This is a genomic window from Hungatella sp. SB206 (assembly GCF_051132295.1).
GTDB classification, from domain to species: Bacteria; Bacillota; Clostridia; order Lachnospirales; family Lachnospiraceae; genus Hungatella; species Hungatella effluvii.
This window is the reverse complement of the sequence record NZ_CP096603.1, coordinates 5,872,501-5,930,171: the sequence shown is the minus strand read 5'-3', so window position 1 is coordinate 5,930,171 and position 57,671 is coordinate 5,872,501. Positions and strand designations below refer to the sequence as shown.

At 49.3% G+C, this 57,671-nt stretch carries 47 protein-coding genes and 1 pseudogene (2 of these 48 only partly in view); 40 read left to right on the top strand and 8 right to left on the bottom strand.

Annotated elements, in window-relative coordinates; translation table 11 throughout:
• The 7 genes from M1L66_RS26285 to M1L66_RS26255 form a co-directional block, all read left to right on the top strand.
• Positions 1 to 73, top strand: the 3' end of a protein-coding gene (locus tag M1L66_RS26285; RefSeq protein ID WP_187024580.1) for an ABC transporter substrate-binding protein. The gene continues 1,307 nt to the left of window position 1, outside the view; the window shows 73 of its 1,380 coding nt (coding positions 1,308–1,380); its start codon lies beyond the left edge, outside the window; its stop codon occupies positions 71 to 73.
• A gap of 229 nt (positions 74 to 302) precedes the next feature.
• Positions 303 to 1,001 (top strand): carbohydrate ABC transporter permease, encoded by a 699-nt coding sequence (locus tag M1L66_RS26280; protein WP_434688818.1) that lies wholly within the window; start codon positions 303 to 305, stop codon positions 999 to 1,001.
• A gap of 13 nt (positions 1,002 to 1,014) precedes the next feature.
• Entirely contained in the window at positions 1,015 to 1,845 is an 831-nt protein-coding gene (locus tag M1L66_RS26275; RefSeq protein ID WP_110326140.1) for a carbohydrate ABC transporter permease, read from the top strand.
• A gap of 45 nt (positions 1,846 to 1,890) precedes the next feature.
• On the top strand, positions 1,891 to 3,699 hold the full coding sequence (locus M1L66_RS26270) for a sensor histidine kinase (protein ID WP_434688817.1): 1,809 nt from the start codon (positions 1,891 to 1,893) through the stop codon (positions 3,697 to 3,699).
• Entirely contained in the window at positions 3,671 to 5,161 is a 1,491-nt protein-coding gene (locus M1L66_RS26265; protein ID WP_187024583.1) for a response regulator transcription factor, read from the top strand. Before M1L66_RS26270 ends, M1L66_RS26265 begins: the two co-directional genes overlap by 29 nt.
• A 15-nt stretch (positions 5,162 to 5,176) precedes the next feature.
• Positions 5,177 to 8,356, top strand: coding sequence for a hypothetical protein (locus M1L66_RS26260; protein ID WP_434688816.1), 3,180 nt, complete (start codon positions 5,177 to 5,179; stop codon positions 8,354 to 8,356).
• A complete protein-coding gene (locus M1L66_RS26255) occupies positions 8,350 to 9,039 on the top strand; it encodes an MBL fold metallo-hydrolase (RefSeq protein ID WP_434688815.1) in 690 nt (229 codons plus the stop codon). The genes M1L66_RS26260 and M1L66_RS26255 overlap by 7 nt, the downstream gene beginning before the upstream one ends.
• A 70-nt stretch (positions 9,040 to 9,109) precedes the next feature.
• Here the strand turns inward: M1L66_RS26255 and M1L66_RS26250 are convergent, their stop codons facing one another.
• From M1L66_RS26250 to M1L66_RS26240, 3 genes are read right to left on the bottom strand one after another with little or no spacing between them, the layout of a single operon-like run.
• Positions 9,110 to 11,194 (bottom strand): CocE/NonD family hydrolase, encoded by a 2,085-nt coding sequence (locus tag M1L66_RS26250; protein ID WP_434688814.1) that lies wholly within the window; start codon positions 11,192 to 11,194, stop codon positions 9,110 to 9,112.
• A gap of 14 nt (positions 11,195 to 11,208) precedes the next feature.
• A complete protein-coding gene (locus M1L66_RS26245; protein ID WP_434688813.1) occupies positions 11,209 to 12,375 on the bottom strand; it encodes a DUF819 domain-containing protein in 1,167 nt (388 codons plus the stop codon).
• Between the two features lie 38 nt (positions 12,376 to 12,413).
• Entirely contained in the window at positions 12,414 to 13,484 is a 1,071-nt protein-coding gene (locus tag M1L66_RS26240; RefSeq protein ID WP_434688812.1) for a mandelate racemase/muconate lactonizing enzyme family protein, read from the bottom strand.
• A gap of 191 nt (positions 13,485 to 13,675) precedes the next feature.
• On the opposite strand from M1L66_RS26240, the gene M1L66_RS26235 reads away from it, so the two are divergent.
• Together M1L66_RS26235 and M1L66_RS26230 are read left to right on the top strand one after the other, a co-directional pair.
• Positions 13,676 to 14,248, top strand: coding sequence for a helix-turn-helix domain-containing protein (locus tag M1L66_RS26235; RefSeq protein WP_187024589.1), 573 nt, complete (start codon positions 13,676 to 13,678; stop codon positions 14,246 to 14,248).
• Positions 14,249 to 14,474: 226 nt separating this feature from the next.
• Positions 14,475 to 15,214 (top strand): annotated as a pseudogene (locus tag M1L66_RS26230) (DUF3825 domain-containing protein).
• 258 nt (positions 15,215 to 15,472) lie between these two features.
• On the opposite strand, the gene M1L66_RS26225 reads toward M1L66_RS26230, so the two are convergent.
• Positions 15,473 to 16,666, bottom strand: a complete 1,194-nt coding sequence (locus M1L66_RS26225) for a response regulator transcription factor (protein ID WP_434688811.1) — start codon at positions 16,664 to 16,666, stop codon at positions 15,473 to 15,475.
• Between the two features lie 31 nt (positions 16,667 to 16,697).
• On the bottom strand, positions 16,698 to 18,536 hold the full coding sequence (locus M1L66_RS26220; RefSeq protein ID WP_434688810.1) for a sensor histidine kinase: 1,839 nt from the start codon (positions 18,534 to 18,536) through the stop codon (positions 16,698 to 16,700).
• A 205-nt stretch (positions 18,537 to 18,741) separates the two neighbouring features.
• On the opposite strand from M1L66_RS26220, the gene M1L66_RS26215 reads away from it, so the two are divergent.
• The 17 genes from M1L66_RS26215 to M1L66_RS26135 all read left to right on the top strand — a co-directional run bounded on the left by M1L66_RS26215 (position 18,742) and on the right by M1L66_RS26135 (position 38,253).
• A complete protein-coding gene (locus M1L66_RS26215) occupies positions 18,742 to 19,626 on the top strand; it encodes a carbohydrate ABC transporter permease (protein ID WP_320962997.1) in 885 nt (294 codons plus the stop codon).
• A 2-nt stretch (positions 19,627 to 19,628) separates the two neighbouring features.
• The gene (locus M1L66_RS26210) at positions 19,629 to 20,462 is read left to right on the top strand and encodes a carbohydrate ABC transporter permease (RefSeq protein WP_002602231.1); all 834 of its coding nucleotides are present in this window, start codon (positions 19,629 to 19,631) and stop codon (positions 20,460 to 20,462) included.
• A 35-nt stretch (positions 20,463 to 20,497) separates the two neighbouring features.
• Complete coding sequence (locus tag M1L66_RS26205; RefSeq protein ID WP_434688809.1) at positions 20,498 to 21,889, top strand: ABC transporter substrate-binding protein; 1,392 nt, start codon at positions 20,498 to 20,500, stop codon at positions 21,887 to 21,889.
• 65 nt (positions 21,890 to 21,954) lie between these two features.
• Complete coding sequence (locus M1L66_RS26200; RefSeq protein ID WP_434688808.1) at positions 21,955 to 25,167, top strand: glycosyl hydrolase; 3,213 nt, start codon at positions 21,955 to 21,957, stop codon at positions 25,165 to 25,167.
• A gap of 12 nt (positions 25,168 to 25,179) precedes the next feature.
• A complete protein-coding gene (locus M1L66_RS26195) occupies positions 25,180 to 26,523 on the top strand; it encodes a sulfatase-like hydrolase/transferase (RefSeq protein ID WP_434688807.1) in 1,344 nt (447 codons plus the stop codon).
• 166 nt (positions 26,524 to 26,689) lie between these two features.
• Entirely contained in the window at positions 26,690 to 27,328 is a 639-nt protein-coding gene (locus tag M1L66_RS26190) for a type II toxin-antitoxin system PemK/MazF family toxin (protein ID WP_187024615.1), read from the top strand.
• A gap of 637 nt (positions 27,329 to 27,965) precedes the next feature.
• Complete coding sequence (locus M1L66_RS26185) at positions 27,966 to 28,181, top strand: helix-turn-helix domain-containing protein (protein ID WP_187024596.1); 216 nt, start codon at positions 27,966 to 27,968, stop codon at positions 28,179 to 28,181.
• A 281-nt stretch (positions 28,182 to 28,462) separates the two neighbouring features.
• Positions 28,463 to 29,440 (top strand): SIS domain-containing protein, encoded by a 978-nt coding sequence (locus M1L66_RS26180; RefSeq protein ID WP_187024597.1) that lies wholly within the window; start codon positions 28,463 to 28,465, stop codon positions 29,438 to 29,440.
• A gap of 92 nt (positions 29,441 to 29,532) precedes the next feature.
• On the top strand, positions 29,533 to 30,903 hold the full coding sequence (locus M1L66_RS26175; protein ID WP_187024598.1) for an ABC transporter substrate-binding protein: 1,371 nt from the start codon (positions 29,533 to 29,535) through the stop codon (positions 30,901 to 30,903).
• Between the two features lie 29 nt (positions 30,904 to 30,932).
• Positions 30,933 to 31,823, top strand: coding sequence for a carbohydrate ABC transporter permease (locus tag M1L66_RS26170; RefSeq protein ID WP_434688806.1), 891 nt, complete (start codon positions 30,933 to 30,935; stop codon positions 31,821 to 31,823).
• Positions 31,823 to 32,671, top strand: coding sequence for a carbohydrate ABC transporter permease (locus M1L66_RS26165; protein WP_434688805.1), 849 nt, complete (start codon positions 31,823 to 31,825; stop codon positions 32,669 to 32,671). The genes M1L66_RS26170 and M1L66_RS26165 overlap by 1 nt, the downstream gene beginning before the upstream one ends.
• Positions 32,672 to 32,676: 5 nt before the next feature.
• The gene (locus M1L66_RS26160; RefSeq protein ID WP_025531049.1) at positions 32,677 to 33,492 is read left to right on the top strand and encodes a PfkB family carbohydrate kinase; all 816 of its coding nucleotides are present in this window, start codon (positions 32,677 to 32,679) and stop codon (positions 33,490 to 33,492) included.
• A gap of 135 nt (positions 33,493 to 33,627) precedes the next feature.
• Positions 33,628 to 34,392, top strand: coding sequence for a GntR family transcriptional regulator (locus M1L66_RS26155; RefSeq protein WP_025531050.1), 765 nt, complete (start codon positions 33,628 to 33,630; stop codon positions 34,390 to 34,392).
• Between the two features lie 12 nt (positions 34,393 to 34,404).
• Positions 34,405 to 35,067, top strand: coding sequence for a helix-turn-helix transcriptional regulator (locus M1L66_RS26150; protein ID WP_002602241.1), 663 nt, complete (start codon positions 34,405 to 34,407; stop codon positions 35,065 to 35,067).
• Between the two features lie 144 nt (positions 35,068 to 35,211).
• Positions 35,212 to 35,589: a RidA family protein gene (locus M1L66_RS26145; RefSeq protein ID WP_187024601.1), complete on the top strand. Its 378-nt coding sequence runs from the start codon at positions 35,212 to 35,214 to the stop codon at positions 35,587 to 35,589.
• 12 nt (positions 35,590 to 35,601) lie between these two features.
• Positions 35,602 to 36,825, top strand: a complete 1,224-nt coding sequence (locus M1L66_RS26140; RefSeq protein ID WP_434688804.1) for a pyridoxal phosphate-dependent aminotransferase — start codon at positions 35,602 to 35,604, stop codon at positions 36,823 to 36,825.
• Positions 36,826 to 36,840: 15 nt separating this feature from the next.
• Complete coding sequence (locus M1L66_RS26135; protein WP_055660306.1) at positions 36,841 to 38,253, top strand: Na+/H+ antiporter NhaC family protein; 1,413 nt, start codon at positions 36,841 to 36,843, stop codon at positions 38,251 to 38,253.
• 84 nt (positions 38,254 to 38,337) lie between these two features.
• Here M1L66_RS26135 and M1L66_RS26130 read toward each other — a convergent pair whose 3' ends face one another.
• The 3 genes from M1L66_RS26130 to M1L66_RS26120 form a co-directional block, all read right to left on the bottom strand.
• Positions 38,338 to 38,871: a cysteine hydrolase family protein gene (locus M1L66_RS26130; protein ID WP_434688803.1), complete on the bottom strand. Its 534-nt coding sequence runs from the start codon at positions 38,869 to 38,871 to the stop codon at positions 38,338 to 38,340.
• 59 nt (positions 38,872 to 38,930) lie between these two features.
• Positions 38,931 to 39,320: a winged helix-turn-helix transcriptional regulator gene (locus tag M1L66_RS26125; protein WP_118033267.1), complete on the bottom strand. Its 390-nt coding sequence runs from the start codon at positions 39,318 to 39,320 to the stop codon at positions 38,931 to 38,933.
• A gap of 118 nt (positions 39,321 to 39,438) precedes the next feature.
• The gene (locus tag M1L66_RS26120; protein WP_434688802.1) at positions 39,439 to 41,376 is read right to left on the bottom strand and encodes an EAL domain-containing protein; all 1,938 of its coding nucleotides are present in this window, start codon (positions 41,374 to 41,376) and stop codon (positions 39,439 to 39,441) included.
• A 311-nt stretch (positions 41,377 to 41,687) separates the two neighbouring features.
• Here M1L66_RS26120 and M1L66_RS26115 point away from each other — a divergent pair, with 311 nt between their 5' ends.
• The 14 genes from M1L66_RS26115 to M1L66_RS26050 all read left to right on the top strand — a co-directional run.
• Entirely contained in the window at positions 41,688 to 44,366 is a 2,679-nt protein-coding gene (locus tag M1L66_RS26115; protein WP_187024604.1) for a PRD domain-containing protein, read from the top strand.
• 43 nt (positions 44,367 to 44,409) lie between these two features.
• A complete protein-coding gene (locus M1L66_RS26110; RefSeq protein ID WP_187024605.1) occupies positions 44,410 to 44,826 on the top strand; it encodes a PTS sugar transporter subunit IIA in 417 nt (138 codons plus the stop codon).
• A 14-nt stretch (positions 44,827 to 44,840) separates the two neighbouring features.
• Positions 44,841 to 45,311, top strand: a complete 471-nt coding sequence (locus tag M1L66_RS26105) for a PTS sugar transporter subunit IIB (RefSeq protein WP_434688801.1) — start codon at positions 44,841 to 44,843, stop codon at positions 45,309 to 45,311.
• Positions 45,312 to 45,333: 22 nt separating this feature from the next.
• A complete protein-coding gene (locus tag M1L66_RS26100) occupies positions 45,334 to 46,104 on the top strand; it encodes a PTS mannose/fructose/sorbose/N-acetylgalactosamine transporter subunit IIC (RefSeq protein ID WP_055660326.1) in 771 nt (256 codons plus the stop codon).
• Positions 46,091 to 46,927 carry a PTS system mannose/fructose/sorbose family transporter subunit IID gene (locus M1L66_RS26095; RefSeq protein WP_187024607.1) on the top strand — a complete coding sequence of 279 codons (837 nt, stop codon included), beginning with the start codon at positions 46,091 to 46,093 and terminating at the stop codon, positions 46,925 to 46,927. The genes M1L66_RS26100 and M1L66_RS26095 overlap by 14 nt, the downstream gene beginning before the upstream one ends.
• Positions 46,928 to 46,948: 21 nt before the next feature.
• Positions 46,949 to 47,776: a BtpA/SgcQ family protein gene (locus M1L66_RS26090; protein WP_243270523.1), complete on the top strand. Its 828-nt coding sequence runs from the start codon at positions 46,949 to 46,951 to the stop codon at positions 47,774 to 47,776.
• Complete coding sequence (locus tag M1L66_RS26085) at positions 47,777 to 48,520, top strand: tryptophan synthase subunit alpha (protein WP_434688800.1); 744 nt, start codon at positions 47,777 to 47,779, stop codon at positions 48,518 to 48,520.
• A gap of 49 nt (positions 48,521 to 48,569) precedes the next feature.
• Positions 48,570 to 49,730 carry an iron-containing alcohol dehydrogenase gene (locus M1L66_RS26080; RefSeq protein WP_434688799.1) on the top strand — a complete coding sequence of 387 codons (1,161 nt, stop codon included), beginning with the start codon at positions 48,570 to 48,572 and terminating at the stop codon, positions 49,728 to 49,730.
• A 45-nt stretch (positions 49,731 to 49,775) separates the two neighbouring features.
• Positions 49,776 to 50,057 (top strand): HPr family phosphocarrier protein, encoded by a 282-nt coding sequence (locus tag M1L66_RS26075; RefSeq protein ID WP_110326188.1) that lies wholly within the window; start codon positions 49,776 to 49,778, stop codon positions 50,055 to 50,057.
• Between the two features lie 471 nt (positions 50,058 to 50,528).
• Positions 50,529 to 52,061 (top strand): ribosomal protection-like ABC-F family protein, encoded by a 1,533-nt coding sequence (abc-f, locus tag M1L66_RS26070; RefSeq protein WP_434688798.1) that lies wholly within the window; start codon positions 50,529 to 50,531, stop codon positions 52,059 to 52,061.
• Between the two features lie 100 nt (positions 52,062 to 52,161).
• A complete protein-coding gene (locus tag M1L66_RS26065) occupies positions 52,162 to 53,493 on the top strand; it encodes a glycoside hydrolase family 30 protein (RefSeq protein WP_434688797.1) in 1,332 nt (443 codons plus the stop codon).
• Entirely contained in the window at positions 53,490 to 55,097 is a 1,608-nt protein-coding gene (locus M1L66_RS26060) for a PucR family transcriptional regulator (protein WP_187024612.1), read from the top strand. Before M1L66_RS26065 ends, M1L66_RS26060 begins: the two co-directional genes overlap by 4 nt.
• Before the next feature lie 232 nt (positions 55,098 to 55,329).
• Entirely contained in the window at positions 55,330 to 56,427 is a 1,098-nt protein-coding gene (locus M1L66_RS26055; protein ID WP_434688796.1) for a DUF917 domain-containing protein, read from the top strand.
• Positions 56,420 to 57,671 carry the 5' portion of a hydantoinase/oxoprolinase N-terminal domain-containing protein gene (locus tag M1L66_RS26050; protein WP_434688795.1) on the top strand. Its footprint extends 299 nt past the window's final position, so 1,252 of the gene's 1,551 nt are visible here — the first part of the coding sequence; its start codon is at positions 56,420 to 56,422; its stop codon lies beyond the right edge, outside the window. Before M1L66_RS26055 ends, M1L66_RS26050 begins: the two co-directional genes overlap by 8 nt.

Sequence of the window (57,671 nt, the reverse complement as noted above, 5' to 3'; positions counted from 1 at the left end):
AAAAGAGGCCGCTTCCGATTATGACGAGGACTGTAAGCTCCAGGCGCTTCAGCTTGGACTCGATTGGAAATAGTTGATTCAAAATAAGTGATTGAAAATAAAAGAGGATGTGGAAACATCCTCTTTTGTGAAAGCAGGTGAGAGTTTTGAAACAGAAAAAACGATATTCCGGATGGTTTTTAGCGCCTACGTTGGTGGTTTTTATCGGACTTTTTATATTACCACTTATTATCTCTCTTTATTTTAGCCTGACAGTCTGGAGCTTTACGAATGTCACTTTTGTAGGACTGGAAAATTTTAAAATGTTCTTTAAAGATAAAGCGCTCAGCCGTAGCATCATCAACACGTTTCTCTACGCGTTTTCCACTTGTGCCATAAAAGTCGTGCTGGGCTTTTTTCTGGCCGTATATCTAACCGGGAATATCCGCTTAAAAAGAACCCTGAGGTCAATGGTGTTTTTTCCTCATCTGGTCAGTTCTGTTGCTGTAGGAATTACATTTGCGGCATTGATGCATCCATCCAGGGGATTGTTTAATAAAGTTATTATATTTTTAGGAGGACAAGGGATTAACTGGCTTGGAAACCCGGATATTGCATTATTTTCTGTTATAGGTACAGATGTATGGAAAGGACTGGGAGTCGCAACGGTCATCTTTATTTCTGGAATCCAGGCCATAGACAGGATTTATTATGAGGCGGCGGAGGTGGATGGAGCGAGAGGGATTCAGCTTCTGCGTTATATCACAATGCCATTATGCCGGCCGGCAATGAATTCTGTTATTATCCTGGCGCTGGTGACAGGTATGAAAACATTTGACTTAATTAAAGCCATGACAGAGGGAGGGCCGGGGACTGCAACCGAAGTAATCGCACTTTCTGTATATAAACAGTTCGCCGCGGGATATTACGGCCTCTCTACAGCAGGAAACGTTATTATGCTGGTAGTAATTGGACTCATTGCTTATCCTCTGCAGAAGTTTCTGATCAGCCGTGAAGAATAGGAGGGCAGTTAAAATGAAGAAGAAAAATATACGGTGTTTTGCAGCGACTGCAGTCGGTGTTGTATCGGGGTTTATTATATTTGTTATTCCTTTTTTATTTATGCTCGTTAATTCTTTAAAAGACAGAAAATCGGCTAACCAGTTGAGGCTTTCACTACCGGAAAGCGTACATTTTGAAAACTTTCTTGACGTCATAAAGGAGCAGAACTATATGCTGCTGCGGGCGTATAAGAATAGCTTTATTCTGGCGTTCTTTTCCATTCTGCTGCTGGTTGTATTTTCATCTATGGCCGGATATGTGCTGCAGAGGCGCAGCGACAGAAAAATTACAGCCGCAAACGCTGTAATTCTGGTTGGCCTTATGGTGCCGCCAGCCATTATGCCTACGATCTGGGTACTGCAAAGTGTAGGCCTTTACAAAACTATGGTGGGGATGATTCTTATCGAGGTGGCGCTTCATACTCCGTTTACTGTCATGCTGTATCGGGGATTTATGGCATCAATTCCCATTGAACTGGAGGATGCCGGATATATCGATGGATGCTCCCAATGGAAGATGTTCTGGACGGTTGTATTTCCACTGCTAAAACCAGTGAGTGCCACAGTTACGATTCTCAATATGGTTTCCGTTTTTAATGATTTTATGAATCCGCTGTATTTTCTTCCAGGAACAAAGAATGTAACGCTTCAGCTGACACTATACAGTTTTATGGGGCAATTTTCCAGTTCTTACAATTTATTATTTGCGGATGTGATACTGATTGTCTTGCCTATGCTCATAATTTTCTTTATACTGAATGATAGAATTGTTGATGGTATGACGGCGGGGGCGGTCAAAGGCTAGGTTGAGGCATAAGGTCAGCTACGCCCGGAAAAGGTGGGGAATGGTATGAGGTTTCAGCGAAAAATTCTGTTGAATTATGTACTTCTTCTTTTTATATCTGTGGTGATTATAATTGTGCTGTATTATAATTCCTCCCGAAAACGGTACGCGGAACAGGAGTATTCTTACTTACAGACCCTGTCAGGACAGATGATGCAGCAATTGGAGATGGAATACCGATCCATGCAGGAGATGACAGAGTCTCTTCTTTCTGACCCTGTGATTCTGGATAATTTAAAAATTCTGGCTACCATTTATGAGGACAGCGATTATCGGGTAGAAGCGAAAAAGAAGATTATGATCAGACTGAACACCTACCATATTGTGAAAAATTTTTACAGGGTTTTAATTTATAATAATCGTGGCGACATATTTGCAAGCTATGATTTTGATGAACGAAAGATCAAAAATATGATTCCAGAGGAACAGGAGGTATGGATAACAGGCGCTACGGGTAAGAAAGGAAGGACAGGACTGGTTCTGCCTCATGAGGATCCCTGGGGAATGAAGACCTCACCTGTCGTATATGGGGTCATCCGGGAGATTTTAGGCAGCAATATGGGATATTTAGAGGTACAGAAGACAGAAGATTCGCTGAAACGCATCTTTGAGATTTTTGATGACAATATTCGGGTAGCCGCTGTATACGATGGGGGAGGCGCCCTATATGGACTTGAAAACGAAGAGATGATGCAGTACTATGAGGGGCTGGGTAAGAGTGAGAAGCACACAGTAACGGATAGAAAGAACCCTGTGACGGGCCGTAATGAGATCGTGTCCAGTGTCTACTCTGAACTTACAGGAGTTACAATTTTGCTGGCAGAGGACAGACGTGTCATTACGCAGAAGATGTCCGGTCCACTATGGATGGCATTCTGGATTCTGCTTCTTTTCGTGTCACTGTCTATCTTGTTTATTGTCCGTATATCACAGAATCTTGCGCGGCCGATTAACGAGCTGCGCAGGCAGATGGAGCAGACTAATACAGAGAATATGGGGGAAGCAATCCATATAGAGAACAGCATGGACGAGATTACAGCTCTTACGAATACATATGAAAGGATTTTACGGAGACTGAAGGAATCCCTGATTCAGGAGAAGAACTTATCCTATCTGCAGCTTCAGGCAAGATACGATCTTCTGCAGGCTCAGATTAATCCTCATTTTTTTCATAATGTATTGAACGTTATCTCTTCGAGGGGACTGATGCTGGGGGACGAAACCATCTGTGAAATTTGTGGAAGCTTGTCCGGTATGCTTCGCTATGCCACTGGCAATAAAATACGTTATGCCACGATAGCGGAGGAGTTAATCTATTTGAAGCAGTATCTGTATCTGATGAAGCTTCGGTATCAGCATAAGTTGGAATATCTTATCGAGGTGGATGAGATGCTTGGCAGTCAGCTGGTACCTAAAATTGCGTTTCAACAAATTGTAGAAAATTCCATTAAGCATGGGTTTAACGGGAAAAATGACGTGATGAAGATAACTGTTACCATAAAGCTTACGGAGTCGGGAGAACACTGGATTGTGGTATTCACTGATAACGGAGAAGGGATTAAAAAAGAGACGGTGGAACAGTTGGAACAGCAGATGATACGAATGAGGGATAGTCTGCTAAACCGTCATGAAAACATCGAGATGGAAATTGGCGGTATGGGTCTGCTTAATACCTATGCTCGTCTCGTACTGTTTTTTGGCGATGATGTGAAACTGGAGATTATGGGACTGGAAAGCGGGACAACCGTAGTCATAACGGTGCCAGTATCGGCAGGAGCGGGGGAAGATGTTTCGAGTATTGGTAGTGGACGATGAGCCAAGTGCAGTGGAGTATATCTGCAATATAATAAAAATGAAATGTCCTGATTTGAACGTGGTGGGAACGGCGGAAAATGGACTGGAAGGTCTAGCGGAGTACCAGGTGCTGGAACCGGATCTGGTGGTAAGTGACGTTAAGATGCCGGTTATGGATGGCCTTCTTATGGTAAAGGCCATCAGGGAAATGAATCCTGAGGCACAGATTCTTCTGGTAAGCGGTTATCAGGAATTTAAATATGTAAAAGAAGCTCTTTCGATCGGAGTTTCTGATTATGTTTTAAAACCAATGACACCAGCTAATTTTGTAACATCAGCTGCCCCGATTATTAAAAAGTTGAAAGGCAGGATGTATGAACAGCGGAAAGTACTGGTACGTCAGGTGGTGGCCGGAGAAAAGGCCGATGAGGATGAAATCAGAGCATATTTTCCGGAAGAGGAATACTATCTGGCTGTCATTCGGGAAAATGGGCTTCCAAGGCGTTTTACCGGGAATTATGGAATGGAAATGCTCTCTGAGCTGGAAGATACGATATTTGTGTATGGGCGTGATGAGAGGGAGGCTCTCTATATCTGTCCTGCCAATGCACTTAACGATCTGGCATTCAGTTTTATGATTGAGAAGGAGGCATTCAGAAAAAAGAATGACAGCAACTTTGTGACTACGGTGATGATAGAGAAGGCCGTGGAAAGAAACTGGGTTCCTAAGGCTATGGAGCAGATATACAGAAGTTTAAACAGCCGCCTGTCCATAGGGGTCAACCAAAGATTTTTTGCGGAGGAAGGCGAAAAGGACATGGACAAGAGGAAGGAGCTCTATGATAAGGAGGCGTTAAGGAGCATGGAACGCTTCCTGGAGAAGAAAGAGTATGACATGCTCTTAGAACGACTATGGGAATTTATAAAGAGTACAGAAAGGGCGGCTTATCCGCAGCTCTGTCTGGAGCGGTTCGTGAGGCAGCTGGCGCTTAAAATTCAGCAGTACAGGAACTTTAGGGGGGATGTATTTGAGGATGAGATGATGATGGAGGATGCATTTTACTATGCTGGCAGTGTAGAAGAACTGTTCGACAGCTTAAAAAGTATCTTTATACGGTATTGGAAGGAGGACAGAGAGGCAGTAAAACTGGATTCTAATCAGTTTTTAGACACGATGAAGTGCTATATTGACCAGCATATGGCGGAAGATATCACGGTTTCCACGGTTTGCAGGGAATTCGGACTGTCTCAGTCCTATTTAAACATGATATTCCGGAAATATGGGATGCAATCGTTTAATATCTATCTGCGCACAGTCCGCATTGAGAAGGCAAAACGCATCATGGAGAGGAATCCACAGATGTTTATTAAGGATATCGCTATGATGGCGGGCTATAAGGACCAGTTCTATTTCAGCAGAATATTCAGAGCAGTAACGGGAGTGTCTCCATCGGAGTATATTGAACGTGGTTCGGTGGGATGAGTTGGAGGTAGTAAGGTGTATCGGGTAAATCAGAAAGAATTTTCAGAAGAGATATTTGCAGACCCGCCGGTGGAATACAGGGGGTTTCCATTCTGGGCGTGGAATACAGAGATGACAAAGGAAGACATCGATTTCGGCCTTTCTATTTTTAAGGAGATGGGAATGGGAGGGGTATTTCTTCACAGCAGAACGGGGCTGAATATCCCCTATTTAGGCGAAAAATTCATGGATCTAATTGATTATGCGTGCAGCCGCGCGGAAGAAACAGGGCTTATTCCGTGGCTTTATGACGAGGACCGGTGGCCTTCCGGCTTTGCAGGAGGTCTCGTGACGAAGGAGAAGGCGAACCGCAGCCGTTTTTTGGTCTGGTCTCCAGAGCCGCTTAGGGAAGGACAAATTGTGGAGAACAGAGGTTTTACTTCCTCTGCGGCCCCTGTCAGGAGTGGAGAAAGAAAATTTTACGGTATATATGAAGTAACTGGAAAGAATGGTTATTTAAAATCGTATCGAAAACTGGAGGATATAAACTTACGTAAGGCACAGACGGAGGAGGGAGAGCAGACCTTTCTGTGGTGGGCTTACCTGGAAATCTCAGGGAATAATCCATGGTTTAATGGCCAGTCGTATGTGGATACATTAAATACGGAAGCGATAAAGCAGTTTATTGATATAACCTATGAGGGATACCGTCTAAAGCTTGGCGATAAATTTGGCTGCATGATCCCTGGAATATTCACGGATGAGCCTCAGTTTACACCGAAGCAGCGGGCGGAGGGGATAGAAAGCCGGGAAACGGTCATTCTCCCTTTTACGGATGTACTTCCAGAGCTGTTTTTGGAGAAATACCATTTTGACCTGATGGATGCACTGCCGGAATTGTTCTATGACTGGGAGGACAGAGTTTCCCTGGCCAGGTACTGTTATCATGATTTGACAAGCCAGATGTTTGCCGAAAGTTATGCCGGACAGATTGGTAAGTGGTGCAGGAACCATAGACTGGCTCTGACCGGTCATCTTATGAAGGAACCGCTCCTCTCGTCCCAGACCCAGTATGTGGGGGAGGCGATGCGCATTTATCCGGCATTTGAAATTCCCGGTATCGACATTCTCTGCGACCGGCATGAGTATACGACTGCAAAACAGGCGCAGAGCATCGTTCATCAATATGGAAAATCCGATATGATCAGTGAACTGTTCGGGGTAACGAACTGGGACTATGATTTTCGGGGGCATAAGCATCAGGGTGACTGGCAGGCAGCTTTGGGGGTTACAATGCGTGCACCTCATCTTTCCTGGACATCAATGGAAGGGGAAGCAAAAAGGGATTATCCTGCCTCTATTTTTTACCAGTCCCCATGGTATCAGGAGTATCGGCTGATGGAAGACTATTTTGCCCGGATTTCGTCTGTCATGAGCCGGGGGAATGCAGTTATAAGAATCGGGGTAATTCATCCGATAGAAACGTGCTGGCTGCATTGGGGAACACTGGAAAAGACGGGAGAACGGGTAAGGGAGCTGGATGAGCAGTTTTTGCAATTGACGGACTGGCTGATCGGAGGCAGTTTTGATTTTGATTTCATATCGGAGGCGCTGCTTCCGGAATTATACAGAGGGTGTGCCGGGGCTGGTTTTTCTGTAGGGGAAATGAGGTATCGTGTGGTTATTGTACCAAATATGGAGACGATCCGATGGGAGACACTGGAGGCACTAAAGGAGTTTCACAGCGGGGGAGGCGCTGTTGTTTTTTGTGGCAGAATTCCGGCCTGTGTGAATGGAACGCTTTCCAGTGAAGGAGTGAGGCTGGCGGAGCAGTGTAAAACAATTCCGTTTATCAGAAGCAGCCTGTTGAGTGAACTACAGGAGTTTTCAGAGGTTGAATTATTCGAGCAGGGGCGTGGGAGAATTGATGATGTTATCTGCCAGCTTCGGGAAGAGGGAACAGAACGTTTTCTTTTTATGGCGCACAAAAAGAACCCGAAAGAAAAGGATATGGCCAGAGCACGGATTATAACCGTGCGAATGAGGGGGAGTTGGTTATGCCGGCGGCTGGATGCTGTGAGTGGTTGTGGAGAAGATATGGAAGCGCGGCCAGGCCTTGATGGATGGACAGAGACAAAGGTAAGAATTTATGAGCACGACAGCGTATTGATCCATTTAACTCCATTTTTTAGAGAGGGGCAGGAGACACGGACAAAAGGAGAGAAGGCAAGCCAAGAAGGATATGCAGTTAGAGAAAAGGCTGGAGAAGAAGGGGAGAGAGGGGGAAGCAGAGGCCAGGAAGTCCAATACTGCAAACGAACGCGAGTGTCCCTGTCTGAGCCGAACGTACTCGTATTAGATATGCCGGAGTATTCATTGGACGGTGAGGAATGGAAGAAAGAAGAGGAAATACTGAGGATTGACAATGAAATACGGAAACGGCTGGGATATCCTCTGCGCATGGAGGCATGGCCTCAGCCATGGGTAAAGCAGAAGGAGGACGAAGAAATACACAAAGTTGAACTGCGTTACTTTATATACTCGGAGTGTGAGGTCAGGGAGGTATGGCTGGCCCTGGAACGGCCGAAAGAGACTGAAGTTTATTGGCAGGGGAATCCTATTACAGGAGAGCCGGTTGGCTGGTATGTGGACAAAAGGATTCGAAAAGTAGCTTTAGGGGGACTGAAAAAGGGCTGGAATGAACTTCGTATGGTCCGTTCATTTGGCAGCAGGACCAATCTGGAAGCGGTTTTTCTTTTGGGTGGGTTTGGTGTTAAGGTAACTGGGCGCAGAGCAGTGGTGACAACATTTTCAGGTTTCCTGGATTTCGGGGACTGGACAGTACAGGGACTTCCGTTTTATGGAGGAAATGTGACCTATCACATAAGTGTTATAGGGAAAGGACATCCGATGAAAATCAAGGTGGGAAAGTTTCGTTCGCCGGTTCTCCGTGTTGATTATCGTGAGAAGAAGCAGGGGAATATCGCATTTTCACCGTATGAGCTGATAACGGAAAAAATTGAGAAAGGAGAACAGCGCATAGACATTACGGCGTTTGGAAACAGGTTAAATACATTTGGTGCACTCCATAATTGTGATGATTCCGACCATAAAGCGGCGCCGGAATACTGGAGGAGCGAGGGGGATGCCTGGTCCTATGAATACTGCCTCCAATCAGCCGGAATATTGAAGGCGCCGGAAATCACAAGATGTTAGAACTCCATTTCCTGGGAACAGGAGCGGCTTTTTATCCGGAACTGGGCAATACAGCTGCCTTTTTCCTGCATGGTGATACTTTATATCTGATAGACTGCGGGTCTTTCGTGTTCCACAAACTCTATCAGTTGTCTGAATATAAGGAGGCTCGCCACATTACTGTTCTTATTACCCATATGCACACAGATCATATTGGCAGTCTGGGAGATTTAATTGCTTATTCCTGGTTTAAAAAGGGAATTCGTGTCAAGGTTTTCTATCCGGATGAGCGGTTGAATGTATATTTAAAATTATGTGGGATTGATCGTGAAATCTATGAATATACTGCCTGGTGGCCGGAGAAATTGCCTTTAGGGATTAAGGCGAGACGTGTGTATCACGATCCCTCTATGGGGTGTTTCGGGTATGAGATTGGTGACGGAGAGGAGACAATCTATTATAGTGGAGACAGCGGGCTGGTTGACAGTGAGATGCTTGATGGACTGAGGTCGGGGAAATTCACACACCTCTATTTGGATACCGCCAATTATGCACCCGCTGAATCGGGGCATGGCAATTTCAATGCACTGAAGATGGTGGCGGATCCTTCCCTTAGAGGAAGGATTACCTGCATACATCTTGACTGTGATTTTAAAGAAGAGATCCTGGAGGCGGGATTTTGTGTGGCGAAAGTGGTAAATTAAACAGTTGCTCCGTATCGTAGAACAGGCTCCCAAACCCTGGATTTCAGAGTTGGAAGCCTGTTCTTTGTCGTTACGTCTCCTCCCGCAGAACCACCCGCGAAGCGCAGCTTCCGCCCCGGTGAATGCGGTTGTGGGCGGTCTTTATGGCCACGCTGTTGAAGCCATCACGGGTGTTGCGGTTTGGAAAGATGAAATTCTCCGCACTGGAGGTGATGGTAACTCTCAGGCGGTGACCTTTTAAGAAGGTATGAGATACTTTTGTAGTTCTGATCTTTACCGGATAAACCGTGCCCGGCTCCATGAAATCGGGATGATCGAACTGATTCCGGTAGCGGACGCATAAGACTCCGTCGGCCAGCTTCATGGAGCGGCCGGCTTCGTCTACATCTGTGATGCGCACGACGAGATCGGTATCCTCACAGTCGGAGGAAAGAAAAATCTCAGCGGTGGCGTCTCCGGTAATCGTTAAGTCTTCAGTCAGGCATTCGGTGGTATAGCACAGGACATCAGACCGTTTCTCTTCTTCCGCGTAATCGGCAGGGACCTCCAGTTCATTTTCCGACATGTCAATAAGATGGATCGCCGGATCTTCCGGATTATACAGATAAGAATCGGAAGATTCGTGCAACGGAGAGTCCATAGTCAGAAGACCGCCGTTTGATGCGGCCGCATCCTCGCGGCTGCCATCCAGATAGAGCACCAGCTCTTTTGTCTCTGGTACAGGCCAGTTACTGGCCGTCTTCCACTGGTTGGACCCACAGGTATAATACTCTGCCTTCGGTGTCCGGTCGATTCCATTATCTACACCTTTTAAATAGTGTTCCAGCCAGGCGAGGCAGATGAAATCCATGTCGTAACGGAGGGCGTTGCTGCCAAGCGCAAGGCCGCCCGGATCGTAGGACGCATTGCCGCTGTGCAGCCAGGGACCCAGAATGACTTTCTTTTCCGGATAGTCCCGATATAATTCCAGGGCTTCCGTTGTACCCATGCCGTTATCGTCAAACCAGCCGGACATGATCAGAGCGGGGACCCGGCTCGCTTCAGTCCGTTCCTTCCAGTTTCCGCGCTGCCACAATTCGTCATAGTCCATATGGCTGAGCCATTTCTTTAAAAATGGGATGTCGTAGCCGAGGGCTTTTGGCGCCAGCTCCTCCAGAGGACGGATGTTCAGAACGTCATCCCAGTCGTCTCTCGCCATGAGCTCCGGGTTGGCATGCTGTCCGGAGACGAGGAAGGCCCAGGCGAGCATACCGGAATTAAAGCAGCCGCCTCTTCGCGGAACATCCACGAAGGGACTGCCGGCACAGACATTGCTGAGCATGGCTTTCAGATGCGGATTGCCGCTGGCCGCCGCTGCCCACTGGACATAGCCAAGGTAGGAACCTCCGGTCATGCTGACGCTGCCGTCACTCCAGGGCTGGCCGGCAATCCAGTTCAGCGTGTCGTCACCGTCCTCAACTTCATAGTACATGGGAAGCCATTCGCCTTCGCTGTCTTCCCGGCCGCGGACATCCTGGATCACCACGGCGTAGCCGCGCTGTACAAAACGATAGTACGCGGCTGTGCCAATGGTTTTTCCATAAGGGGTACGCACTAATACGGTGGGGACTCTTCCCGCGCCCTCCGGCAGATAAATATCCGTTGCCAGACGTATGTTGTCACGCATTGCCACCATCTCTGTGACTGGGGGCTTCACCGTGAAAAGAGGGGTCCCGCCCATTGTCTTCCAAACTTTCAGGATCGTTCTGTCTTCATACCCATCTTTTACCAGAACCGCGCACTGGTCGCGAAACGGAGTGACGAAAGCAACAACAGTTCCCTCTTCTGTGATCAGATCGACTGGAAACTTAATGTTTCGCTGTACAAAGGAGTCTTCGTTTTTTCTCTCATATATCTCTCCGGAGGGAGTGGTGAAGCGCGCTGCCTTTTCCTTTGTGACCTCGCTTATTCCCGCCTCGTAGTCAGGCAGCTTAAGAAGGATATTGCGGACATCCATTTTCCCAAGCTCGAGGTACCAGGTTTCATCCTCTGTAAGCTTTTCCCATTCTTTAAAAAGACCGGTATGTACATCAAGCGGCCGATGGCAGACACAGTCTTTCGTCCGTTCACAGATACCATATAAAATGCCGGACAGATAAAAGTTCCATAGTTCCATAGTTTCCTCCTTGTTTATGCGCCAATGATAAATTTGATCAGATAAGCAACCATAATGCCCACATAGTTTCCACAGACGCCGCCGATCACACCCATGATCAGCCCGACGCTGACAAGCCGGTTCCATTTGGCGCTGGAGGCGACTAAAGATGCAGTGGTACCGTCGGCAATTGCACCGGTGATTCCCAGAATTACGTATTCGTAAGGAACCTTAAACAGTCTGGAAAGGAATAAGTGAAGCGCGATGCTTCCGACGATAACACAGAAGCAGAAGAGCGTGATCGTCATGGTGGAGCCGAAGAAGGAGACAAGATCTACGCTGAAGCCGATGATGGATAAGTACATTAACCCGAAAAACAACCCCAGATTCAAATTCCCTCTCAGTTTTCCTACGGCTGGAATCTGGGCGGCCGCGATGGAAATCGTGGAGATCAGCAGGATTCTGCCTGCGCTTGCGATGGAGGAGGGCAGAAGTGCCGACAGTTTGGTGGCGATGGTAACTATGGTAACCGCGATGGCCAGGAGCCATGCGATATCTTGGATACTCCATTTCTGTTCAGCCATCAGCACAGGCTCGTCACCGTCGCCGATGCGGTCCTTATCCGAGAGATGGTAGGGCCAGATCTTCTTTAAATATTTTACATTCTGGAACAGAGCCGGGGCAGCAAACATCAAAAACAGGGTCGGCATACCTATCACATAATCCGCCGCATTAGCGGCAGCAATGGTCTCATTGGCCGCATCAAGTCCGACTGCGATCGCCGTTAAGTTGGAACTTCCGCCGGTGTAGGTGCCTACGAACATTCCGGCAATCTTCCAGCCTTCAAACATCTTGTTTCCAAATATGACACCGAACACCGTAGCCATAAGGCAGACACTGAATACGGCGCAGACCAGAGCCACCAGCGCCTTTCCGGAAAGCTTGGCCAGCTCTTTTAAATTGATATTCAGCAGATAGATCGAGATGGACATCGGGACGCAGTATGTAATGATGACACCGTATACGTCCTGATATCCCGGAACAATGTGCAGGTTTACAAGCGCAAGTCCGATAACGATAACTGTAAGCGCCGGGCCCACGTATTTAAATGCCTTAAAACGCTGTACCCACAGGGAAAATGCCACCATTACCAGTATAACTGTCAATAATTCGTCGGTTGTTTGAAAAATCGGGAACTGCATACTCATACCTCTTTCGTTAGAATTTGTATTATCTCGGTTTACATGTTAAAGGTTATGCCAAATCCCGGCTCATCCAACAGTGTGAACGTATCCTTATCCTGGATAAACCCGCCCTCGACCGGATTCTCTTTATAGTACAGGAAGCTGTCACAGTCAGCTTCGGTCACATTTTTCTTAGCGGCGACCAGACTCAGACCGGCGGTAATGGCCAGCTTGGTTTCCAGCATACAGCCTACCATACAGGTGACTCCGTTGGCTTCGGCGATAGCATTGATCTTGGCAGCAGGATACAGGCCGCCGCATTTCATCAGCTTGATGTTGAGAATATCGGCTGCCTCCAGCCGGCAGGCTCTGGCCGCATCCACCGGTCCATGGATGGATTCGTCCAGCATAATCTGGATTCCGCCTGTTTTTTTGCGGATATAAGCGGAACCTTCCATATCCCAGTGCGGCAGACACTGTTCGACGGCTTCGATTCCATACTCCTTAAAACCTTCCAGTGCGCAGACGGCGCTTGATACGCTGTATCCCTGGTTTGCATCAACACGGAGGCGGACTGCAGGGCCGACGGCTTCGCGGATGAGCTTCATAGCACGGATATCTTCTTTATAGTCGATTCCTGCCTTGATTTTCAGAATGCGGTATCCTTCCGTACAGACAAGCCTCTTTGCTTCGGCTGCCATGGCTTCCGGGCTGGTGATGCCGATGGTGATATCGTTCTGCACCACGTTGCTGCAGCCTCCAAGCAGCTTGTAAACAGGCTGTCCCATGGATTTCCCCATCAGATCGTACATCGCTAAGTCCACGGCACATTTTGCCGCTCCGTTTCCCACGATCACGTTGTCCATCATGGCATGAATGGCTTCGATATCCATGGGGTTCATACCCATCAGTCCCTGCTTAAAGATTTCCAGGACAGCAATGACGCCATCGATGGTCTCGCCGGTGACAGGAGCAAAGGGCGCTGCCTCCCCGTAGCCTGTGAGTCCGTCCTCTGTAGTTACTCCGATCAGTACACTCTCCAGGCTGCTGACGGTAGCAAAGGCCACCTTGAACGGTTCCTTCAGCGGAATCTGTACTTTTTCAATTTTCATACCAGTAATCTTCATGATTATCCTCCTTATATTATGGCTATATCATAATTTTCGCGTTATAATATAAAATAATTTTACTATAGCTTAAAATAACGGTCAACCATTTCTGGACATTTCGTCATGAAAAACAGGAAATAATCAGTAAAAATCTTGCGAAAGTATCTGAGACACGCTATGATAGAATAATCAGAAAAAAGGAGCTTTAAATGTTAGGTACAAATATCAGAGAATATAGAAAAAAACAGAAGCTTACCATGAAGGAGCTGGCGGAGCGGACAGGCCTTTCCATCGGATATATTTCCCAGGTGGAACGGGGGGAGACAGAACCGTCGCTGTCTTCTCTGCGGAAAATCGCAGGTGAATTTGATGTTCCGGTGTATGTGCTGCTGGACGATCATAAGAATGATTCCAGCCTTACCATACGCAGGGAAGAACGCATGACTGCCCATGTCAGGAAAAACAGTGTGGAATACGAGTTCCTGACGCCATTTTCCTCACAGAATTTTTCACCCAAAGCGCTGATGATAAAAGCCACACTCGAACCACATTCCAGAGATTCGGAAATACCCATCGTCCACCATTCCGAGGAGACGCTTCTGGTCGTCAAAGGAACGCTTAAGGTGGTGGTCGGTGAGGAGACGATCGTGCTGCGGGAGGGAGATACGACTATTATCAAAGAAGATTTCCCCCACACCTGCATCAATGATGATGATGATTACACAGAGGTGATCTCCGTCATCACACCGCCGGTCTGGGGGACGCTGCATTTTCCAGGTTAAAAAGATGAAGATTTTCAACAAGCTGATTGCAGTTTTAGGGTTGGTATGGTATACTGGTTTTACCAACAATAGAAGTAAAAATTAAATGAATATAGATTTATTAAAAACTCCGCAATATCTCGATTGGTTCAAGGACAAACTGTACTTAAACGCGACAGCGCTGTCAGCTGGAAAGCGTACCATTTGACAAGCTTAAGTTATTTTACAGGGGAAGGGGGAGGTAACGATGAAACTATTTCAATTTGCTTTTTGTTTTGATTATGATAAGAAAATTAATTCATTAAGTAATTTGTGTCCTGAAAAGTGGAGTTTTGGTTTAAACTCTGATAATGTTATATTGAAGAATTATGTAGACCACACGCTGGAAAAAGTGTTTGAGGAAAAGAAAGTAATTGAAGGCTCAAACTATTGTTTGTTTAATACGGGATTATATACAAACTTTTATGAAGAAATTTAAGCTTATTTCATTGAAAACCAAAATAAGAATAAACAAAAATGGTTCTTAGACGGATTTTATACATCTTATCAGATTTCTAATATGGGTGTGACAGAGCGCCCACAACGGGCTAATTATTTTACTAATCCATCAGAATTGGTTTTTGATACAAATTGTGAAATTATTCCTCAATATTCACATATTTTTAGTGATCCTGAAAATTTTTTGAGGATTCCTGAAAGTGTAAGGGAAAGCTCTAACAAGACACTTCTTTTTGACGGGGCAATAAAAAGAGCTAAACAGATGATAAATGCAAATTATAAAACAGCAGTTCCTCAGTTTATAAGGGCAAAATACAACTTTTAATTCCAGTTTGCTTAATAAATGAAAATGTACCGGATCTGGCTTTGGTTGTGAGTAAAAATGAGACTGGGAATCAATATTTAGGACATACTTGTTTGACTTTAGATATGGCATATAATAATGCTCGTCTTATAGCAAGACCTGATAGTATTTGGCTTAAACCATAAGAACTTGACATTAGAAGGATATGGTGGTATAGTTTATTCATTAAAGCACATACTATATTATTATTTATATTATATTATTATTTATGATGTAAGATTTAATTATTTTTAGGCAAACCATTTGGTTTGCCTTTATTATTTTTATGAATACTGAGTACAGGGAGGAGCCGTGAGCGAGCCGGCTTCGTAGGGGCGGTCTGCTGCGGCTATCGCAATGGCTGTCTTTATTATGGATTCCCTGTTCCGGCTGGTACAGAAGAATCATGAGTAGGAACAGGCAGCGCTCCTACGCTTATATTCCTTCACCGTACATCCGTAGTACTTCTTAAAGCTGGCGCTGAAATACTGGCTGTTGCGGTAGCCGGTGGCCTCGGCCACCTCGTAGCTTTTCATATCGGTAGTCCGGAGCAGCTCGCCGGCTTTTTCCATACGCACAGAAATCAGATAGTCGTATAGATTGATACCGAACTGGTCCTTGTAGAGACTTGTTAAGTAGCAGTGGTTGACATTAAAATGACGGGCGATCATGACCAGGCTCAAATCAGGATTCTGGTAGTTCTTTTCGATATAACACCTGATTTTGGACAGAAGCGTGTAGGTCTCGCTGTTTTTAGACTGCATAGCTGCCTGGCAGGAGGCGTATAAATCGTTTAATTCCTGCATGACGCTTCCCTGGTAGAAGATGCCTTCCAGGAGCAGATCCCGATTTAAACAGCTGTTGATATACTTCTTCAGTTCCTCCATACTGGTTAAGAAGCGGTTCTTCTCCTTGCAGTCCGGCATGGTATAGATAATAAACAGCTGAAGATTGTCCATGCAGATGAAAAGGCTTCCATAGTACTGGCGCGTCAGCGTATTGCACAGTGTCTGCAAGTATTCCTGGCACGCTGCCGTGTCTGGCGGAGCATCCTTTCCGAAATCCATGAATAAGACCATTCCGAGACCGCCGGTGATGTTGATGTCAAATGCGCGGAAGATGGCATCGTCTGCCTCACGGAAATTTTCATACATCAGTTTGGAAATGTACTGGCGCCGGATCAGGGGGTATTTTTCATTTAATATTTGGTTGACCTCCCTGGCACGGATACATTTTTTCTCGGCCCTCCGGAGAACATCAAGCAGCTGGCTGTTATCGATGGGCTTGTTTAGATAATCGATGGCATCCAGGGCCAGAGCCTGCTTGGCATATTCAAATTCCTTATATCCGGAAAGAAAGATGAAAAACAGATCCGGATAGTAGTCTCTGGCGATTTTCGCCATCTCAATTCCATCCATGATGGGCATCTTAATATCGGATATGATGATGTCCGGTCGGTTCTCCTTCATATATTCCAGGGCATCCACACCATCACGCGCGGTATAGACCAGGTCCCATCCCAAATCATTCCAGTCAATTCTTTGAGCCATATTTCTTCTTGCGACTGCGTCGTCGTCTACAAACAGTATTTTCAACATTTTTATCAATCCTTCCGGTTTTTTTCCATGATCATCGATTCAGACGGGGCGCTTCCGTGTTTTGGGTGCCCTGTTTCTGGCTTAGGGCCTGATAGGGAATTCTCAGTGTCACCGTCGTGCCTTCTTCCAGAACGCTGTCGATGGTGAGACCATAGCCAAAGCCATAGGTAAGCTGAAGACGGTCGTGTACATTTTTAATTCCGTAGATATGAGCGGGCTTTTCTGACATGGAACAGTATAAGGAAGCCCGGATATCTTCGAGAAGCCGGTCGGGGATGCCGCCTCCGTCATCGCTTATGCGGATCAGAAGACAGCTGCCCTCTTTTTCTGCGGAGATCCTTATGGTTCCATCGGTCCGGCAGGGCCGCAGTCCATGATAAACCGCATTTTCCACGATGGGCTGCAGCACCAGCTTGATGATGGAACAGTCCCAGTATTCGGCGGGGACAGAGATCTCATACTGGAAATCTTCGAAGCGCGTCTTTAAAATAGCCAGATACATCTCCACATGAGTCAGTTCATCACTCAGAGAAATCGCCACCATGCCCTTGCTGACGCCGATACGGTAAAATGCGGCCAGCTGATCCACCATCTGTCCGGCTTTTTCCACCTCACCCAAATCGCACAGCTGGTGAACGCAGTCCAGCGCATTGTAGAGAAAATGAGGATTGATTTGAAAGTACAGGGCCTGTAGCTCCGCATCCTGTTTGGCGAGCATTTCAAACTCCAGATTTTTCATCAGCAGCTTGATCCGGCCGATCATGTGGTTGATTCCCTTGCAGATCTGATTGATTTCCTTGCCTCCCCATGCGGTTATCGCTGTATCTAAGTGGTTTTCTGAGACGTAGTTCAGCTGCTCCATGAGAGAACTGATGGGACGGGTCAGCAGGTTGGTAACGGTAAAATAGAGGGCGAGGCAGACGGTGAGCAGGAGAAGGCTGAATTTTATTGCGACGTCGGAGAATCGGTGGTAATTCATGTACATTTCTTCCATGGGGATAACGGCCAGTACCCCCATATTTTCATAGGCCAGCGGGCGGTAGATGACGTAGTTTTCACCCAGCTGCCGCGTGATGGTCGTCTCTGGCACCGCATCGCCGGTCAGGGCTGAGATGGCGTGTAAATCCTCTTCCGACAGCTTCTCCAATGTGTCGGTTCCGAAGAGCTCGGAGGAGAAAAACTGCAGCTTTCCATCTTTTACGAGGGTTACGCATGAGGAGGCAGTGATTTTGCAGTTGATCAGTGAGGTGGTGAACAGCCTGTCATCGATGCCGAACACCATAACTCCGTGTACGGTGGAATCAGGAGAACCCAGGACCTCCATAAGCGAGGCCGCAGGCAGGCGTCCGCTGAACGTGGAGTAGGGATATGGCTCTGAAGCACTGGTAATCCAGTGCAGGGAGTATGGCGGGTAAACTTCTGAGAAATCCTCGTAACAGAAATTGGATCGCCGCAGCTGCTCTCCGGTATTGGAACGGAACATACTGACGGTATAGTCGTCAAGAAATAGAAATACGGAGTTAAAGTAGGAGGAATTCATGACGAGAAAATCATGGACTGCGTTGGAGAAGCCACGGTAATTTTCCGCCGAGATAGGTTCCCGGTCCGCCAGAATGTTTTTCCGCAGCTTGTAATAATAGGATGAAGCCGTAATCGTGGTGGGAAGATTGCTTACCGCGGCGATCTTCTGTTCCAAGGTGTCGCTCGTCTGACCGATGATGGCGACCGCGTTCGCCTGAATCAAGTCTGTGATCTCTTCTTTGCCGGCGCGGTAGAAATAGCTGCACGAGAGGAGTACCAGCAGGACAAACGGCAGGCAGAACAGCAGCATAAGACTTCTGATTGACAGTGAAAAAAAATGTTTCTTCACGAGTGATTCCCCCTTATCATTCGATAGAAATACGGTTTTTGTATGTGTTTCCTTTACCATATATAGTTTTGATTAGTTTGTCAACAAAACCTAAAGATATTATAATTTTCACGAAAGATACTTTATTTACCCGTGAAGGCTGATGTGGTTAAATAGAAACATGAAGTTAAGCGCTTACATGAACAAAAAGAAAGGGGAAGAGATTGTGAAAAAGGAAAAGTTTAATTTTGCTCCATATATTCTCATATTACCGGCATGCCTTTTGATGGGGCTCATCATGATTTATCCATTGGGAAAGGTTTTCTACTTAAGCTTCCAGCATTATAATCCGACGAAACCGTTTACCAACGGGTTTGCGGGACTCGATAATTTTATTACGATCTTTACAAAGAAAGAGTTCTACAATGCACTGGGCGTTTCCGCAAAGTTCGTAGCATGTGAGGTGGTACTTCAGCTGATCTTCGGCATGATTGTGGCACTGATCTTAAATCAGAAGTTTAAAGGAAGGGGATTCTTCCGTGCCCTTACATTTATTCCATGGGCTTTATCCGGAGTACTGACCGCTGTTTTATGGAGTATCATGTTCAACCAGCATTTCGGAGTACTGGGTGATCTTTTGGCGAAACTGGGGATTATCAAGGAACCTATCGCCTGGCTGGCGAACACGAAATTCGTACTTGGTTCCGTCATTGTGGCGGAATTATGGAGAGGCATTCCTTTCTTTGCCATCAGCCTTCTGGCGGCGATGCAGGGGCTTCCAGATGATATATACGAGGCGGCAAGAGTGGACGGCAGCACGAAGTTTCAGACGTTCCGCTTTATCACGCTTCCGATGCTTAAGAATACCATTGTGCTGACGACTCTGCTCCGCACCATCTGGGAATTCAACAGTGTGGACTTAATCTACAGCCTGACCGGCGGCGGTCCGGTGGGTAAGACGACCACGCTCAGCATGCTGATTGCCAATCAGGCCATCAAGACGAGCAACTATGGATACGGTTCGGCGCTCTCTGTTGTCAGCTTTGCGATTCTGGCCGTTATTGCGGTGATTTATATGAAACTGTCCGGATTTGGAAAGGAGGAGGCATAACCATGAAGGAGAAGAAAAGAGATATTATATTCCTGCGGTGGCTTCCGCTGCTTCTGATCAACGTGTATGTGGTGTTTCCGATTTACTGGTCCTTTATCACATCGTTAAAGAGTGAGGCCGACATTGTCAGCACGCCGATCCAGTATATCCCGCGGTCGCCGTCCCTGAACAACTTTGCGAACGTATGGGTTCACGCCGGATTCAGCCAGTATTTTGCAAACAGCCTTCAGATCAGCATCGTGTCGGTGTCGATCATCGTGGTCCTGTCCATTATGGTGGGATATGCGCTGACGAGATATAAATTCAAGGGAAAAAAGCTGTTTATGGGCTTTCTGCTGGCCAGCCAGTTTATACCGGCGGCGGTGCTTCTCGTTCCGCTGTTCAACATTTTCCAGGGAGTCGGACTCGTGGGAACGAAGACGGCCATCGTGCTGGTAAATATCACCTTCCATATTCCGTTCAATGCGATTCTGATGAAAGGCTTCATCGAGGGAATCCCCTTTGAACTGGAGGAAGCGGCCATGGTGGACGGGTGCAGCCGGTTTAAGGGAGTGGTGAAAATCGTGCTTCCCATGCTGGTACCCGGAATCATTACGGTGGCGGCGTTCGCATTTATCGCCTGCTGGAATGAGTTCCTGTTCAGCCTGATGTTCTTAAACGATCCGGCGAAATATACGGTGCCCATCGGCTTAAAGATGATGCAGGGCGAGTTCAGCGTTCAGTACGGCGCCATGGCATCCGGCGCGATTATCGCCATGTCGATTCCGGTATGTCTGTTCGCCTATCTTCAGAAATATCTTGTAACCGGTTTAAGCGCCGGCGGTGTTAAGGGTTAATAATTATATAATAAAAAACAGGAGGAAGTAAAGTTATGAGGAAGAGAATTACAGCATTAACAATGGCAGGGGTTATGACAGCGGCACTTCTCAGCGGATGCAGCGGCGGAAACAGCACCAGTACCACCACAGCCGGGGGAACTGCGGACACGACGGGAGCGGAAACGGCTCAGACGACGGCCGGGGGCACCGAGGCAGCAGCGGGAGAGAAGGTGGAGATCACTTACTGGGATCAGAACGCGGATACGAAGAGGACGGAGATTTTCAACAAGCTGATCGCAGATTTTGAGGCGGAGAATCCGAACATCACGGTAAAACTGGTTCCAGTTCCCGCCGATCAGGCGAAATCCAAATACGATGTGGCAATCCAGTCCCACACCGCCCCGGACTGCGGCGGTGTCAGCCAGTACTGGATGAGCGATTTCCTGATTCAGGATGCCCTGGTTCCGCTGGATGACTATATTGCAGAATGGGATCAGAAGGACAAGACTCTCTCCGAGTTCGACGAAAGTATCCGCAGCATGGCTCCAGACGGCAAGATGTATGGTCTTGCGCACATGGTAACTGTGCCGGTTGTATGGTATAATACGGAATTGATGAACAAATCGGGATGTGAGATTCCGGAGGACTGGGACGGTGTGTTTGACTGTGTAGAGAAGATGACCGATAAGGCAAACGGTGTCTATGGATTCTCGATCCGCGGCGGCGCCGGAAGCTCCCAGCAGTTTGAGCAGATGATGTATCAGTATTCCGGCCAGCTGGATATGTTTGATGAAAACGGCAATTCCACGGCCAATGATCCGGCTCACGTGGAGCTGCTTGAGAAATTCGCAAGTATTTACAATGTATACACACCGGAAAGCGATATCACCAATGCGGTGGCTGAGATGAATGCGGCGTTCGATTCCGGTTCCGCGGGAATGATCTTCCATAACCTTGGCTCTTATGGCCAGCACGTACAGACCCTGGGCGAGGACGGATTTGCCGGACTGGTACGGTTAAATGCTGCTAATGGAACGAGAACCATCGTATCCAACGGCGCAATGTGCTTATCCGTATTCAAGGATTCCAAGCATCCGGCAGAGGCCTTTAAGTTCGTCAGCTTCCTGGCACAGCATGAGGCGTGCAGCTACATCAGCGAGCAGATTGGCCAGATTCCCTGCAACAAGGAAGCCCTGGAGGACGAGTGGGTGCAGAAGGCAGGACCGATTAAGGAGGCCGCAGATGCACTTCTCGATTCCAGCACGACGGTGACTACGCTTCCGATCAATGTAATCGGTTACTATGATCTGCATCAGAACACCCTGGTGGAAGGATTCCAGAATGTGCTTCTCGACAACATGACCGCACAGGAATACTTAGACAACTGGGCGTCTGAGATGACGAGACTGAAGTCCGAGTACGACCAGTATTTACAGTCTAAATAGATCAAAGAATGGAACAGAGATTTCAGAGATGTTTTCAGAAAAGCCCATGAGGCGGAGGAGAGAAAATGGATTGGTTGGACGAATTTAAAAATCCTCCCGCCCGATGCCGTATCAAGCCGTTCTGGTTCTGGAACGGCGATATGGCAGAGGACGAAATAAAACATCAGATAGAGGAAATGTCGGATAAAGGCCTTGGCGGGGCCTTTATCTGTGCAAGACAGGGACAGAAGGTCCCCTATCTGTCGGAGGAATGGTTTAAAAAGGTGAGCTTTGCGGCCGAAGAGGCGGTTCGGTGCGGCCTTGAGACGTGGCTTTACGATGAGTATCCCTATCCGAGCGGTATGAGCGGCGGCGAGGTGCTGCTTGAGCATCCCGAAGCGGAGCATATGGTTTTAAACCACCGGTCCCTGAATCTGCCGGAGGGCGGTACATTTGAGATGAATCTGGGATGGTGCGGACTGCTTTATGCGAAGGCATTTCCGGCAGGGGGGCAGGCAGGAGATGGGAGCGTGGATTTTGCCCATCCGGTGGATCTGGAAGCGTTGGCCGGCAATCTTCAGACGGAAGAGATATACCAGACAACCGGTCTGACGAAATACAACAATAAGCGTTTTTTCACCTATCGGCCGGAACGGATTCTGAAGGGAACGCTTCCGGCGGGAAGCTGGCGGGTGGAAGTGTATACCCAGACGGCCCTCGGCGAGTTTAAGTATTACGGAGGCTTTTTCGATCCGTGTTCGAAGGAAGCGGTACAGACATTTTTAAAGACGACCCATGAGAAGTATGAAAAGTATATGGGGGAGAAGTTTGGAAGCCGGATTTACGGCATGTTTTCCGATGAGGTGGGGCTTCTAAGCCCGATCCCGTGGTCCAAACGGCTGCCGGAATACTTTAAGCAGGTGAAGGGGTACGATCTTCTGGAACATTTGCCTGCGCTCCACAATGCCGCGTATGAAAATGCTTATGCCATACGGTATGATCTCTATGACGCCATCCATAAGCTGTTTGTGGAGAGCTACCATAAGCAGGTGTCGGACTGGTGCGGGAGCCACCATCTGGAGTACGCCACAGAGGTTCCCTCCATGCGCATGAGCACGCAGCGCTACAGCGCGATCGTGGGCGGAGACACGGCCCATGAGAAGCTGGGCCGTCCGCTGGAATGGATCTATGATGAATATATCCGCAAATACCGTTCCAACGCGAAAGCAGTCAGCTCTCTGACACGCCAGCTGGGAAAGCAGTTTTCCATGATCGAGAGCTTCCACAGCCTGGGATGGACCATGACGCTTCAGGATGCAAAGTGGATGTTTGACCGGCTGGGAGCAAGCGGAATTAACTTTTACAACGTGCACGCGTTTTATTATACCATCGACAGCATTACGAAGCATGACGCACCGCCTTCCCAGTTTTTACAGAATCCGTACTGGAAGCATTACCGCCTCCTGGCAGATTACGCGGGGCGGCTCGGTACGTGGGTGACGAACACGGAAGCCGATATCCATGTGGCGGTGCTTGACCCGGCGGCGACGCTGTGGGCGTATCTTGGCGAACCGTTTATCGGTTTCGTCTACCAGGGAGAGGATGAAGCGGAATGGCAGAAATGCGACCAGGTGCGAAAGGACTGGGTTGCGGTCTGCAAGGAACTCCTGTTTAACCAGATTGATTATGAACATCTCGACACGGAAATCCTGGAACACGCAGAAATCCGGGACGGCGAGATTCTCATCGGCAGGGCCTCCTACCGTGTGCTGGTCATACCGCCCACCGATTTTATCGAGGCGGCGGCCTGCGAGAAGATCCGGGAGTTTGCCGCCTGCGGCGGAAAGATCGTTTTCCTGGGAAATCTGCCGGAGGCGGTCATCGACAGGAAGCAGGAACGGGCTGACTGGACCGGTCTGGAGCTGAATCAGCGGGAGGACAGGCGTTACTTCGAAGAGATCCGGGATGGCGCCTGGTGTGAATGGTGCAGGGAGGCGGCCGACTTATCTTTCGGAATTAAGACCCGGGATTCGGAGCGAAAAGATATCATCAGCTCTGTCAGGGAAGACGGCGGGGCGTATTACGTATTCCTGGTAAATCAGGGCGGCCGTGATACGGAAGTGTCCGTCACGTGCAGACGGGCTGGATGCGTGTATGACGGGGAGCTGTGTCTCGATACCGGAGAGGTGAAGACGGCGGCGGCTCCGGCTCCGATGGAGGCGGTTTCGCTGCGGGCGTATGAGAGCCGGATGCTGCGGTTTGGAAAGTGCGGTGAGAAGGGGATGGAGGGTGAAGCGGTTGGTATCGACGGTGAGAGCGGCAAGGGCTGCGAGACTGTTAAAGGCTGCGAATCTGTCAATCACTGCGATTATGGCAGCAGGCGTATACTGCGCAGCAGTGAGCAATCGCCGGAAAAGCTGGTAATCGACACTTCCGATCCGATGCCTGTCACCATCGAAGGCGGCAATATTTTCCGACTGGAAGAATTTTTAATATCCCGGGACGGGGAGGAATGGTTTGAGGTGCCCGTGAAGACCTTTATTGAGCAGTGTGCCGGCCAGTCCTGCCTGAAACCGGAGGATTATCAGTTTACCGGAGCCTTTGGAATTCCAAAGAAGATTTCGATTCACTATCCGCTGGCGGTGACCTATAAGACCGGCTTTGAGGTGGAAACGGTGCCGGAGACGTGTTCGCTTCTGATGGACCGGGGCGCGGTAAAGGATACGTGGCGTATGACGCTGAACGGGGAAGAAATCGCTACTGAGACATTCCGGAGCGTATTTATCAATGATCAGAACAATAGGATGGCGGACATAGCCCCATTTCTGAAAAAGGGCTGGAATGGACTGGCGGTGGAAGTGATGCTCACGAAGGATTCTGACGGGATCCGGGATCCGCTCTACTTATATGGAGACTTCGGTGTGAGTGAGACGGAGGCAGCAGGCCGCAGAAGACTCACTGCGAAACCGGAGACTGCGGCGTTTACGCTGGATTACATCAGGGGATTCCCCTACTACAGCGGGATGTTCACCTTCCGGACTGTGCTTGATGTGAAGACGGTTCCACAATTGTTTGACTTAGAGCTGGATAAGAAGGATCAGTGCCATGAATGCCTGGAAATCATAGTAAACGGTGTTTCCGCCGGTGTGCGGGCGTTTTCCCCGTATACGTGGCACGGGGACGGAGCGATGTTAAGGCAGGGAGAAAATCAGATAGAAATCCGTCTCACCAATACTCTCGCCCCCATGCTTGACGGAACCTGGTTTGATTATGAGAAACACTGTCTTGTAAAATGTTAAGAGGAGAAGCTTATGAAACCAAATGTGATTGTTTTTTTTACGGACCAGCAGCGATCGGATACTACCGGAGCGGGCGGTAATCCCTGCGGATTGACGCCGAACTTTGACCGGGTGGCATTTACGGGGACGTACGCATCGACTGCGGTTACGCCCCAGCCGGTGTGCGGGCCGGCCAGGGCGGTGCTGCAGACTGGAAAATACGCTACCTGCACGGGAAATTACCGGAACGCGATTCCTCTGGGAAGAGATCAGAGGACCATGGCCTATTACTTCCATGACGCCGGGTATGACACCGCTTATATCGGTAAATGGCATCTGGCGTCGGGGCGGCACGAGGTCCAGAAGGAGGAGCGCGGCGGATATGACTGGTGGCTGGGCGCCAATGCCCTGGAGGCTACCTCCAGACCGTATGATACCCTTGTATATGACAATGAGAACCGGCCGGTGAAGCTGCCGGGGCACCGAATTGATGCCCTGACGGATGCCGCGGTCCGCTACATCGATGGCCATCAGGACCAGGATAAGCCGTTCTTCCTATTCCTGTCCTTTTTGGAGCCTCATTTCCAAAATTGTTTCGACGATTTTTCAGCCCCTCACAGCGGGGCTCCCATCAATCCGCTTTATATGCCGCCGGATTTAGGCGCGCTCGGCGGCACGTCATGGCAGCACCTGGGCGGATACTACGGTATGGTGAAACGGCTGGATGAGGCCTTCGGACGAATCCGGGATGCACTGGAAAGCCTTCATATGACGGAGGACACCATCCTGTTGTTCACCAGCGATCACGGATGCCATTTCAAGACGCGGAATGCGGAATATAAGCGTTCCTGCCATGAAAGCTCTGTCCGCATTCCAATGGCATTTTACGGACCGGGATTTACAGGGGGCGGCAATGTTGCGGAGATTGTCAGCCTGATCGATGTTGCACCGACCCTTCTCGATGCATGCGGGATTCCGGTTCCGGAGGACATGCAGGGCCATTCCCTCATGCCTCTGCTGGGCGGAAAGAAAGCTCCGTGGCCGAAGGAGGCGCTCATCCAGATCAGCGAGGCGGAGGTCGGCCGGGCCATAAGGACGAAACGGTGGAAGTATTCGGTTCAGGCCACTGACCGGGATCCGGTTTTAGACCAGGGAAGCGGCGTGTATACCGAGATGTATCTCTACGACCTGGAACACGATCCTTATGAACTCCATAATCTGATTCATTCCAGGGCCCACCAGGAGGTATGCCTCGCGCTGGGGGAGAAATTGGTCAAGCTTATGAAGGAGGCGGGAGAAGGAGAGGCTGTGATTCTGCCGCAGGAGAAGGAGAAGATTGGACAGCTGGCTGTGTTTGACGGGGAAGAGCTGTTATAGAAAATAAGATTGTGTGAGTGCTTAGAAAGACATGCTGATTATGAAAATCTGTATGTCTTTTTAAACGTTCCTTACAAATGTAATTTATTTAATGTTTTTTAGTTTGATTGCAGTTTTAGGATTAGTATGGTATACTGATTTTACCAATAACGGAGGTAAAAATTAAATAAATATAGATTTATTAAAAACTCAACAATATCTCGATTGGTTCAAAAACAAACTATACTTAAACGCGGTTGCGCTGTCATCTGGAAAGCGTACCGTTTTCCGTGGTCAGGTCTATCAATGCAATTTAGGTCTTGGTGTTGGAAGTGAGGAAAGTAAAAACCGTCCTTGTGTAGTTCTGCAATATAATTCTGCAAACAAGACCTCTCCCAATACCGTGGTGGCTCCCATTACCCATACAGCCTCAACACTTCCTGTTGTTGTCCCAATTGCAGACAAACTGGATCATAACGGAAATGTTATTCTTGATGGAAATGTACTTCTCGGAAATATTGTATGTGTTAGCAAAGCTCGTCTTGGTAATTATATTACAGATCTCACGTCCAATGAAATGAAGCAGGTCGATACCGCCATATCATTATCTTTAGATATTCATCACTATTACCAAACATTACAAAACATTTATAAAGACAAGCTTCAATACATAGAAAAGCTAAAAACGACACGCGATATACTTCAAAAGGAGCTTATTGACCTAAAAGGGCAATTAAACAGCTATCATGATCTGCTTACAAAATATCATCTTTCCGATATTCAGTCTCTGGAAAGTTTTTTAGAAAAACATTCAAAAGGTGAGTAGACAAAACGCATTTAACATGTTAGTATATAAATACAAGCAAGTTACTCACGGGTGGAGTAATTATAATTTTTTTCAATCAGGGAACTACGAGTGAGTTCCCTATATTTTTAGTAATGAATATTTTTTGCATTTCTACATAAGAATACTATTACAATACTCTCCAGACGGGTGCTGGGGAATCTATTGTACCAAGCAAGGGAGCCACGAGTGGGCTCCCATTTTAATACTTCTTTACTGATCAAGAATAGACATAGTCTGTATGTTTTATATATATATATTTTCTTTCATAATAACTGAACCGTCAAAAGTTATTTTCCCTAAGAAGCCCTCTAATCAGTGTAGCTTAAAGGCGTTACTGTTCACTCCGTGACCAGCAACACGCTTCGCGATGCACACAAACTGCAAAAAACGCAGTTTGGCGCTGGCTCCCTCGGGTTTTCTGTGACTTCCGCTGCGCTCCACTCACAAAAAACACCTCGCACTGGTTGGCCCCTGAACAGTAGCTTAAAGGCTCCTTCTGTTTCTGTTTAATTTGGATAAGTCTGGTTGCTGCATCATAAACCTGATAAAATGTAAGAGCAAAAGAACTCGGAAGTTTTTTAAATCGAAGTTTAATATCATGAAGGAGGTATACACAATGCCATTTACTGAATTAAATGTAAAGGAAACCATAGATAGAGAAAGACAGAGTAATCCGGAGTTTGCAAAAGTATGGGACGAAAGCAGAACGGAATATAAGCTGCTTGCCGAGTTGGTCCTTTTATGGAAGGAACAGAAGATGACGCAGATGGATTTAGCAAAAGCTACAGGAAATAAGCAGCAGGTTATATCAAGAATAGAAAAACGAATGTAATCTGCAAATTGTGAAACGTGGTAAAGTATGAGTTCTGAAGCAGCTGTCAATAGACATACCGATTATGATTGAAATCAAAGGATTTCCATAGTCTGTATGTCTTTTTTTATATAAATTACTTTCATTATAAGCAATATGCATATAAGAAAAAAAGAAAAAGAATAAAAATCAAACATAATTTACAAATATATCTTGACATCCATGCTACTATCGTATATTATATAAATACATCATATAACGTTATATAACAACATATAATAATATCGAGTGGAGGATTCATTATGAGACAAGAGCACATCGACCAGATTAACACAGCAGTGGCAGCAGTGGCGGCCAAGGAAGTCATTAATCATTTTTACTTTGTAGCGTGTGGAGGTTCCCAGGCTTTCATGATGCCGGCACAGTACACCTTTGACCGTGAGATTTCAATTCCGGCCAGCATCTACTCTTCCAACGAATTTGTTCACAGAGCTCCAAAGGCATTGGGACCGGATTCCGTAGTCATCACCTGTTCCCATTCAGGCAATACTCCTGAGACCGTAAAGGCAACGGAGGTTGCCAGAGAAAAAGGTGCGCTGACCATCGCCTTATCTCACTTAGAGGATTCTCCATTATGGAACGCCGCCGAATATCCGATCCACTATGACTGGGGAAAAGAGGCGGATGCAAGCGATTTAAACAAGGCTGTGCTATACTATCTGATGTTCAGCATTTTAAACGCAGTCAATCCATGTGAGAAGTATGAGAAGGGCATCGCTTCTGTAGCGAATTTAAATGACGCGATCGAGAAGGCGAAAGCTCAGTATGCGGACACCGTTAAGGCGTGGGGCAGCAAGTACAAGAGAGAGCAGATGATCTACACCATGGGCAGCGGCGCCTGCTACGGCGAGGCATACTCCTTTGCCATCTGCCTGCTGATGGAGATGCAGTGGATTCATTCCCACGCAATCCATTCCGGCGAATATTTCCATGGACCATTTGAAGTGACTGATTTTGATGTTCCGTTCATCATCATCGAGGGCATCGGCGCAACGAGACCGCTCGATGAGAGAGCCTACAGCTTCTGCCAGAAGTATTCCGATAAGATTATGCTGGTGGATGCGGAAACCTTTGATATGACAGGCATTGACGAGGAAGTGAGAGAGTACTTTGCTCCGCTTCTGGCCGGGGCGGTACTTCGTTCCCTGGCAGACGCATTTGCATATGAGAGAGGTCATGACTTAAGTGTGCGCCGCTATATGTGGAGAATGGAATATTAATCTGAACTTTGAAAGAATAAGAGAGAGCGACGGAGTTTTAGCAGGAAGGCTGGAATTCCGTCGTTTTTAGAAAAGAACGAGGAGGATATCATATGAAGAAAAGTATTAAGAAAATCATGGCACTTGCACTGGCTCTTACCATGGGACTGTCACTGACCGCATGCGGCGGGGCAAAGGATGGCGGGGATGCCAAGGCACCCGCAGCGCCGGAGAGTAAGGCGGCGGATACCACTGCGGCAGGCGGCGAAGCGAAGGCAGAAGAGGGATCCGGAGAGAAGGTAGTGATTAACTTCTTCCACCGCTGGCCCAACGACCCGAAGAATTCCATGTTTCAGGAACTGATCCAGGAATACATGGCCGAGAATCCAAACGTCACAATCAACATGGACTGCATCTTAAACGATCAGTACAAAGAAAAAATCCGTATGGTCGTTGCGACAGACGAAGTTCCGGATATCTTCTCTTCCTGGTCGGGAACCTTTGCAAAAGAAATGATTGACTCCGGCAATGTCATGGAGCTGAACGACATCTATGACGGTGACACCGAGTGGTCCTCCAAGATTGCAGGAGCCAGCGTCGATGGCTTTACCTTTGATGGAAAGATCTATGGGGTTCCGTGGTCGCAGGATGGCAAGGCTTTCTATTATAATAAGAAGATATTCGCAGAAAACAACCTGGAAGTGCCGAAGACATGGAATGAATTTATCGCGGCGCTGGACACTCTGAAGGCAGCCGGTTATGAGACCCCGGTGGTTGAGGGATTATCCGATAACTGGGCAATTCTTCACTATCTGGGAACCATGAATCAGAGAATGGTAGATCCGGCTGTGATCGCGAAGGATTACGATGCAGCGACCGGTGAATTTACAGATCCGGCCTACGTGGAGGTGCTTGAAAAATGGAAACAGCTCACCTCCTACATGGGAGATACCTGTGTAGCCATCGATCATGAAACAGCCAGAAATACATACTTTGCAACCGGAGAGGCTCCGATTATGTATTTACAGTTCGCAGAGATCACCATGCTTGAAAAGGTTATTCCGGAAGGCTTTGAATACGGCTTCTTCAATTTCCCGGCTTTCGAAGATGGAAAAGGCGATCCGGAAGGACTGACCGGCGCGCCGGAAGGATTTATGATCAGCAACAAGTCTAAGAATCCGGAAGAGTGTGTGAAGTTCTTAAAGTGGCTGGTCAGCAAGAAGGGCGGAGAAGCTCTGACAACAAAGAGCGGAGAGATATCCAGCGTAGCGGGTGCAGTGGATGAAACCAATGCCCTCCCGGCACAGCTGGAGGCGATGGAGATTATCAAGTCCGCATCCACACTGGTACCGTGGTTTGACAATGCCTGCGACGCGTCCGTTTATACCGTATACGGCCAGGGGGCACAGGCGATTGCTACAGGCGACGAGACTCCGGAAAGTGTTATGGAACAGGTAAAGGAGGCTGCGGCTGCCTTACATTAATAAAAGGTAACGGGGGGGGGGCTATCCGCTTGAAAAGAGAGAAAAAAAGAAATTTACAGGCATTGGCATTTGCCATACCAGCTATTCTGATTCTGGGAATATTCGTATATTTTCCGCTGATTAAAAATTTTATATATAGTTTTCAGTCCTTTACCCTGTCTTCCACAACGAAGGAATGGGTGGGGTTTGACAACTACAGGCATCTGCTTTCCGATAAGACCATTTTGGTCTCTCTGAAAAACAACATCCTTTATGCTGTCATCTCTATTGTCATTCAGGTGGGATTCGGACTCGTGCTGGCGGCGGTACTGGAGGACATCGCATTCCATAAGTTTGCCCCGACGCTGCGCAGTATCTATTTTATCCCTACCGTGATATCCATGACCGTGGTATGTCTGTTGTTTGATTTTGTATACAACCCACAGATGGGCCTGTTAAACAGCTTTCTGGAGCTGGTCGGGCTTGACGGCTTAACGAGGGTATGGCTGGGAAGCAAGAAGACAGCGATGTATGCGGTGATTGCGGTTTCTCAGTGGCAGAGTACCGGGTATGTTGCCATGCTGTTCATTGTGGCCATCCAGAAGATCCCCCGGGATTTATATGAGGCGGCAGAGGTGGACGGTGCCGGAAAGCTGAAACGCTTTTTCTATATAACGGTGCCGCAGGTGCGCCAGATGTTCTTTGTTACCATGATTTTAACGGTTGTCGGTGCATTTACCGTATTCAACGAACCGTATATCTTAACCGGAGGCGGACCGGGAACGGCGACCATGGTGCTGTCGCTTCATATGTACCAGACCGGTTTCGTTAAGAACAATATGGGATACGCATCCACGATCGCCATGCTGATTTTTGTCATAACGGCAATTTTATCTTCCGTACAGTTCGCAAGCTTCGGAACGGAAAAGGAGGATCGCTGATGGAGAAGGTGAAAGTAAAAAAGAGAAGAGTATACGGACCCGGAGAGCTCCTTTGGCTGGCCATTTTATTCCTCCTGGCCGCCCTGATTTTGTATCCGCTGTTCTGGATTCTGATGTCGTCCTTTAAGGACTACAACGGCATTTACGGCGATGTGTGGGGGCTTCCCGATGTCTGGCATGTGGAAAATTATATGACAGCCTGGAACCGGGGGATCTCCCAGTATTTCCTCAACAGCCTGATTGTAACAATATGTACGCTGGCTGGTGTGGTCTTTGCATCGACCTTTTCCGCATTTGGAATCTGCCAGATGAAGGGCAGACTGGGAAATTTCGTATTTCTCTTCTGTCTCTGCGGCCTGCTGCTGTCACCGCAGGTCTGCCTGCTTCCGCTGTTCATGCTGCTGAAGAGCCTGAAGCTTAAGAATACGCTGTTCGCCATGATACTGCCTTACATCGCGTTCCGGCTTCCGGTATCGATCATGCTGATCCGGTCGTTTTTCGTCGGGATATCCAAGGAACTGGAGGAGGTGGCCACCATCGACGGGGCCACGCTGATGCAGATTTACGGACACATATACTTACCGCTGTCCAAACCGATCATCTCAACGGTCATCATCATGACAGCGTATTACGCGTGGAACGAGTTCGTATTTGCCACGATCTTTGTGGACAGCTCGAAGCTTCGCACCATTCCGGTAGGACTGATGGTGTTCCGTGACGGACTCATGACGGAATGGGGCGTCGTATTAGCAGGTATGGTCATCTCCTGTCTTCCGATTATCGTTCTCTTCCTGCTGATGCAGAAGAGCTTTGTAAGAGGCATGACCGCCGGTGCAGTGAAAGGATAGAGGAAATGAAGTTAATTGCAATTGGAGATAATGTAACGGACTGCTATATGGATGAGGGCGTCTATTTTCCGGGGGGCAATGCCGTCAATGTAGCAGTAAACTGTAAGAGAAATGGTGCAGAGCGCGTTAATTATATCGGTGTATTTGGGGATGATGAGCGGGCGGATTACATCAGGGAGTGCCTGACAAAAGAGGGTGTGACCTTCGACCGTTCGAGAAAGGTGTACGCCCATACGGCACAGCCGCGGGTATACCTAAAAGACGGAGACCGTGTCTTCGCTGCGGGGCTGCGCGACAGCTGCCAGCACTTGTTTGCCATGAAAATCGTGCCGGAGGACATGGAGATTATCAAAGAGTATGATATCTGCCATTCCAGCTGTTACTCCAATCTGGAGTATGAGCTTCCGACGCTAAAGGACATATGTGAAGTATCCTTCGATTTCTCCGATAAGCGGGATGAGGCGTATTTGCAGCGGACGTGTCCGTATCTGACGTACGCATTTTTCTCGGGTTCCGACCTGGAGGAGGACGCATGTATCGCCCTGATGAGGAAGGTTCATGAACTGGGGACCAAAATCGTGGGAGTTACGAGAGGCCATAAAGGCGCCGTCTTCTATGACGGAGAACGGGTCTGGCACCAGGGGATTAAGAAGGTGGACGCCATCGATACCATGGGGGCGGGAGACAGTTTTATCGCGGGATTTTTAACTGCGTACGGAGACGGGAAAGGAATGGAGGAGGCACTTGACTATGCCGCCGACCGTTCCGCCGCCACATGCATGATTCGGGGAGGCTTCGGCTACCCTCATAAAATGGAATAAAAATGCAGATTAAATCCGCTTCCCCGGGCTCTCAGGGAAGCGGGTTTTCGGGTTAAAAAGGTTGCCTTGACCGATTTTGTGAGATATAATTGTAAATGGGCATTAAGGATGAAGAAGAGGACAGGAGACGCAGATATGCTAAATCAGAATGCATTGACTCCATTATATGAGCAGCTTAAGAACGCAATTAAAGATGATATACACGCACAGATCTACAGGCCGGGAGACCGGATGCCGAGTGAGGCAGAGCTGGAAGAAAAGTATCAGGTGAGCAGGATTACGGTTCGCAGGGCGGTGAAGGAGTTATGCGAGGAAGAGATTCTGGTCCGGAAGCAGGGAAAAGGGACATTTGTACTGAGTACCGGAGTGCAGAGCCGGATCGACCAGCTGGCTGGATTTCATGATTCCATGGAGAGCCAGGGAAGAACGGTTCGGACGGAGATACTGGAGAAATCCATTATTTTCGTGAAGCCATCCTATGCGAATGACCTGCAGATCTCGGTGGATGACAAGGTGGTGTATTTAAAGCGTGTCATGTATGCGGACGATATCCCCATGATGCTGGATATGTGTTACATTCCGCTTAAGCGCTTCCCGGGGATATTTGAGAAAATGGAAGGCAACGTCTCGGTATTTCAGCTTCTGCGCCAGGAGTATCACGCAAAACTGGACCGCTACTACAAGGTGCTCAAGGTGAGAAAGGCCTCCAGGGAATTCTCTGAATATTTGAAATGCGGATTGGGTGATCCGCTGTTCGATATTTTCAAGATCACCTACAACGAAGAGGGCGTGGCCCAGCATATTTCCATCAGTATTTTAAAGGGGGAGAATACCTCCTATGTAATTTCTAACAGCGAGAATGACCAGATGACCCATAGTGGGATCAGCTGGCGGGTGTAAAGGAGAAGTTTTATGGCACAGGGGAATGTTGTTTTCACACCGGAGGATCATCTGATTCTCGAATCCTACAAAACTGTGGTGGAGGGGCTTGCTGAGTATCTGGGAGACGGATACGAGCTTGTACTTCACAGTCTGGAAAATCTGGACAGCTCTGTTATCAAGATTATCAACGGACACTACACCGGAAGGACGGAGGGAGCTCCGGTGACGGACCTGGCGCTGACCATGCTGAACCGGATTCAGACGGAAGGGCTGTCCGGCCATATTTCCTACTATACCCACAACAAGAAGGGCGAACCGCTGAAATCCTCCACGATTACCATCGAGGGGACAAATGGGAAGGTCATTGGCCTGCTCTGCATTAATTTTTACTTAAACACATCGGTCGAGACCTTTGTGTCCGGTTTTCTCCCAAGGGCCGCGGACCACAGCTTTGAAAGCGAAAACTACGCGGACAATCCCCAGGAACTGGTGAACCGTGCCGTCACCGCGGCACAGGCCAAAGTGGAGGCGGATCAGTCCATACTCCCATCGCTGAAGAAGCGGGAAGTGATCGCTCAGCTGGAAGAGCAGGGGATCTTCCAGTTTAAGGAAAGCGTGCCTCTGGTTGCCGATATTCTGGGGCTTTCCAGAAATACAGTCTATCTTCACTTACGGAATTTAAGAAAAAACTGAATATAATTAATAAAAATTATTTTATTGATTTTTGGATTGACTAAAATATATTTTAGTGATATAGTATTAGTACAGCCAAGGGTGGTATTGACGTAATTTTCAATACCACCCTTTCGTGCATTTTAGAGGAAAGAAGGATAGGAAATGGAAAAAGTAGCGACAGCAGCAGCACCGGCAGCGATCGGACCGTATTCACAGGCGATAACTGCGAATGGATTTGTGTTTACATCGGGGCAGATTCCGCTTGATCCGGCGACCGGAGCGGTGGTGGAAGGGGGGATTACAGAGCAGGCCCGCCAGTCCATGAAGAATGTAAAGGCAGTGCTCGAGGCGGCGGGGGCCGACTTAACCACTGTGGCAAAGACCACATGCTTCCTGGCGGATATGGGAGACTTCGCGGCATTTAATGAAGTGTACGCCGGCTATTTTACGGGGAATCCGGCGAGGAGCTGTGTGGCGGTAAAGGACCTGCCAAAGGGTGTGTTGTGTGAGGTGGAAGCAGTAGCGATTGTAAAATCATAGGAGGGATGTTACATGGACGTAAAAAGGAGAATGAATGATCGTTTCAAAGACCTGGAGGGCGGATTGTTTTCAGCGGTGACCAAGGCCGATGTCGGAGAGGGCGTGGGAAACTTCCTTGCGGCAGGCGGTGCAAACATGGCGTGGGCGGATCCGTTTTATCCGGATCCATCGGTACCGGAATCGGCAAAAAAGGCTATGATGGAAGCGCTGGAGAGCGGAACCGTCAGCCATTATGTGATGCCGATCGGGGACCTGGCATTAAGAAAGGCGCTGGCGGAGAAGATCAGCAGGAGAACGGGACTCCCCATTGATCCGAGCCGTAATGTGATCGTGAGCCCGGGATCGGACAGCGGCCTTCTGTTTTCCATGATGCCGTTTATCGAGGAAGGGGACGAAATCATGATCCCTGATCCCAGTTATCCCAGCAATTTTTTAAATGCAAAGCTTCTGGGCGCGAAGGCGGTTCCGGTGCCTCTCTATGAGGAGGACGGATATCAGCCCAGAATGGAAGAGTTTGAAAAGAGGCTGACGCCGAAGACGAAGATGGTGCTGATCAGCCATCCCAACAATCCGACGACGACCGTGTTCCGGAAGGAGAAGCTGGAGGAACTGGCGGCGTTTATCGTTAAGAATGATCTGATTCTGGTATCCGACCAGGCGTTTGAAGATCATATTTACGATGGAATCGAGTTCGTGGCGCCGTGCACGCTGCCCGGAATGTGGGAGAGGACATTGACGGTCTGCTCCATTTCCAAGGGGCTGGGGCTGTCCGGATTCCGGATTGGATATATTTACGCGGATGATCATATCATGGATGTGCTTTACGGCGCGGCCGTCAACGTGCTGGGGGCTTCCAATACCCTGGCCAGCATCGGAGCGGTGGCCGCGGTAAAGGACGAGGCATTTTTAAAGAGCAACTATGAGCGCCTGCTTCGCCGCAGGGACTTAGCGTATGAGATCCTGTCAGAGATTCCGGGTGTGACGATGAAGCTAAGTGAGAGCGGAATCTTAAGCTGGCTAAACGTGAGCGCGCTGGGGACCAGTGGCGAGGTGGCGGACTACATAAGGGATCACGCCAACATTATGGTCAATCAGGGAACGCCGTATGGTGCACAAGGGGAAGGGCACATACGGATTGTAACAGCCTGTTTTGCCGATGATGAGGAAGCGGCGGGACGTTTCCGTGATATCAAAAGGGCGCTGACAGAACTTGCAAAGGAAAAGGGGATCTGCTAAAAGGGGGAAGCAGTTATGGGTGAGACAAATGCAAATACAAAAGAGAACTTGAAATTTCGCGGCGGTATTTTTATGTCGCTGGTTCCAGTCGCTATATTTTTTGGTTTCTGTGTCGTTTTATTTGTTATTTTCAAGGCATTTAATATGGAAGCGCTGGCCATGGGGGGATTCGTGGCATTGCTGGTGGGCGGAGTATTCTGCACCAGTTATACGAAATTCTGGGATGCGGCAATTAAGGGAATCTCTTCGATCACAAGCGTTTCTGTTATCGTTATTTTCTTCGTTATCGGTATGTTCAGCGCGTTAATGAAGGCCAGTGGCCTGTCGGGCGGTTTCGTGTGGCTGGCCAATACCATAGGTATGAACGGCGGACTGTTCGTGGCATTTACCTTCTTTGCTACCTGTGTGGTATCGACTGCGACAGGCAGCTCGATCGGAACCATGTTTACCGCGTTCCCTATTTTCTTCCCGGCGGGAGTGGTGCTGGGGGGCAGCCCCATGTTTATGGCGGGAGCCATTGTATCGGGTGCGATTTTCGGTGACAATCTGGCGCCGATCAGTGACACGACCATCGCGTCGTCATCGACACAGCAGTTTAAGGACGGCCATCCGGCCGATGTAGGCGGTGTGGTAAGCAGCCGGTTAAAATATTCCGCAGTGGCGGCCTTGATCAGCGTAGTGCTGTTCGCAGTGCTGGGCGGTATGGGCGGAACGTATCAGGGCGGTACCATCGAGGCGGCGGCAAGCCCTGTCAGCCTGATCATGCTGATTCCGGTTATTATCATGCTGATCGTGGCGACTAAGAGCCGCAACATCTTCGCGGGAATCGGAGTCGGACTTCTGCTGGGATTGATCGTGGGTCTGGCAGCAGGACTGTTCACCTTCCAGGACGTATTTGCCAATGATCCGGCCAATAATGCCGCGGTTGGCTTCCTGATCAGCGGTGTGCAGGGAATGCTGGGAACCGTGGGTCTGGTTATCGCGGTATTCGGAATTATGGGCGTGCTGACGGAAGCCGGTATGCTGGATTATATGGTGGAGGCCATCTTAAACAGCAAGGCGGCTACGACTCCGAGGGGTGCCGAGCTTATCTGTATGCTGGGGATCAGCCTCTGTACCATTATCTTCGGCGGTGTTACGAGCGCTTCTATCCTGACGTTCGGCCCAGTGCTTAATAAGGTGGGAAGTGCGAAGAATATCCATCCTTACAGAAGAGCAAACCTGCTTGACGGAACGGCCAACAGTATTCCGGCGATTATTCCGTTCATGAGCGTGTTTGTATTTATCGGAGCGGCTCTGACCGGCTTATCACCGGTGGTTGTGGCCGGAGGTACGATTTATGCGTTTGCATTGTTTGGAGTGTTCTTATTCGCGGTGATTACCGGATGGGGACGGACGATGGAGACGGAGAGCGGCGGAAAGAAGTAGAATTGTATTCTTGATAGAGTTACCATAAGTCCGTAAATACTGGAATATCCCGTATTTACGGACTTTTTTTAACGGATTATATCTTTAGAACATTTCTGAACCCAACTTGATGTTGGCAAACTTCTGATTTAATGAAGCCATATATGTGCTCTGAATAAGGCTGGCCGGGAGAGTAACGCCATTCCATTCCAAATCTTTAGTTGCACAGCCATCTGATATCAGTGTAATCTCATAGCCATAATCTTTGGCAGCTCTTATCGTTGTGTCAATACACATATGTGTCATCATTCCACAAACAACCAGTTCTGTGATCTCATTCTCCACCAGTTTGTTTTGCAAATTTGTTTCATAAAAACTATTTGGCTCATGCTTAACAATAACCGTTTCTGTAACCAGTGGTTTAATATCATGATGAATTTGTACACCATCTGTATTTGGATTAAAAAATGTCCCCTGTAAAGACTCATGACGAATGTAAATAACCGGCAGATTCTGCTTCCTGAAATTTTCTAATAAATCTTTAATCGTATTCAACGCTGCCTCTGGTTTATACAACGGGCATTTTCCATTAGGAAAATAATCATTTTGCACATCAATAATAAGTAATGCTTTTTTCATAGTCTCATATCCTTTCCTGATTCTAATGAAATGATATCGGATAATAGCTTCTATGTAAATTACTTACTTTTTCGTACGTATGGCAGGGGTTCATAACAAATTCCTTTTTCATCAAGGATTTCTGTCATACCATGCCCGACCATGTAGTCTATACCAATTTCCTGCATTATTTTAATTGCGGACAGCATCTTTTCCCCCTGCCCGGTTAAAAAATATTCCACTTTTAGAGGATATCCATCATACGTTTTTTTATCAATTAATCCAAAGTGTTTCAATTCACGCAGTTGCTCCAACAGCATTTTTTGGGTAATACCGGCTATACTGTGATGGAGTTCAGAAAAAGAACATTTTCCATTTCTAAGTTGAAAAATAAGGATTGTTTTCCATTTTCCCTTTATTATATCATGAACAAGCTCTAAGGGGCATGTGTAGCTTTCTCTAAGTTTCATTTCATCATCTCCTGTGTGCGATATTTTACATTAATAGGTCTATCTTTCAAAAACAGGGTATGGAACGACTATATTCCATACCCTGTTTTTTCGCTTTTTTCTGTTATGGGATAATCCCTTACGATTTCTCGATTCTCTCCGCCAGAAACCGCTTCGCATCTTCCCCAGGCATCGGCTTCGCATAGTAATACCCCTGAATCCAGTCGCAGCAGCATTCCTCGGCGAATGCCCTCTGCTCGTCCGTCTCCACACCTTCCGACACGACCCGCATGCCCAGTTCGTGAACGGAGCGGGCCAGGCTCTTCATCATGATGGCCGTTTTCTGGTCCTTCTGAGCCGCCCACAGCAGGCTCTTGTCCAGTTTGATCACATCCACATCCATGCTCAGCACAGAGACGAGGTTGCAGTAGCCGGTTCCAAAGTCGTCCAGACTGACTTCCGCGCCCTTTGCGTGCATCAGATCGATAAATTCTTCCAGCTCCTGGCGGCTTTCCGCGAGAACGCTCTCTGTGATCTCGATCTTGATCATCCGGTAGGGAATCCCGTGGCTTTCGATGATGGAGATCACCTTTTCCGCCGGATTATGCTGCGAAAACTGTACGCCGGAGAAATTGACGGTGACGCTTTCCAGCATCGTGATTCCGCTGTCTAAAAGGTCGTGCACGAAGCGGCAGACCGTATCCAGCACATAGTATGTAATATCCACGATCAGTCCGGTCTCCTCGGCTATGGGAATAAATTCCGAGGGATATAAGGGGCCGAGCGGGGTGGCAGGCAGGCGCAGAAGCGATTCTGCCAGGGTAAAGCACTGCTTTTCCACAGACCAGATGGGCTGGTAATACACTTGAAAACCGCCCTGGGCCAGGGCATCCTTTAGGACATCGATCACCTTAAAACGCCGTTTGACATGGTCCAGCATACCCGGGCCACAGTAGCAGATGTTGCCGTTTTTACCGTCTTTGGCGACGGAAACCGTGTATTCCAGCGCGTTGATTAAGTCCTCGATCGTATCCGCGCTTTTCGGATAGGTGGTGACGGCAATTACCGTTCCGATCATGCATCGGAAGTCACGGCTTTTCCATGGCTGGTTGAAGCGTCCGTCTATGGCTTTGACCAGACGGATGACGGTCTCCTTATCGGATTCCGGAATCAGTACGGCGAATTCATCTCCGTTGTAACGGTAAAGCTGATATGGCTTCACCGTGTTACTCAAGTAATTGCAGACGGTTTTTAAGAACTCGTCGCCGTTCTGCTGGCCGTAGGTGTCATTCACCTGTTTGAAGTTTCGAAGGGAAACGAGGAGTATGGTGAAGGAGGCATCCTTGTGGCGTTTGATCTGAAGCTGGAGGGAGTTTAAAAATTCCTTATGGTTGGGAATCCCCAGCAGATAGTCAATGGAAATCTGTTTGTTCTGCAGATACAGATAAAGGATCAGCAGTGCGCAGGTGGCGGCGGAACCGGAGAGAATGACCTCCGGGAATATCTGCTGGATGATGACGACCAGGGCCGCGATCAGCGGGAAACACGCCAGAATATTGCGGATCGTGGGATCCACCCGTTTTCCCAGTGCCACGACCGTGACGCAGGTGAACAGGCAGTAAATATAGAAGACGAGGTAAGTGATGATGATGAGAGGCCCCTGCTCATACCGGGTCTCCAGGCTTAAAGAAAACAGACAGCCGGTAAAGGGATTGGAGATAACCAGGAGCAGATAGAATGCGGCCGGAAGCAACAAAAAAAGCCACCTCTTCGGAAAACGCGGCTGATTTTCATAGAGTATGGAGAGCGCATAATAGAAATAGATGACGCCCATAAGAGGAGTGGCGATAAAGTAGATGGTCGTGACTGGCCAGTTCACCCACAGCGGAATCACTCCGGTATTCTGAATACAGATCGTCGATAAAATGTTCGACGTCATAGCCAGAAACGTCGTTAAGAAACAGACCTGAAACAGTTTGTTTTTCAGTGTCGGCAATGAATGGCTCTGCCTGGAGTAGTTCCAGATGATGCAGAGCATGACGGTTGATATGCATTCAGCAGCAATATTCCAGCTCACAATTTTTTTCCTCAATTCCCCCAAAGTGTACTTGTTCTTATCTTATCATGATGGGATGAAGCGCGCAAGCGGAAAGTCGGAGCAAATCTATAATAATTCTTACGGATCATGTATAATAAATTAATGTGCAGAATACATGCTCTTTTCGACACTAACTTGCCAATAGTGGCGGCGATTGAAAACTAATATACAAAAATCAAGGCGATATATCAATAAGTGTCTGTAAAAAGGGCGTTACTGTTCAAAAACGTTGACAAAGTCCGCAGCTGCATTGCAGCAGGGTATAATTTAATCAGAAAGAGGGAGAACGCATGGAATCTAGCACAAAACAGGAAATCGTCATTTGGATCATGAATGCGACCAGGGCGGCCGTTTCAGGAAACTGGGAGACGGTCAATGCGCAGGCTGCTGCGGAACAGCTGAATATCAGCAGGAATCTTGCGAGTCAGTATTTGAACCAGCTTGTTCATGAGAACGTGCTGTTAAAGATCAATTCGCGCCCTGTCTGCTTCCTGCATATCCGGGCCCTGGAAGAACTCACGGGGCTTCGGATCAGACGGGAGATGTTTGAGGATCTCGATGAGTTTCATGATTACATCCGGGGGCAGCACCACAGCTTTCAGTCGCTGATCGGGTTTGATGGAAGCCTGTCGGATTGCATCGAGCAGATTAAGATAGCGGCGTATTATCCGCCGAACGGGCTGCCGATGATGCTGATCGGAAAGAGAGGAACGGGAAAGAGCCTTCTTTGTTCCCTGACCTTCCAGTACATGAAGAGCATGGATATTCTGTCCGATGACGCGGTCTATATCCGAAGCTCTTTTCATGCCAGCGGCACCAGAAATGAGGCGGTCATCAAGAAGCTGTTTGCAGACAAGGAATCCGTGATAAGAAAGAACCGGACCGGACTTATGGTCCTGGAGAAGTTTCACAGGTTGGACAAGCCCCTGCAGACGCGTATCCTGGATTTTGTGGATCAGCTGAATACAGAAAAGAATTCTTCCTGGCGCGTGATCCTCACATCGGAGCCGACGGAAAGCCATGAGATAGAAAACTTCTGGAGGAACCGGATTCCGGTAATTGCCTACTGCCCGGAATTGAAACAGCGGTCGCGTCAGGAAAAGGAACGCATGGTGCTCCAGTTCTTTGTGCGGGAAGAAAATTCCATACAGAAAGCCGTCCGAATCAGCAGAAAGGTGTTTACCCATCTGGTGGATTACCGGTTTGACAATAATATAGAAGGTTTACAGAGCGAAATAAGGAAAATGTGTGCGAGGGCATACTTATACCAGAAGGATGAGACGGCGCTGTCGATTCACTCCTACTATTTTTCTGAGGAGTTGTTAAATAACATAACGGTGGAAAAGGATTTTGAGGAGGAACTCTGGATATCTCCCCGTCAGAGAGAAGAACTGAACGAGAAACAGGAGGAATACGGCCTGGGGGAGGCAGTATACGATGCTTTTCGGGAGGCGGAGTCCGGGGAGAGGCCATTTACGGCAGTTCTTGATCAGTTGTATCAGGTGTTTCAGCGGCGCATGAAGGAATATACCTATCAGTTTATCGAGGAGGAAGCACCTGAAAAAAGACCGGCTGACGTGATCTATGAGGGTCTGGTCACACTTGTGGAGAACCGTTTTCACTGTGTAATCCCACGAAACTTCGCCAAAATGCTTCAGGCCTGTCTGAGAAGACAGATGCTGGGGCTGGGAGAGAAGGAAGAACGGAGGCAGGAGGCGGAGATATTTAAGCGCCGTCTCTATGGAAAATACCAGCAGGAAGCGGAGGCGGTAGAGTATCTCTCCGGTTTGATTGAGGTGAATCTGGGAATTAAACCGGATGACACGACGGTGATCTTGTCTCTGGCTGGTCTGAAGTATTATAACCAGCAGTTAAGCGACAGGCATTTGAGTGCCGTGATTATTTGCCATGGAACCTCCACGGCTTCCAGCATGGCGGAAGCCGTGAATACACTACTGGGGCGCCACATCTTTGACGCTCTGGACATGCCGCTTCACATTCCTATGGAAAAGATCGCGGAGACGCTTAAAAACTATGTGGAGAAAAGCTGTATGTCCAGCAGGATGATTATTCTGGTGGACATGGGTTCCCTGGAACTGATCGACGAGAAATTGAGAACACTTCCGGGAATCCGTCTCGGGATCATGAATCACGTTTCTACCAGTCTGGCGGTTCATATCGGCTCAATGCTGCTGGAGGGCCGGGAAATTCCCGATATTTTAAGGGAGGCTTCGGCGGATTCTGTCTCCGCGTACCGTCTGATCGAGAGCCAGGAAAAGAACAAGGAGCCGGCCATCTTATTCATGGGGGAGAAGGGGACGGACATCGCACTGAAGATGAAGGAGCTGTTCTGGAGCAGCTTTCCGAAGGAGATACCGGTGAAGGCGCTGTACTGGAATACCGGACAGCAGAACAGTCTGGAAGAGTATATCAGAGATTCAGAATACCATATCCTGTTTTCCATTGGCGTGGACCGGTACGAGCTTCTCGATACGCCTCATCTGGATATCAGCGAGGTGATTACCTTAAACCGTAATCCCAGAGTGTATGAGATTTTAAAGGATTACTTTACCGAGGAAGAAATACGGACGCTGCTAAATAATCTGGTGAAGAATTTTTCACTTCAGAATATTATCCAGCACCTCACTATACTTAATCCAGTGACTCTGACCGACCGGATCGAGGTGTCCCTGGACCTCCTGCAGCACTACCTGAATATACGGTTTAAGCCAAATACGATTATGAGTCTTTATATCCATCTGTCATTTTTGATTGAGCGTCTTGTGACGAAAAATCCGATCGAATCGTACAGGGATCCGGAGCTTTTTAAGAAGGAACGGAGCGGGTTTATAGGTATGGTGGAGAAGAGCTTTCAGAATATTACAGACCATTACCACGTGGAGATACCTATAAGCGAAATCGCCTATATCTATGATTTCATCGAGCACAATGACGATGGGGAAAATTAGCGTTAACGCAACGCAGCATAAAAACTAGAGCGGAGGAGAGAACATGAGACATATTATAGTGGCAACCCACGGGAAATTCGCGGAGGGAATCCTGGATTCTGTCAGGCTGATTATGGGTGAACATAAGGAAGTGCAGCCATTCTGCGCATTTGTGGAGCAGGGGGTGAATTTAAACGACCAGGTAGATGCGCTGCTTTCGTCCATACCGGAGACGGATGAGATTCTGGTGGCAGCCGATCTGATGGGAGGAAGCGTGTGCAATGAATTTATCCGGAGGCTTGACCGGCCCGGACTTCATATCGTGGCGGGCTTGAATCTGGCCATGCTTCTGGAGATGATCGCAAATGTGGATCTTCCGATTGACGATGTGATCCGCAGTGCGGTGGAACTGTCCAGAGAATCTATTGTATTTTGTAACCCGCTGGCGGTGGGGACGCCGGTGGAATGCGACAGTTTTTAAAGGAGGGATGAACTATGATCAAACTGTTGAGGGTGGATAAACGCCTCCTGCATGGCCAGGTAGCGTTCACCTGGACGTCGTCGCTGGGGGCCGACTGCATCCTGATTGCGTGTGATACGCTGCAGAATGATCCGCTTCGGCTTACCACGATCAAACTCAGCAAACCGTCGGGGGCGAAGCTGGTGATCAAGAACGTGAAGGAATCGATTGCTGCCATTAACGAGGGAAAAACGGATAAATACGTCCTTTTCATCGTTGTGGAATGCATAAAAGACGCATACCGTCTGCTGAAAGGTTGTCCGGATATTGGCGGGGTAAGCCTGGGCTACACGGATGCGAGAGAGGGGTGTGAAAAACTGGCAAATTCCATATTTGCCACCGAAGAGGAAGTCGGACTGTTACGGGAACTAATTCAGGATGGGAAAGACGTGACCATCCAGACGGTTCCAACTGCCAAGGCCACGTCTGTCAAAAAAATGTTATAGCCATGAAAAGGAGGAGAAAAATATGTTACAAGCATTGCTGTTGGGGTTATGCGGGGCGTACGGACATATCGATTGGGGAATCGGAACACCGTTTTTAAACCGTCCGCTGGTATTGGGGCCTATCGTTGGTCTGATTCTGGGGAATGTGGAGCAGGGAATTATCATTGGCGCAACTCTGGAGGTATTCTTTTTAGGCGCCATGGCAATCGGCTCCTATATTCCACCGGATGCGTGTGTCGGCGGCGTTCTGGGAACTGCGTTCGCCATTAAAGCCGGACTGTCTGCAGAGATGGCGCTGGCCATGGCGATACCGATCGCCATTATCGCCACATCATTCCAGAATATTTTATGGTCTATTTTTTCCATGACCTCCAAGATCGCTGACCGCTACGCGGATCAGGGAAATGAGAAGGGGATCGCGGCCATTATGTTCATGGAAGGAACCTTAAACGTCCTCCTTAAGTTTTTCCTGGTATTCTTCGCCTGGCTGTTTGGGGCGGAGCAGGTATCCTATCTGCTGAATCAGATTCCGGAGGTGTTTACACATGGAATGACCGTAGCCGGCGGACTGCTCAGTGCCATCGGACTTGCCATGCTGATGCGCATGATCGTGAACAAGAAAGTAGCGCCATACTGGTTTTTGGGATTTATCCTGGCGGCCTATTTAAAGATTCCGGTGCTGGGACTTGCAATTCTGGGTGTTATCTACATTCTGACAAAGTTTGATTTTAGCATGAAGACCGTAAACGCTGTAAATGAAAACGGGGAGGTGGCAGCAGATGACGACTTTTAATTCCAACAATGAGAAAGACCGGATGTTTTCAAAACAGGATATCCGTAGAATGTGTTTCCGTTCCCTGACAGGTGGATTTTCCGTCAACTGGGATCGTCTGGTACATAAAACCTTTACATTTATGATCGCTCCGTTCTTAAAGAAAATTTATGCGGATGACAAAGAGGCGTATATTCAGTCTCTGAAGCGAAACATGGAGTTTTTCAACATTACACCGCAGTTCCATTCGTTCATGGGCGGTCTGACCATCGCTATGGAAGAACAGAATGCGAAAAATAAGAATTTTGACACATCGACCATCAACTCCGTAAAAGCGGCGCTCATGGGTCCATTATCCGGAATCGGTGATTCCGTATTTCCGGGCACACTGCGCATTATCGCAGCAGGTATCGGTATCTCACTGGCCATGCAGGGGAATATCCTGGGACCTATACTGTATGCGTTAATATACTGTATTCCTTCGTATTACGTGCGTTTCGCAGGTGGACAGCTGGGATATCGGCTGGGCGTGGAATTCCTGGATAAGGTTCAGCAATCCGGACTGATGGACAAGATTATGACAGCGGCCTCCATCCTGGGCTGTATTGTGATCGGAGGCATGGTCAGTGCCATGGTGGCCACCAACTTTGCCATTTCCTTTGGTTCCGGTGAAAGTGTCATGACACTGCAGAATGCGCTGGACAGCATCATCCCGGGTATTGCAGGGGCGGGAATCACATGGCTGTTCTACTGGCTTCTCGGCAAGAAGGTGAGCACCGTGGTTCTGCTGCTGGGAACCATAGTCGTATGCGTCCTTTTAACCGGACTTGGAATCATGGCTTAAACAGACAGAGGGGAGTGAACTATGGGGATCGATCAGATGATGGAAAAAATGGCGCGGGGACAGAAGGCCGTAATCGGCATGGTACATTGCCTGCCGCTGCCGGGTACGCTGAATTACCGGGGGAGCGTGGAGGAACTGTTTGAACGGGCTGTAACGGATGCGGTTACGCTGTGGCGGTCCGGAGTCGACGCAGTGATCGTGGAAAATACGAATGACCTTCCTCAGAGCCGTTTGCTGGAGATCGAGCAGGTGGCGGTATTGTCCGCCATCGTCCGGGCGGTTGTGGAGCAGACCAAAATCCCCGTTGGGGTGGATGCATCCTTTAATGACGGAGTAGCCGGAATGGCTATCGCATATGGTACAGGTGCCTCTTTTATCCGGTCCACGGTGTTTGTGGACCGCGTGGTGGTCACAGGAGTGGGAGAGATCGGGCCATGCTGTAAAGAGGTGATCCGCATGAGGCGTTTCTTAGGAGCAGAAGAGGTAAAAATCTTCGCGGATGTGCAGGTGAAGCATTCTCATATGGCAGATGAAACCGTATCGCTGGAAGAATCTTGCCGTGCTGCGGTGGACTCTGGTGCGGACGCATTAATTGTCACGGGAGTGAGTACTGGTAAGGAGACTCCGTTAGATTCCATCCGTACCGCAAAACAGTCGGTATCTGTGCCTGTTGTGATCGGAAGCGGCTTCCATGCAGGAAACGCGGGCGAACAGTTTCAGTCAGCCGACGGCGCAATTGTGGGAACTGCCCTCAAACGTGGTGGTATCATAACCAATCCGGTGGATGGAAAACTGTGCAGAGCTCTCATGGAGGAGATCGGGAGAAGACCGTGGGAGGGACGTGGATAGATGGCAGATAAGATGAAGCTGATTGCGTATCTGTCCGGCGGTTATCCCACCATGGATAAGAGCGTAGAGATGGCAAAGCTATATGTGGCGGGAGGCTGTGATGCCATCGAATGGAATTTTCCGCCCCGGGAGCCCCATATGGAGGCCGACTATATCGCGGAAAAGATGGCGGCGGCCAGGCGGCAGTGTGACGATTACAGCGAATACATGGAACGGCTGGCGCGGTTTAAGGAGAAGGAGCCGCAGGCAGAGGTAATTCCCATGCTTTACCAGGAGACGGTTCTGGATATCGGAGCCCTGCGTCTTGCCGCCTATTTAAAAGAAAACGGTATGGACACAGTCATCACGGCGGATATCAGCGCGCCGGATATCCTGGAGGTATTTGATCAGTATGGAATTATGATTGCGCCCTTCGTATCCTTTCAGATGGAGGAGAAAGCGGTGGCAAGGGCGGTGGAAAGCAGAGGCTTTGTATATATGCAGGCCATGCCCACAGCTTCGGAGAGAACACCGGTTTTTGACTGGGACACACTGAAAAATTGTGTGGAAACGCTGAGAAGAAGGGGGGTACGATGCCCCATCTACTGTGGCGGCGGAATCAGGACCGCGGAGGACGTGGCATTCATCAGGCGGTCGGGCGGAGACGGATTCTTTCTGGGAAGCAGTTTAATGGAGTATTACGAGGATCCGGTGCAGCTGATGGCGGTAATGAGAGCGTTTCGTAAGGCTGCTTCCGGTGAGTAAGGGTATTAGATGGATAACATCAGAATAAGACAAGAAGGAGCATGAGACAATGGACAATTTTTTATATCACATTCCAACGAAGATTCACTTTGGCAGGGGAAAGGTGAGCGAGCTTCCCGGAGAGGTGCAGGTATACGGAAAACGGGTTCTGCTGGTTTACGGCGGCGGAAGTATAAAGAAGATCGGGCTGTATGACAGCATCACAAAGCTCTTTGCAGATGCCGGAATCGAGTGGTATGAGCTTGGCGGAGTGGATCCCAATCCGCGTGTGGAATCGGTGCGGGAAGGCGTCAGGCTCTGCAGAGAACATGGAATCGACGTGGTGGTTCCGGCAGGCGGAGGAAGCGCCATCGACTGTGCAAAGGCCGTGGCAGCCTGCGCTTCCTATGAGGGAGACGCTTGGGACATGGTGAGCGGAAAGGTAAAGGTGGAGGAGGTTCTGCCAGTGATCGCAGTCCTTACCGTGGCAGCGACCGGTTCCGAGATGGATACATCCGCTGTTATCTCCAATCCGGAGACCAGGGATAAGATCGGATTCTCTAACGCAGCAATGAGACCAAAGGTATCCATTATGGACCCGGAGTATACATACAGCGTCTCAAAGTATCAGACGGCAGCAGGAACCGCCGACATCATCAGCCATGTGCTGGAAGTGTATTTTAACAACAATCCGGGGGCCTATCTTCAGAACCGTTTCTGTGAGGCGGTGCTTAAAACGGCAGTAGCGTACGGTCACCGGGCGTACCGGGATCCTGAAGACTATGAGGCGAGGGCCAATCTGATGTGGGCCGGTAGCTGGGCGATCAATGGGCTTCTCTCCAAGGGGAATCCGGTTGGCTGGAGTGCTCACTCGATGGAACACGAACTCAGCGCTTTTTATGATATCACCCACGGAGCGGGGCTTGCCGTGCTCATTCCTCACTGGCTGCGTCATATGATGCGGGAGGAGAATCTCTATAACTATGTAGAATACGGTGTGGAGATATGGGGAATTGACCCATCCCTCGATCCTCATGAGATCGCGGAGAAGGCGATCAGGGCGACGGAGGCTTATTTTAAGGAGATGGATCTTCCTTCTACGCTTAAGGAACTGGGAATTGATGAGGAATACTTTGACGAGATGGCGGAGAAGGCAGGCGCGGGACTAAAAAAAGCGTTTATCCCCATGGAGAAAGAGGACGTGCTCGCTATTTTTAAGGCAGCATTATAAATCAGCATTATCAATCAGACAGAGACGACACTTAAGGAGACGGGTATGTATTCAAAACAGGCTACGGTAATCAATGCCACCGGCATTCATGCGCGGCCAGCCAGCCAGTTTGTTGACCAGGCGAAGAAATTCAAGGCCGGCGTGACCGTGCGGAACACGGGAAATGCCGCCGGCGGAGGAGTCAGTGCGAAATCCATTATCGGTATTCTGTCACTGGGGATGAGCCAGGGGACGGTAATTGAGATTTCAGCCGAGGGAGAAGACGAGAAGCCGGCGGTCGATATGCTGGTGGAGCTGGTAGAAAGCGGATTTGGAGAAAAAATCTGATTCAGAAAAGGAATGGCGGATGCGGACCGTGTATCGCAGATGCTGTTCCTTTTTTTACGAAAATTGACATCCCCAATCCATTGTGATATAATAAGGGCGTTTCAGCAAAGGAGAATTATCATGAACTTTTATTTGACAAGCCAGCTTAAAAGGAAACTGAACTCTGTACAATCCATACCGGTGAAACATTGTGCAGAGTATAGCGTATAAATGATGTATTGAGATTTCATCGGGAAACAGGGCAATATCCATACCTGACAGGTATGGATACTGTCTGTTTTCCTTACGGGAATCTGACGGATCAGAGGCTATGGACAATGTTTTGTCCGTAGCCTTTTGTGTTTCATAAGCTCTTTTCGAGCTTACAGGCAGAAGGCTGCTGCATCGGCGGATGCGGAAGTGCCTTCTGCCTTTTTGCGTTTTTACGCGGGATAACTGGATTTATAACAGAGAAGAAAGGAAATAAAAGCTATGAGCTTATTGGAAATAAATGGATTGACACATGCGTTTGGAGATAACCTGCTCTATAAAAACGCGGAGCTGACACTGAACAAAGGAGAACACATCGGCATCGTCGGAAGGAACGGAACCGGAAAGAGCACCCTGATCAAAATATGCACCGGGCAGGTGATACCGGATGCCGGGCGGATCGTCTGGCAGCCCAGACTTTCTGTCGGCTATCTGGATCAGTACGCGGAGATGGATCACAGTATGACGATGAGGGAGTTTTTAAAGTCGGCATTTAAACGGATGTACGAGATGGAAAGTGAGATAACCGCACTGTACGAGAGGGCCGCGGAGGGGGACACAGGCTTACTGGGGCGGGCGGCCCGGCTTCAGGAGGAACTGGAAACCCTTGATTTCTATTCCATCGACACCCGCATCGAACAGGTAGCAAACGGTCTGGGACTGTCCGCCATAGGCCTTGACCGTTCCATCGGACAGATGAGCGGCGGACAGCGGGCAAAGGTGATTTTAGCGAAGCTTCTGCTGGAACAGCCGGAGGTCCTGCTGTTTGATGAACCGACCAACTTCCTGGACCGGGAACACGTCGCCTGGCTGGCCGGCTACTTATCCGGCCTGGAGCATGCATTCCTGGTCGTGTCCCACGATTACGGCTTTCTGGATAAAATCGCAAACCGCATCTGCGATATCGACAACGGCACGATCACGAAGTATTATGGCATCTATTCCGAATTTCTGAAAAAGAAGACTATGCTGCGGGAAGATTACGTCCGGCAGTATGCGGCGCAGCAGAGAGAGATTAAAGAGACCGAGGAGTTTATCCGGAAAAATATTGCCGGTCGGAAGTCCAGAATGGCGAGAGGCCGTCAAAAACAGCTGGACCGCATGAAAAAGATGGAGAAGATGGACAGAAAGGAGATAAAGCCGCTCTTCCATTTCCCGGAACTGCCGCTGACCAATACGGAGCATCTGGCGGTGAGACACCTGGCCGTCGGATACCAGTATCCGGTGCTGTCTAACCTGGATTTCAGCATTGGAGGCGGTCAGAAGGTGGTTATTACGGGCTTTAACGGAATTGGAAAATCAACGCTGCTGAAGACACTGGCAGGCCAGATTCCCTCCCTGCGGGGCAGTTATAAATTCTCCGATCAGGTGGTGCCCGGATATTTTGAACAGGAGCTTAAGTGGAACGACAAAACGATGACGCCCATGGAGCTTATATCAGATGCCAGACCGGATCTTGCGGGGAAGGAAGTCCGGAAAAATCTGGCCCGGTGCGGCATCTCCAGCGAACATGCCATGCAGCCCATTGGAACCTTGAGCGGCGGAGAACAGGCAAAAGTAAAGATGTGCCTGCTGACGTTGAAACCGTGCAATTTCCTGATTCTGGATGAGCCGACCAACCACCTGGATGTCCTGGCGAAGGAGGCGCTTAAGGAGGCCTTGGCCGAATTCCCGGGGACTGTCCTGCTGGTTTCACACGAGGAGGTATTTTACCGGGATCTGGTGCAGCGGGTGATTGAGATCGGAAAAGGGTGAGAAAAGGCGGCATGGAAGCTGTACTATGTCAGATGAAAGTGGATACAGAAGTCTCATATCATGGTATAATAATCTCAGAATCGTTAGAGAGGAGAATGAGATGAAGATTATAACAACCGATGTAGCTGCCGGCCGTTATTTTGATGAGACAGCGGCAGTGTGGAAGGAGGAACCGGACCGGGAGAGCGGGCTGGTCACCATTTATCCGGAGAAACAGTATCAGCCGGTCCTGGGATTCGGAGGCGCATTTACGCAGGCGGCCGGTTACGCGTGGTCTGCTCTGAACAGCGAGCAGAGGTCGGAAGCGGTGAACGCGTACTTTTCAGCGGACGGGCTGGGCTACCGTTTCTGCAGAACCCATATTAACAGCTGTGACTTTTCGCTGAGGAACTACTGTTACGTCGCAGATGGTGATGAGGCGCTGGCCACCTTTTCCACGGACTGCGACGAGGAGTACTTACTGCCCCTGATCCGTCAGGCGAAAGAGGCCGCGGGCGAAGGGCTGTGCCTGCTGGCGACTCCGTGGAGCCCGCCTCCGTTTATGAAGACCAACGGGGAAATGAACCATGGCGGAAAACTGAAGCCGGAATACCGGAACCTGTGGGCGGAGTATATCGTCCGTTACCTCATCTCCTACCGGGAAAAGGGCATCCGCGTGGGATACGTGTCCGTTCAAAATGAGCCGAAGGCTGTTCAGACCTGGGATTCCTGTGTCTACACGCCAAAGGAGGAGCGGGACTTTGCCCTTGGATATTTAAAGCCGGCTCTTGACCGGGCTGGCCTGGACGTAAAGATTCTGCTGTGGGATCACAATAAGGAACGTGTCTATGAGAACGCGAAGACGTATTTTGAAGGGGATTCGGAAGGAATCTGGGGAATGGGCTTTCACTGGTACAGCGGGGATCATTTTGAAAATCTTCAGATGGTCAGCGAGGATTACCCGGAGAAGTCCCTGATTTTCACGGAGGGCTGCGTGGAGTACTCCAGATTTGACAGAAATAACCTGCAGCAGCAGGCGGAGATGTACGCCCATGATATGATCGGAAACTTTAACCATGGCTGCAGGGCCCACATCGACTGGAACTTATTCCTGGATGAGAACGGCGGTCCGAACCACGTTGGAAATTACTGCGCGGCCCCCATCATGCTCCATACAAAGGAGCATACGATCGAACGGCAGCCCAGCTACTATTACATCGGCCATTTCAGCCGCTATGTGAAGCCAGGAGCAGTGAGAATCGGGATTTCCAGATACACTTCAGAAGTGGAGGTGTGCTCCTTCTTAAATCCTGACGGAAGCCTGGCGGTCATCCTCTTAAACCGGGAGGATCACCCGGTGGAAGTGGTCCTGCGCCACAGGACGAAGACCTCTGCACTGGAGCTTGCGCCCCACACGATCGTCACAGTGACGAACGAGGGAGAGAAGCAATGAGTGTGACTGTGGCGGATCTGCTCCGTCTCTCCTCCCTGCGAAATGCGCGGGTGGAGGCGGGCAGGGGCGGCCTGTCCCGCATCGTGGCGTCTCTGTCCGTACTGGAATACGCGGACCCGGATCAGATGGTGGATGCCTTCTTCCGAAATGATGACTACTACGGAAGCGAAATTGTCATAACCGGTTTCATGAATAACCCGGAGGACGAGGAGCGGCAGTGCGCGGTGACTAAACGGCTGGCCGAGGCCGGTGAGGTAGGGCTGATTCTTTATTACGTCGGCCTCTTTATGCCGCGCATTCCCGAGGCCATGAAGCGGATCGCCGATGCGTATCATTTCGTCCTGATCGTCATGCCGGAAAACCGTATGGATTTCCGTTATTCCGACGCCATCAGCGAGATCATGGAGGCCATCGTCAAGGACCGGCTGAATAATACGGCGTTTGTCGGGGAGCTTCTGGATCAGGTGGCGCGCCTGCCGGAGCACCAGCGCTCGGTGGGAACCATGCTTAAGATGCTTAGCGAGAGAATCATGGCTTCCATACTCCTGACCGATCAGTCCTTCCGTGTCCTGAATGAAGCGGTCTGGCCGCTGAACCAGGAAAAGACGCTGAGCCGATTCCTGACAGAGGGAAAACTGCCGGAGATGGGGAGTGAGAGAACCGTATACACTTCGGACTCTGAGTACGTTCTGGCCCGCTTTCCCATCCTGCTTCACAAAGACCGTCATATGGAGCTGTTTATCTTTAAAGAGGGAGAACCGCTGGTGGAGACTGTCCGGCAGCAGGTTGTGGAGGCTGTGCAGCTGGCGGTCAATATCTGGAGCACGCAGCACGATGAGGTGGACGTGACGGAGCTGGTCCGCGCGATCTTAAAGGACGAGCCCATGAAGATGCGCCGGCTGGCCGATATCTTCCATATCGATGTGGCCTCCATCCACTCCATGATGATCTTTCACGTGGAAGAGGATTGGCAGAAGATGAACGGCGTCTCCGCGCTTAAGGGCCTCACAGGATTACTGTCCTCTTTTTATAAGACTGTGTTTGCAGACATCTGCGAGGGGGAGATGGTGATCTTCGTGGAAGGCCCCCGGTCTCTCGGTGAGGAAAAGGAAATCCTGACGGCTGTCCAGGCGTACATGGAGCCGTATACGGTGTTTTACACCATCACCTGCTGCAATCATCTGGCCGATACCGCCGCGGTGCGGGAAGCCTTTCTGCTGCACCGGGATTATATTGAAGACACCATTGCGATCTTTCCGGAAAAGGAGGCGTACCACCTTCAGGAGATCGGCTTTGCGAGAGACTGCCGTGAGAGAATCGGAAGAGGTGAGGAGGCGGTGCAGGAGGCCTTAAGGCCGCTTGCCGCCCTGCGGGACGCGAAGGAGGAGAAGGATGCTGTCAGGACGCTGGAGGTCTATCTCCTGGATGCCCAGTGCAGCTACTTAAAGACGGGAGAACTGCTCTATCTTCATAAGAATACGGTGAAATACCGCATTCAGCGTTTTTCCGATATTCTTGGCTACCGTATCGGTGATTTCCCGGACACCTTTTCCTTATACTGTGCGGTGGCGGTGAACCGGCTGCTGACCTTTTGTCCAAAGTGACAAAAAATACGGCTTATTTTCGTTTTTCCAGGGGATTCATTTTTCCGAATAAATAATTTATGATAGTAGAAAGGTCAATAGGTCAACGAAAGACGTTGGCCTTTCTGTTTTTCTGGCGGCGCGGGTTCTGAAGTGAGGCAATGTGGTATTTGATGTGCATAAGTGTAAGTTTTGACTGCGGAAATGTGGAATATGGCCTGCAGAAATTTAAAGATAAGGAGTGTGGCGGCACATGCGAAAGATCGGCTTGAGTGAAATTGAAGATATTGCCCTGGGCGCTTCCCTGCTGGGAGCGGGCGGAGGCGGAGACCCTTACATAGGAAAACTGGTTGCCATGGGCGCGGTAAAGGAACGGGGGCCGGTGACGCTTCTGGACCCGGAGGAGATTCCGGATGACGCGCTGGTGGTTCCCATCGCCATGATGGGGGCGCCTACGATTCTGGGCGAAAAGGGCGTTGGGGGAAAAGAGTACGAAGTGCTGTACAACATGATCTCCCAGTATTACGGTAAAAAGATATTTGCATTTATGCCAATAGAGGCGGGCGGTGTCAACTCCATGCTACCCATCGCGGCGGCGGCCAGGCTGGGACTTCCCATGGTGGACGCGGATGGAATGGGCCGGGCGTTCCCGGAGCTCCAGATGGTGACGTTTACCATGGCCGGCATATCGGCGACGCCTATGGCCCTGGTGGATGAGAAGGGAAACAGCGTGATCTTTAACACCATCACGAATCAGTGGACCGAGGAACTGGCGAGGTCGGTCACCATGAGCTGCGGCGGCTCGGTCTCGGTCTCCCTCTACTGTGTGGAAGGGGCCATTCTCAAACAGCACGCCGTGAAGGGCATCATCACCAGAAGCCAGAAGCTGGGCGAGGCCATACGCAGGGTGAAGGAGAGCACGGATCTGACTCCCGAGGAACGTTTCCTGGAGTTTTCCGAAGGTTACCGTCTGTTTAAGGGAAAGATCGCCGATGTCCTTCGGGAGACCAACGGCGCCTTCAACCTGGGCCGCGTCGTCATCGAGGGAATCGGAAGCGACCGCGGGAAAAGGGCGGAGGTGGTATTCCAGAACGAAAATCTGTCTGCCTCCGTGGACGGCGTCATTCTGGCTACCGTGCCGGATCTCATCTGTCTGGTCGATACGGAGACCTTCATTCCAGTGACGACAGACGCCTTAAAATACGGGAAACGTGTTCTTGCGGTCGGGCTCAAATGCTTTGACGCGTGGAGAAGCGAGGCGGGCCTTAAGCTGGTGGGACCGCGCTATTTTGGAATCGATACGGACTATGTGCCGCTGGAAGATCGGATTGGAGGGAATGCAGATGTATAAATTGGGAATTGACGTTGGAGGCACCAATACGGACGCGGTCCTGATCGACAGCGACCGAAATGTAGTAGCGGAAGTGAAGTATCCGACTTCCGGCGATATCTATGACGGCATCCTCGGCGCGGTCCGCGCCTGCTTGAAGGCGTCCGGGATCAACCGGGCGGAGATCAGCCAGGCCATGCTGGGAACCACCCAGTGTACGAACGCCATTGTGGAGCGGAAATCCCTGGCCCCGATCGGCATCCTTCGGATTGGCGCCCCCGCTACGCTGGGAATACCGCCGATGATAGACTGGGAAGAAGATATACAGAAAATCGCCGTGGATTACGCGGTTGTGGGAGGCGGCTTCGAATACGACGGAAAAGAGCTGGCCCCCTTTGACCGGGAAGCGGCGGCCCGATTCTTTGAAGGGCTGAAGGGAAGGGTAAAATCCGTGGCGATCTCCTGCGTCTTCTCCACGGTGAGAAACGACCATGAGCTGGAGGCGGCCGCGCTCTGCCGTGAGGTGATGGGGGAGGAGGTCCATGTGTCAGTATCCAGCGAGATCGGTTCCATGGGACTGATCGAACGGGAAAATGCCGCCATATTAAATGCCGCCCTGTACGAGGTGGCGGAACGCTTTACCACCGGATTTGCAAAAACACTGGAAGACGAAGGTGTTACAGACGCCAGAGTCTACTTATCCCAGAACGACGGCACGCTCATGACCATGGAGTATGCGAAGAAGTATCCGATCTTAACGATCGCATGCGGCCCGACCAACTCCATCCGGGGGGCCAGCTACTTAAGCCATTTAAAGGATGCCATCGTGATTGATGTGGGTGGAACCACAACAGATCTCGGTGTAATTTTAGCGGGCTTTCCACGGGAATCCGGCGTTGCCGTGACGATCGGCGGCGTCCGCACGAATTTCCGTATGCCGGATGTGATCTCCATCGGTCTCGGCGGCGGTTCCATTGTCAGGCAGCATGAGGATGGAACCGTGACCGTAGGTCCGGACAGCGTGGGCTACCGGATCACCGAGAAAGCCCTTGTATTCGGCGGGGATACCTTGACGGCCACGGATGTGGCGGTGAAGCTTAAGCTGGCGGATATCGGAGATAAGTCGAAGGTGGAACAGCTGGATTATGAGACGGCCAGGAAGGCCATGGAGGCAATCCGTTCCATGGTCGAGGACAGCATCGACGCCATGAAGGTATCCAGTGCGGACATTGATGTCATCCTGGTAGGAGGCGGCTCCATCATTA

Bases quoted from the DNA above. Each gene is read 5' to 3' on its own strand.
- M1L66_RS26280 (WP_434688818.1), top strand. From the start codon at position 303: ATGTTCTTTAAAGATAAAGCGCTCAGCCGTAGCATCATCAACACGTTT.
- M1L66_RS26275 (WP_110326140.1), top strand. From the start codon at position 1,015: ATGAAGAAGAAAAATATACGGTGTTTTGCAGCGACTGCAGTCGGTGTT.
- M1L66_RS26270 (WP_434688817.1), top strand. From the start codon at position 1,891: ATGAGGTTTCAGCGAAAAATTCTGTTGAATTATGTACTTCTTCTTTTT.
- M1L66_RS26265 (WP_187024583.1), top strand. From the start codon at position 3,671: ATGTTTCGAGTATTGGTAGTGGACGATGAGCCAAGTGCAGTGGAGTAT.
- M1L66_RS26255 (WP_434688815.1), top strand. From the start codon at position 8,350: ATGTTAGAACTCCATTTCCTGGGAACAGGAGCGGCTTTTTATCCGGAA.
- M1L66_RS26250 (WP_434688814.1), bottom strand. From the start codon at position 11,194: ATGGAACTATGGAACTTTTATCTGTCCGGCATTTTATATGGTATCTGT.
- M1L66_RS26245 (WP_434688813.1), bottom strand. From the start codon at position 12,375: ATGCAGTTCCCGATTTTTCAAACAACCGACGAATTATTGACAGTTATA.
- M1L66_RS26240 (WP_434688812.1), bottom strand. From the start codon at position 13,484: ATGAAGATTACTGGTATGAAAATTGAAAAAGTACAGATTCCGCTGAAG.
- M1L66_RS26235 (WP_187024589.1), top strand. From the start codon at position 13,676: ATGTTAGGTACAAATATCAGAGAATATAGAAAAAAACAGAAGCTTACC.
- M1L66_RS26225 (WP_434688811.1), bottom strand. From the start codon at position 16,666: ATGTTGAAAATACTGTTTGTAGACGACGACGCAGTCGCAAGAAGAAAT.
- M1L66_RS26210 (WP_002602231.1), top strand. From the start codon at position 19,629: ATGAAGGAGAAGAAAAGAGATATTATATTCCTGCGGTGGCTTCCGCTG.
- M1L66_RS26205 (WP_434688809.1), top strand. From the start codon at position 20,498: ATGAGGAAGAGAATTACAGCATTAACAATGGCAGGGGTTATGACAGCG.
- M1L66_RS26200 (WP_434688808.1), top strand. From the start codon at position 21,955: ATGGATTGGTTGGACGAATTTAAAAATCCTCCCGCCCGATGCCGTATC.
- M1L66_RS26195 (WP_434688807.1), top strand. From the start codon at position 25,180: ATGAAACCAAATGTGATTGTTTTTTTTACGGACCAGCAGCGATCGGAT.
- M1L66_RS26185 (WP_187024596.1), top strand. From the start codon at position 27,966: ATGCCATTTACTGAATTAAATGTAAAGGAAACCATAGATAGAGAAAGA.
- M1L66_RS26180 (WP_187024597.1), top strand. From the start codon at position 28,463: ATGAGACAAGAGCACATCGACCAGATTAACACAGCAGTGGCAGCAGTG.
- M1L66_RS26175 (WP_187024598.1), top strand. From the start codon at position 29,533: ATGAAGAAAAGTATTAAGAAAATCATGGCACTTGCACTGGCTCTTACC.
- M1L66_RS26165 (WP_434688805.1), top strand. From the start codon at position 31,823: ATGGAGAAGGTGAAAGTAAAAAAGAGAAGAGTATACGGACCCGGAGAG.
- M1L66_RS26160 (WP_025531049.1), top strand. From the start codon at position 32,677: ATGAAGTTAATTGCAATTGGAGATAATGTAACGGACTGCTATATGGAT.
- M1L66_RS26155 (WP_025531050.1), top strand. From the start codon at position 33,628: ATGCTAAATCAGAATGCATTGACTCCATTATATGAGCAGCTTAAGAAC.
- M1L66_RS26150 (WP_002602241.1), top strand. From the start codon at position 34,405: ATGGCACAGGGGAATGTTGTTTTCACACCGGAGGATCATCTGATTCTC.
- M1L66_RS26145 (WP_187024601.1), top strand. From the start codon at position 35,212: ATGGAAAAAGTAGCGACAGCAGCAGCACCGGCAGCGATCGGACCGTAT.
- M1L66_RS26140 (WP_434688804.1), top strand. From the start codon at position 35,602: ATGGACGTAAAAAGGAGAATGAATGATCGTTTCAAAGACCTGGAGGGC.
- M1L66_RS26135 (WP_055660306.1), top strand. From the start codon at position 36,841: ATGGGTGAGACAAATGCAAATACAAAAGAGAACTTGAAATTTCGCGGC.
- M1L66_RS26130 (WP_434688803.1), bottom strand. From the start codon at position 38,871: ATGAAAAAAGCATTACTTATTATTGATGTGCAAAATGATTATTTTCCT.
- M1L66_RS26125 (WP_118033267.1), bottom strand. From the start codon at position 39,320: ATGAAACTTAGAGAAAGCTACACATGCCCCTTAGAGCTTGTTCATGAT.
- M1L66_RS26115 (WP_187024604.1), top strand. From the start codon at position 41,688: ATGGAATCTAGCACAAAACAGGAAATCGTCATTTGGATCATGAATGCG.
- M1L66_RS26110 (WP_187024605.1), top strand. From the start codon at position 44,410: ATGAGACATATTATAGTGGCAACCCACGGGAAATTCGCGGAGGGAATC.
- M1L66_RS26105 (WP_434688801.1), top strand. From the start codon at position 44,841: ATGATCAAACTGTTGAGGGTGGATAAACGCCTCCTGCATGGCCAGGTA.
- M1L66_RS26100 (WP_055660326.1), top strand. From the start codon at position 45,334: ATGTTACAAGCATTGCTGTTGGGGTTATGCGGGGCGTACGGACATATC.
- M1L66_RS26095 (WP_187024607.1), top strand. From the start codon at position 46,091: ATGACGACTTTTAATTCCAACAATGAGAAAGACCGGATGTTTTCAAAA.
- M1L66_RS26090 (WP_243270523.1), top strand. From the start codon at position 46,949: ATGGGGATCGATCAGATGATGGAAAAAATGGCGCGGGGACAGAAGGCC.
- M1L66_RS26085 (WP_434688800.1), top strand. From the start codon at position 47,777: ATGGCAGATAAGATGAAGCTGATTGCGTATCTGTCCGGCGGTTATCCC.
- M1L66_RS26080 (WP_434688799.1), top strand. From the start codon at position 48,570: ATGGACAATTTTTTATATCACATTCCAACGAAGATTCACTTTGGCAGG.
- M1L66_RS26075 (WP_110326188.1), top strand. From the start codon at position 49,776: ATGTATTCAAAACAGGCTACGGTAATCAATGCCACCGGCATTCATGCG.
- abc-f (WP_434688798.1), top strand. From the start codon at position 50,529: ATGAGCTTATTGGAAATAAATGGATTGACACATGCGTTTGGAGATAAC.
- M1L66_RS26065 (WP_434688797.1), top strand. From the start codon at position 52,162: ATGAAGATTATAACAACCGATGTAGCTGCCGGCCGTTATTTTGATGAG.
- M1L66_RS26060 (WP_187024612.1), top strand. From the start codon at position 53,490: ATGAGTGTGACTGTGGCGGATCTGCTCCGTCTCTCCTCCCTGCGAAAT.
- M1L66_RS26055 (WP_434688796.1), top strand. From the start codon at position 55,330: ATGCGAAAGATCGGCTTGAGTGAAATTGAAGATATTGCCCTGGGCGCT.